The sequence below is a fragment of the Clostridium sp. UMB9555A genome, assembly GCF_030222355.1.
GTDB classification, from domain to species: domain Bacteria; phylum Bacillota; class Clostridia; order Clostridiales; family Clostridiaceae; genus Sarcina; species Sarcina perfringens.
The window spans coordinates 1,038,086-1,095,756 of the sequence record NZ_JASORQ010000001.1; the positions used below are offsets into that span (position 1 = coordinate 1,038,086).

Genomic DNA, 57,671 nt, shown 5'->3' on the forward strand with positions numbered 1-57,671 from the left:
TAACGTAGCTCAAAATATAATTGATTGGATTAAGGATGAGGATGAAACAAGACATGTTACTATAGGAGATAATAGAACTAAAAATGGAGATGGCACAGCAGTTGCTATTTCAGAGGTAGTTGATGACAATGGTGGATTAGTTGGATTTAACTATGCAAATGAAGCACAGTTTGCACAGCAAAGAGCAAACCATCCAGATTGGACATTATATGCATCTGAAACCAGTAGTGCAGTTCATACTAGAGGATATTATAAAACAAAGGGAATAGATAAACAAAATCATCGTATTTCAGAGTATGATAATAATCAAACAAAGGTTGGATGGGGACATTCAGCTAGTGATGCTTGGAAGTTTGTAATAAAAAATGATTATAATGCTGGAGAATTTGTTTGGACAGGATTTGACTATATAGGAGAGCCTACTCCTTGGAATGGTACTGGTACAGGTACAGTTGGTGGAGGAAATGGAGCAGCTCCAAAATCAAGTTACTTTGGTATAGTTGATACTGCAGGATTTGAAAAGGATATATATTATTTATATCAAAGTCAATGGAATGATGATGTAAATACATTACATGTACTTCCAACATGGAATAGAGAAGATATAGTTATAGAAAATGGAAATGTTGAAGTAAACGTATTTACTGATGCTCATAAAGTTGAATTATATTTAAATGATGAAAAGATTGGGGAGCAAACTTCAACTGAGCATACAACTGATGCTGGATATAAATATTATACTTTTGGAAATGATTCATTGTATCCAGTATTTAATGTTCCTTATGAAGAAGGTACCTTAACTGCTAAGGCTTATGACAAAGAAGGAAATGAAATTACAAATACAGAGGGAAGAAACACAGTGAAAACAACTGGGGAGGCTTCTACTGTAAGATTAAGTGCAGATAGGGATACTATTGATTCAGATGGATATGATTTATCTTATATCACTGTAGATATTGTTGATGAAGATGGCAATATAGTTCAAAATGCAGAGAACAGATTAAATTTTGAGTTAGAAGGGAATGGAAAGATTGTAGGTGTTGACAATGGAGATCAAACTGATACAGATTCTTATAAACCTACAAGTGATACAGAAGCTTCTAGAAAAGCATTAAGTGGTAAGGCCTTAGTAATAGTTCAATCAACTAAGGATGCTGGAAATATAAGATTAAATGTTTCAGGTGAGGGATTACAATCTCAATCTATAGAAATTAATACTGTAAATAATGCTGGAGAAGATAAGTTCTTAGAATCTTATGAAATAGTTAAAGACTACTATGTTAATTTAAATGAAAAGCCAGAGTTACCAAGTACAGTAGAAGGAAGATACAGTGATGGAACAACTGAGACTTTTAATATTTCATGGAATGATTATGATGAATCACAATTAAATACTCCTCAAGTATTTAAGATAAATGGTAAATTAGAAGGAACAGATGTGGCTGTAAACGTAAATGTCCATGTAATTGGTGATGTGGTTTCAATGGAAAATTACTCAACATTTACTTATGCTGGACAAACTCCAACACTTCCTAAGACTGTTAAAGGATATTTAGCTGATGGAAATGAAAGTGAAGAGTTTAAAGTGGATTGGAATTTAGAAGGCGTAGATTTCTCTGAGCCTAATACAACAGTTGAAGTTTTAGGAGAAGTATCCTTATTGGGTAAGACATATACTGTTACTTCAACAGTACGTGTAGTTGAAGCTTTAAAAGCTGCTGCTAACTTAGCTATAAATAAGGATACTAATAAAGATGTTCCTGCTTTAAGTCAAAGTTGTGTTTCTACAGCTGATAATTTAAATTCTATTAATAATGGAATAACTAATAATAGTTCAAATACAGGAGAACGTTGGACAAACTGGAATGAAAGAGATTTAACAGAGAATGGTGAACCTAAGGGTGCATATGTTCAATTAGACTGGAAAAACAAATATAATATAGATAGATTAGATCTATGGTTATTTACTGATAATATTTATGGAAGAATTCCTAAGAAAGTTGAAATAAGTTATAAAAATGAAGCTGGTGAATATGAGGTAGTTTCTCATTCAAACACAACAGAGGTATCATACCTTGCTGGAGAAACAACTTATTTCTTAGATAAAGTAATAAATACTGATAGTATTCGTGTTTATATGCAACAACCTGAAGTAGGTAAGTGTATTGGATTATCAGAGGTTGCAGTATATGAGTATGTACCACAAGTAAGTGCTAATGAAGGTAATAAATTATCTGAAATAAAATTAGATGGAAAAGCCTTAGAAGGATTTAATCCTGATACTAATGAATATACAGTTAATTTAAAAGAATTACCTAAAACTGTAGAAGCTTCAGGGGAAGAAAATGTGGCTGTAACTATATTACCAGTTCATAATAATAAATCAACAATCATTGCTTGCTCAGAATCTGGTACTAAAAACATCTATACTGTAAGTTATGTATTAGAAGAATCAGAAGAATCTGAAGGTTCAGCAGATATTAATGAGGATGGTTCTATAAATGTAGGAGATTTATCCATAGTATCTAAATATCAAGGAGAGATTATATCAGGAAATGCTTTAAGTGAAAAATCTGATATAAACAAAGATGGAGTAGTAGATAAAGCTGATATCCAAATAGTTATGGATAAAATCTTAGGAGAATAATCTTTTAAAATAAAAATAAGTTGTATAAAATGGTCTTTATTAAAATTTATTTTGATAAAGGCCATTCTCATTATAAAGAGTAAAGTTTTAGTTTTGTTAAGTGTACAGGTATATTAGAGATAATATATAATGATAAATAGATTTTTAAATATAGATTAAAAACATAAGTTAAATCTTATTAAGAAATACTTTAAATAAAAATTAAATTAGGTGAGGATAAAAATGATTAAGGTAACTAGAAGAGGATTTGATGAAAATGATAGTAGATGGTTTTCTAATAAGGAGCAAGCAAGATTAAAAAAGTCCAAAGAAGAAATTGAATGGTTAATAAGTAGAGAATACAAAATTGAGCATGTTATAAAATTTGTTGGTGATAGATATCAATTTTCAATAAGACAACGTAATGCTTTAAAAAGAGGAGCTTGTTCTTTGGAAAGTAAGATTTTAAGAAGTAAAAAAAGGCTTTTATCAGATGAATTAAAAAGTGGGTGTATAAATATAGATGGGTTTAATTTATTAATAACTCTTGAAGTGGCATTATCAGGAGGAACATTAATTATAGGTAGTGATGGATGTATAAGAGATTTAGCTGGTCTTAGAGGAACTTATAAAATTATAGATAAAACAGACATTGCTTTACAATTAATAGGAAAGTTTTTAATTAAGCATAATTGTAATAGTGTTGTATTCTATCTAGACTCTCCTGTATCTAATTCAGGGAAACTAAAGAATAAAATTTTAGAGCATTCTAGAGTTTGGAATATTAATACAGAGGTTAATTTAGTTAATAATGCGGATGTAATTTTAGAAAATTTAGATAGAGTTGTTAGTACTGATGCTGTAATTATTGATAAATGTAAAAGTTATTTTAATCTAGCTTCAGAAATAATAAGGGATTACATAAAAGATGCTAATATAGTAGATTTAGAAGACTAAACTTTATATTATATTTGAAAATGAATTTTGAAAATATAATATATAAAAGCCCTATTCTTTAAATTGATTAAGAATAGGGCTTTTATACATTAAATTTCTATCTTGATTTCCTTAAGGTAATAAAATCTTTACTAGAAACTTCACTATTGCTATTTTAGCTAATATTTTTAAATTATAATGTTTTTCTCTTTTTATGAAATAAATTCTCTTGCAAAGTTATTTATGCCTTTTTTCATTCTATTTACTTCTGAAATAGTTAAATTTCTATCTTCCTTAGAAGCTGCTACTGCAGAGCCATAGGCACTTTCTCCTTTATTGGGTCTTTTTAGAGAGTTAATTAAAGTTTCTATAGGATTTTTTAAGTCTGGAGCATTTTCCATAAGATATTTAGCTTTGTTTATATCTCTTATACCTTCTTTTAATTTTTCTAATCTAGGAGTAGAGTAGAAGGTTTTAGCTATACTATCCTTTTCTGCTGGATATATAAGAAAAGGGTCTCCAGGTTCCCAATACTTATAAGAGACATTTTCTAAAGGGTTTTCAACCCAACCATCCCATGACCAACGTAAAAAGCCATTGGTGTTTTGGTATAGGGAGTACCACATAGTAAAAGCACCTTCTGAAGGATCACTTATGGTGAAACTATTTGGATAATCTCCAGTACAGGTATATATTGTAGTTAATAATCCAAGTTCTTGTCTATGTTTAGCCATGTTTTTCATATCATTAGAATTATGATTTATATGGGATAATCCAATTGATATATCATCTATCCTATCTAAGAAAGAGTAGTCATTTCCACTTTCATAATCCATAGCAGAAGAAATTTTAAAATGCTCTCCAGATTTATTTGTTATGCTTTCAATTAAATCAACAGAAGCTTTTAAATCATCCATACTTCTTTCATCCATTGAAATATAAGTTATGTTAAACCAACCCTTTTCTTCAAGATGAGACATAAATGAAGTTAAAAATTGTGTCCAAATGTTTATCCAAAGATCACTACCAGGGTTTGGATTTATGGCTTCTTCTTTATTAGTAGCTTCATTAAAGTACTGAATTCTATTATTCCAAGGGACAATGCTATAACACTTTATTTGGCCAAAGCCCTTTTCGGGATCTAGAATTCTTAAGTCTATATTAAGTTGAATCCACTTATCAAAATGAGAGTAGTCAAATTCAAAGGTGCCATAGGAGTTTTTTCTCCACTTAATCATTGAAGGGTCACTATCATAAGATTGATGATTCCAAGCTTCATGAACTATAGTAGCTATAACACCACGTCCTCCCATATTTCTATACTCTTTAAGATTATCTTTTAAATATTTAAAATGCTTTTCTGTAAATAAATCTTCTTTGGATATTTTATAATACCTTGCTATGGTGTAAGGATGTTGCCAAAACTCAATTTGAGTATTTGTTTCCCTTGGAAGAGGTTGTACTAAGTTTAAAACTTCAAAGGAATAATCAAAAGTATAGGCTTTTTCTAATTCATCAGCAGTGACCTCAATAGAACCATTATAAATTCCAGGTTTTGCATTCCTAGGAATTTTTATATTAATCCAAGCAGAGGCTATTTTATTTTTCTCTATATTTAGTGAACCAGAATTATGAATAATATCTGGGAAAGGTTCAAGGGGAGCAGAAGGATTACTACGTCCTATATTAGCTAAGGTTTCTTTAAGCCAAGAAATCTTAATATTATTTGAAGAGATTAAATCCCCATTTTCGTTTATAAAGTCACTTGAAGAAAGGGTAACATTATTAACAGGAGAGGAGTTTGTCCACATAACAATTTTAGAATTAAGTTCATCTCCTATCCAAGCTATCTCATTCCAAGTATTTAAGTTTAATTTACTTATTTCATCATAATCCTTTTGGAGATAATGAAAGTCAGTAGAGCCAATAGAAGCACCAAGAATAGTATCTTTTTTCATAAAATAAACCTTCCTTCTTTTTCTAAAATTTAGTAATAAATACATTATAAAATAGATGTTTTAAAAATAGAACATTTAAAAAAAGTCTATTGTTAAAAGATTAAGTAAAGAAGATATTTTATATTACACAATTATATTATAATCTCATAATTTTCTAAATTTATCATATACATTATAAAGGTATAAATTAAAATAGCAGTGTTTTAGAAAAATATATTTTATATAAAAATTTTAATTAAATTAATAGGGGGGAAAATAAGTGCAAGTTAATAAACTTTCAAAAAAATCATTATCTTTAACATTAGGACTAAGTGTGGCACTAACTAACACAGCACCATTATCAGTATTAGCAAATGGATCCAAGGTAGAGGATGTTGTAGCTAGTAAGGGCCAAGATAAAATCATCATTGGAAACGAGTACATTTCTAGAGAGTTCTCTATTGAAAATGGGAAGGTATTAACAAGTGAAATAGAAAATAGTAGAGCAAACACTACTTTAGTTCCACAGGCAGGTTCAGAAGATTTTATTATAAATACAATACAAGAAAATTCTGATTTACCGGAAGAAGAAATTAATGCTCCAAAGGAAGTTTTAGATAGAGCTAACTGGAATGCAACCCTTATAGCTAATAGTGGAACAGAATATCCAGCTACAGATATTGAAAGATTATTTGATGGAGATAAAAATACTTATATAGATAGCTATAGAATAACTGGCTATCCAACATCATTAAAAATTGATTTAGGAGAAGTTAAAACAGTATCTTCATTCTCTTACCAAAAAAGACCTGGATTTACTGATGCTAATTATGGCAAAAACGGAACTATGGGAAAATATAAGCTTTATGTAAGTGAAGACGGAGAAAATTGGACAGAAGCTGGAGAAGGTGAATTTACTAAAAAAGACTTTAACCTGCATCAAGAAGGAGATCTTCACAATGTAGGGGATGTTGTTTATGGCAATTTTGATAAAACTTATGAAAGTAGATATATAAGAATAGATCAATTATCAGATGCATTAGGTAATACACAGGAGTTTTCAGGAGCAGAAATAAATTTATATTCAGATAAATATGAAAAACCAGAGGAACCAATAGCACCTAAAACTGCGATTAAATCAAGTGATTTAACAATAGATAATTCTTCTACAAAGATAGAAGATATTGAAAATGGGAAAAAGCTTACTATTTCATATGAGCCATATGAATTTAATGGAACTGAGTACAATATAGATATGGTTACTGTTCTTGAAAATGATGACCACTATATGAGATCATTTCTTGAAATCAAAACTAATAATGAAAATGCAAAGATAGATTATATTGATTTAGATCATTTTGTATTAGAGGATAGAATAAAGGATACTTTATGGTCACATCCAGATTTAGAAGATGTAACTTCCATATTAATAGGAAAAAATGAATTGATGCTAGGACAGCCTATTTATGCAAATGGTATGTTCTTTGGATCAGAATTCCCAGCTGCAGATACTGATATAGTAAAGAACGGAATGCAAATTAGATATTATAGTGGTAAAAGTTTTGAACAATTAGAAAAAGACAATCAATTAACTACAGACGGAAAGTTTGTATCATGGCAAAATGTTGTGGGAGCTGCTAATGGAGTAGATACAGATGTTGTTCAAACTGATTTCTTTGAATATATATCAGAAATAGCTACACCAACTGATTTTAGAAAGCAATATAACTCATGGTATGATAATATGCTTACAATAACTGATGAAAGTATTTCTAAATCCTTCTATGGAACAGAAAAAGGATTAACAGAAAATGGAGTAGAACCAATCGATTCTTATGTAGTAGACGATGGATGGCATAACTATAGAGATCCAGAATTTAACCCTAATATTTCAAAAGAACAAGCTGGAAATAGTATGAATAGAACTGGATTTTGGGAGTTTAATGATAAGTTTCCTAATGAGTTATATACATCTACAGAGTTAACAAGTAAATTCCAATCAAAATTTGGATTATGGCTTGGACCACAAGGTGGATATAATTTCTATGGTGGTTTTGCAAGATATTTAGAGAAAATGGGAACTGGATATGCTCAAACTAATAATGGAGTAAATGTTTGTGTCGGTTCAGACAGATATATTAAAAATTTAACAAGTCTTTTCTTGGATTACCAAAAGAGATTTGATATAGATTATTGGAAGTTAGATGGATTTGCTCTTAGACCTTGTACAAGCGAAAATCATGGACATATGGCTGGTGGACACAACAATATGTATTATACAACAGACCTATGGGAAAAGTGGACAGATGCTTGGGAAACAATGAGAGCTAGTAGAGCAGAAGAAGGAAAGGACCTATTTATAAATGCAACTTGTTATGTAAACTTAAGTCCATGGATTCTTCAATGGGTAAATACTGTATGGATACAAAATTCACAAGATACAGGACATGCTGGTACAGGTTCAAGACATCAACAAAAAATAACTTATAGAGATGCTGTTTATCATGATATTTATAAATCAAACCAAATTCAATTCCCTGCAAAGAATATATATAACCATGAGCCAATATATGGTGTATCTGATGGAAGTTTTGCAACTACAGAAGATTTTAGAGATTTCTTATTTGCTAATGCAGTTCGTGGAACAGCATTCTGGGAATTATATTACTCACCATCAATAATGGATGATGAAAAGTGGAAAGTTAATGCAGATGTTTTAGACTTTGTAGAAAGTAATTTTCATATTTTAGAAAAGGCTAAGTTATTCGGACACAGAGCTACAGAGGGTGTTTATGGATATTCTGCATGGGATGGCAATGAAGGTATAGTTTCATTTAGAAATCCAACTGGAGAGACTAAAGAGTATACTTTAAAATTAACTGATATAGTAGGAGTACCAAAGTCAGTATCAAATCTTAAAGGAAATCAAGTATTACCATATAAAGTTGGTGATATAGAATCAGTATCTTATGGAGATAGCATAACTGTAACTTTAGAGCCATATGAAACTAGAATACTTCAATATGGAAAGGTAGATAATAAAGCTTCTGAAATAGTTTCTGCTAAGGTAACTGGAGAAAATGAAATAACTATTAAGTATAATGAGCGTGTTGAAAATGGAGAAGGAGTTTATTCAGTTGAAGGAAATGAAATTACTGAGACTAAATTATTAGATGATTATAGAACAGTTGTTATAAGTACTTCTAATAAACTTCAAGGAGAGGCTAAATTAAATATTAATGGAGAAAGAGATGCTCTTCAAAATCCACTTACAACAAGCTTAACAATTCCTGTTTATAATAATGGAAAAATTGTTTCAGTAAAAAGTGGAGAGGAATTAATAGGAGGAGAAAATATAAATAAGAAGTATAATGGAAATTCAGACACATACTTCTTAGAAATGAATAAAGCTTATGAAGTTGATACAAATGAAAGCTTTAAAGGAAAAACTGACTTTGCAGTATCTATGGCTATTAACACTACATCATCTAATGTAAACTTATTAAGTCAAGGAGAGGAAATAAAGCTGTCAATTGATGAAGAAGGATATGTAAACTTTAAAGTTAAGGATTTAAATCTTACTTCAAAGTCAGAAGTAACCACTGTTACAGAAAAGGCTCATGGAACTTTTGGAACTAATGAATATGTAGAAACTTCAACTGAATCAACTTTTGTTGGTAAAGTAAATGATGGCAAATTACATCATATATCTGCAGTTAGAGAGGTTAATGGAGTTCTTAAAGTTTATATTGATGGTGAATTAATGAATTCTGTATATGATAAGTCATTAATAAATCAAGAGATAAATGGTGGAACAATTATGGTTTCTGATAATAACTTTACTGGAGTTATGGGAGATATTGAATTAAGAAATAGTTCAATATACTATGATGAAGCAAAAGAACTTTATAATTCTTATGAAGGTTCTGACATAATTGAGTATAGCAGAGAAAATTGGGCTACAAGTGCTTGTTCAGAAATGAACCCAACAAGTGGAAATGATGGTCCTGCTTCATATGCTATTGATGGAAATGAATCTACTTTGTGGCATACAAATTATGTTGGTGGAGATACTCATGGTGGAAATCACTGGCTTTCTGTAGATTTTGGTGAAGAATTAGACTTTGATACAGTTAATGTATTATCTCGTGGAAAAGAAATAAATGGTTCAATTAAAGGATATAAGCTAGAGGCTAATATAAATGGAGAATGGACAGTTGTTAAAGAAGGAGAATTCACAGATGGAGTTGAAGAAAAAATAGAGTTAGATGAAGCTATAAAAGCAAATGGAATTAAATTAACAGCCCTTTCTACATTTAATGAACAAAACTTTGCAGCTGTAAGAGAAATAAGTGTTACTAAGAAGGATAGAGTAGCAACAGAGGATGAAATAAATGAATTAAAAGCTTTAGTTAAGGAAATAAATAAAGAGGATTATACTAAAGCAACAGCTAATAGATATATTAATATAGCACAAAAAGTAAATGCTTTAGATAAGATTAATTTATTACAACTAGATAGATTAAGAAGTGATTTAAATAAAGCTTATGAAGGATTAGTAGAAGCTAGAGAATTAAATAAAACTTTAGTGGAAGCTGGTAAATTAATTAAAGAGGATTATACAATTGAAAGCTGGACAGTGTTTGAAAAAGCATTAAATCATGCAAAAGACTTAAACAATGATATAGAAGCTACTAAGGAAGGGGTAGATGAAGCTACATCAAGATTAAAAGATGCTATTAATTCTCTTGAGGAGGTTAATAATGAAGGAGAAATAGTTACTGGACCTGTAAATAATTTTGAGGCTTCAGAAATAGCTAAGAAGAACGTAACTGTTACTTGGAGTGCTCCTGAATCTACAAAGGGGCTAGAGGGATATGTTCTTTACAGAGATGGAAAAAAGGTAGCTGAAATAGGTTTAGAAGAAACATCATATAAATTTAAAGGATTAAACAGACATACAATTTATAATTTCAAGATTGCTGCTAAATATTCTAATGGAGAACTTTCAAAGAAGGAAAGTATAACTTTAAGAACTGCTAGATAATAAAGAGTAAGTGGCTGTATCAAAATAAAAATATAAAACTTATAGATAGGTTTTAAGAATTAAGCATATTCTTTCTTTTTATACTATCTATAAGTTTTCTTATTTATATATCCACCTTTATTGATTTTAAATAAAGATTATTTTTAAGTAAGAAATATTTTAAATAGCTAATAATTAATTATGATTAGAAAATTTAAATTTTTCTTTTGATATTAGAATAGAGCCTAATTTGTAAGTTTTAAATTTAAAGAAAAATTTCTACTGTACAATATAGTAGTAAACTATTTTTATAAGTTAAGCTAAGTCTATTATAATATTTCTAATACTTCTACAGTATAGTTTCCACCAGGAGCTTCAACTTCTACTACATCTCCAACCTTTTTACCCATTAGGGCCTTTCCTAAATCTGATTCTATACTTATACACATATTTTCTAAATCTAAATCCATAGTTGTAACTAAAGTAACAACATCCTCATCATCATCTTCAACAAATTTAATTCTAGCTTTGCTGTTAAGACCTAGTGTAGATTTATCATTACTTTCTTCATCAACTATTATTGCTGTTGAAATCATAGTTAAAAGGTATTGTATTCTATTATCATTTTCTCTATAGTTTCTACAAGCCTCTTTATATTCAGCGTTTTCTGATCTATCACCATGGGCTGCTGCCTCAAGTTTCTCTTTCGCAATCTTTGCTCTAACAACAGACATTCTATAGTCTAATTCTTCTCTTAACTTTCTAACGTTTTCCTCTGTCAAATAATTATTCATAATAAAATCTCCCTTAACTCTTAATTCTTTATTTTATCATTATACAACATCTACATAAATTTTAAAGGTGTTAATTAGGAAATAGGGTAGTATTTATAGGTCTTTATATTTAAAGATAGAAAAAAACTTTATTTAAACTTATTTTAAAGGAGAAAATATAGCTTTTTATGCTTTAGTGACGGAGTTGTGACGGACTTTTTTTACTCCTATATAATAGGGAAAATAAAAAAATAGTATAAAAAAAACACATTTATTAAATACCCTATATATAGTGAGTGAAAAATAGCCAAAGTCTGACAAGGGTTGGCTAAAGCTAGTCATACCAAGGTTTTAGAGTATGCCGGACTTTTTGAAAGTCCGTCACAAACTCAAAAATTAAAAGGTTAGTAATGAAAATTGAAAATATGGTTCAATATAGTTATATATGAATTTATATACTTTAATTTTAAAAATATTTATTATTTTTTAAATTTAATTTAAATTTTGTTGACTTAAATTTTGAAATATGTAAGTATATATAAGGATTTATATTTTAAAGGGGGAAATAAAGTGAAAAGTTTATTAAAGGAGAAAATTTCTATTTTTAAAGTTCCTATTATATTGTGTATAGGAATATTTTTAATTATATCTCTTAATAGAAGTATTTATAAAGATAATAAAGAAGACTTTAAAGAAAAATACATAAAGACTGAGAGTGATTGTAATGCTTTAGAGTTAGAAAATAACAAGGCAAAGGAAAGAAAAGATTCTTATATGGAACTTAAAAATAAGTATGATGAGTTAAGCAAGGAATACTCTGATTATGAAGAAAATACTTCAAATGTTTTAGATAAAAAGATAGAAGAGCTAAAAAGAGAGATAGGAGAATAATTTAATATGAAAAATGGTTTAAAGAAATTATTCAAGAAGCTACCAGGGGTAAATGGAAAATGCAAAAAAGTTATGAGTGCATATTATGGAATTTTTATTTTCTTTAGTATAGTAGCTTTTTTAACTAAAGGAAATGGAAGCAATGTAGCTTTAGGTCTCTTTTTGATACTTTTAGTTTTACCATCTATAGCAATTGGTTTTAAAAATATAAAAAGATTTAGTAGAAATGAAAAGTTAAATTATATAGTTTATCCAGGTATATTTATAATTCTTATATTTGTTAATGTTAATAGTGGTTTAAGTAATAATAAAAATTTTCAAAATGATGCTTTAAAAGAATTAGGAATAAATGAAAGTGAATATAAAGAAACAATAGAGAGATATGAAAATTTAAAGGGTGAATTAAAAAATAATACTATTAATAAAGATCAGTATAAGTTAGAAGAAAATGATTATAAAAAACTTGAAAGCTCTTATGAAAATTTAAAAGTTGAAACAGCTAAAAAAGAAGAGGTTTATAATGAGCTTTTAAAGAAGAAAGCTGAAAAAGAGGAACAAGAAAAAATAGCAAAAGCTGAAGCTGAGAGAAAGGCAAAGGAAGAGGCAGAAAAAGCAAGAATACAAAGAGAGGATGAGGTGAAAAAGGACTCTTCAAATAGTAACCAATCAAGTAATAGAAATAATCAATCAAACAATAAAAACAATGGAACATTTAAGCCAAATGGGGGTACAGCTAGTCATGATCATAGAACAGGCTATGATAGTCCAAGTAGTGATCCTAATAAGCCACAAGCAACCTCAGACTATGGGTATGTAGCTAGTGGAAATAATTATATTCACAAAACTCCAGATTGCAAGTTTATAAGAGGAAAGCAAACAAGCAGAGTAAGTGTAAGTGCTAGTGGAAAACATACTTGTAATTGTTGGCGTTATTAAAAGGTAGATTAAAACTACCTTTTAATTTTATATTTAATTATAAATATATAGTTAATACAAGGAATTGGACAATTATACGTAGAGATTTTATAATAAGAATATATTATTGGTTTTTATAGAAATTTTTGAGAGAATTACGGAGCTTTTTATAATAAATGATTAAAAATCTTAGAGATAAAGGAGAATTTTAGTGGGCTTTAATAAATTTATAGATAATGATGATAGGAAAATTGAAGTTGAATTAAAAAAAATAATATCGATTAATAAAGATTTAAAAGAAGAAAAGGAAAATAACATAAAAAATAGAGAAATAAGAGAGATAAAGAGAAATTGTTTAATAGATGAATTAGGTAGATTAAAGGAATCTTCTAAAGAAGCTGTAGAGGGATTAAATAGCTTTAGTGATTTTAAGAAATATATGCATATAGAAAGAAATGTTCAAAGTAAGCTTGAGGAGTTAATAATAAATGCTTCTGAAAGTAATAAAGCACAACTAATATTAGTTTGTGGTAGTGTAGGAGATGGTAAATCTCACATAATATCCTATTTCAAAGATAAATATCCAGATACAATATCGATGTTTAAGTTACATAATGATGCTACAGAAAGTTTAGAACCTAATCAAACTTCTATGGATACTTTAAATGATGTATTAGATGAGTTTAGTGATGAAAAAATTAATTCAAGCAATCAAAAGTTTATATTAGCTATAAATCTTGGAACTTTAAATAACTTTATTGACTCTAAGTATGGTTCAAGATTTACTAAATTAAAACAATTTGTAGATAAAAATAAAATACTTGAACAAACCATAGTAGAAAATGATTTTGATTCAGAGAGTAATATTCAATTTGTGAATTTTTGTGATTATCATCTTTATACAATAAAAGACGGTAAAGTTAAATCTGAATACATAAAAGAGTTACTTGAAAAACTGACTAATAAATCAGAATTAAATTATTTTTATAAGTCGTATAAAGAGAATTGTACAAATTGTTCAATTTCTAATAGATGTCCAATAAGAGCTAATTATGATCTTTTAAATAGTGAAGAGGTTCAAGAAAGTATTATAGAATTAATTGTTCAAGTAATAATAAAAAACAAAGCTATAATATCAACCAGAGCTTTATTGAATTTCTTACATGATATATTAATATCTAGAACCTATATAGATATTAATTCCCCAATATTTAAGCAAAAAATATCAAGCTTAAAACCTGAAGAATATATAAATTCTTTAATGCCTAATATATTATTTAGCCATAAAGAACTATCATCAATATTCGAGGGATTAAATAAATTAGATCCATTAAATATAAGAAATGAAGAGTTGGATGATTTTGTGATTAAATTTAATAACTCAGTAAATCTAATAGAATTATTTGATGAAAATATTGATTATCCAAAAGGTTTTTTAGGTACTATTGAAGAGTTAGATTTTAATGATAAGCAAGTAGTAAATAAAATAAGAATTGATTTATTAAAACTATTTATTAGAAGTTATTTACTATGTGGTAAAAATGATGTCTTTTCATTAAATGATGATATTTATGATGAGTTTATAAGAAATCTTTATTATTGGAATAAAGGTGAGAAAGGTAAACTTAAAGATTTATATAGTTTTATAAAAAATGGAATTTTAAAATGGAATGGAGAAGCTGATAAAGATAGTATAAACATTTTTATTGGAAAAAATCAAAATAAATACAAGGTTAGTGAAGAGATTGAATTTAAAGCGGATATAAGCAATTTACCTAGTAATAAAGATAGTGAATTAATAAAATTCTTAAATACTATGGAAATTAAATTTAAGAGTGATAGTTTAGAAAATTCAGAAACTATTGATATAGATTATTCATTATATCAATTATTAAAAAAGGTTATTAAGGGTTATAGACCAAATAAGAAGGACAAGAATCAATTTGTTAAGTTCATTGAGTTTATAAACAAGTTAGAGGTTGCTGGTTCTCAAAATGAAAATCTTTTATTTACAGAAAAAAATAGAGATAATAATAAGAAATATAGATTAGAATATGATGACCAATTTGAAATTTATAGATTTGTGGAGATTTAAGCATGAGTGAATTTAATGATTATAAAATAGATTTAAAAGAGTTTAAAGATGGATTTAAGTTTACAGAGAAGGGATTAACTCATAAACAAGGATCTAGATACAAGCTTTTACCATATGCAGCTAATGAAAAGACATTAGTTGATGATTTTTCAGGGGTTCTTGGAAGTTTTTCAAGACTTATTTCAAATAAACAAATAGAAGGTACATTTAATTATGATGAGTTTATAGAAGAGGTTGCTGAACAGGTTGGTGACTATGAAGGAAATTTAAGTGAAGAGACTTTTAAGGATATAATAAGAACAATGTTTATAGAAGATGGAAAGTTAGTTAACTTTGACATTAAAACATTAAATTATATAAACTCAACAAAAGCAGATGAAAAGATAGCTAGCTTTTTATATTCAGTACTGTTTGATGAAAATATAAAGAAAGAAGCACTAAGCCATTATGATACTGAAGTAAACAATATATTATATAAATTAGTATTAAAATCATTGCCAACTTTAAAAGAAAAAAAATACTCAATGGGTGGATATAATTGCTATGTTCCTTATGTAAAAGAAATGTTTATAAAAGATTTTAGATTTTTAATAAAACATGAAGAGTTATATAAGGATTCATTAAAGAGGTTATTAGAATACTACTATATGTTTTATATATCCCAATTGAGTATAAAGTTAGATAAATTTGAAAATGCTGAATTAGATAAAATAGAAAAAGTTTACTATACATTATCTTGGGAAAGTACTTCAAAAAATAGAACTGCTTATAGATTGGGATGGGAGTTATTAAAAGGTAAAGTTAATTCGTTATTTTCACATGCTGTAGCATTAGAACTGTTAAACACAAATGGAGATGAAAATCAACTTGGCTATTTGGAGTTAGCAGAAGCTTATAATTTAATGGATAAAGATGAAATAGAAGAAAGTTTAAGAGAAGTTGTAAATATATATCAAAGTCAGATAAAGGATATCGATTGGAATGAATTTAAACCAACCTCAAAACAAAGTTCTGTTAATGGATTCAACGAAGTATATAGACTTTATGACTCGTTAGAATATCAATTTAATAAAGGAACAAGAAAAAGAGCATATGATGCTTATAAAAATTGGTTTGTAAAATTTGTTGAAAAGAACTTTGGAAAGAGAAGAGGGGCATTAGGATACAATTTAAATATGACAGAAGATGATATAATATTAATGACCAAAATTTGTATTAATGATAAGAAAAAGCTAAAATTAAATATTTTATTTGAGGAATTTGAAAAAAGAGGAATATTTTTTGATAGAGATTCAAGTAAAAAAATAATTCAGCTTTATGAAAAATTAAACTTACTAGAAAAGAAATCAGATAGTGGGGATGCACAATATGTTAGATCAGTTTTATAGTTATTTATCAGAAAGAATTTTAGAGTTTTTTAAAGATAATCCTTTAAATTCAGGAGCAAAATATAATATTCAATTTGAGACTGAGGAACAAGTAAGAAATCTATATAATGTTTTAAAGGAAAATACTTTAAGTGAAACTTATGAATACAAAGATGAAAATGGAAATGTTAAGTACAAATCATATAAATTAAATTTTCATAATGGTAAAGAATTAATAGTTGCTGCTACTATTGATAATGTTCAACCAGACTTTTTAACAAGACTTAGAAATATGGTTGGACATGAAACAGGATATGAGAATAAGGGAATACTATTTATACACAATACAACTTTAGATAGTATTGTTGGGGGAACAGAATCTTTTTCAAAAGAAGGTATGCCATTTCATGTAAATTATATACAAAATAATATTAAAGAAAAAATTTCAAACAATAATTTTAGTAAAGTAGATAAAGTTATTGTTGAAAAAGACTTGGAAAGAAAAAAAAGTTCACTATTTCAAGATAGTAATTCAATTTTTGAATATAGAGAAATATTAGAAATAATAAATAAAGGTTATATAGATAAAAATGAATATAGAAATTTTGGATTGTTTTATGATAGCAAATTAGGGGAATTATCAGGAAAAGAATTAGAAAATAAAATAAATGAAAATGCATTATATTTTGGTAGAGTAGATGAGATTCATAACTATGGTAATCCAGAAACTCAATTAGAGAAATATTTTGATGATAAAGGTATTGATAAGTTAAAAGAGGCTAATTGGAAAGATGTTGAGTATAAGTATGTAATAAAATCTGTTGAAGATAAAAAACAAATAAAACCTCTAGAATATATAGGAGCTTCTGTTGAATGGGATAAAGAAGAAGGCACTTCTAAGGCTAAATCAAGAACTAGAAATATAATAGTTTTTAATGAAAATAACTTAGAAGAAATAAATTTAGAATTTACATTTGACGATAAGCTAAAAAAAGAATATATTCATGAAAAAGGAATAATTGGCGACCTAAAAGCTACCACTTCAGGTAGGAAATTAAATGTAACCTTAAAGGTAGATGAATTCAAATCAAACTTTTATAAAGTAGTTTATAAACCAGAAAAAATGAAATTCGAATTTAAAATAGTTGTTTTAAATTTTAATAAAAAATACTTAGAGGCAATAAAATCTAAATACACATTGGTTGTTAAGAAGAATGAAAGTTATATTTCTATAAATACAAATGATTCAACTATTATATTTAATGAGTTTGAAAGTAATAAATCAGAATATGAATTAACTTCTAATAATGAACAGATAAATATACTTTCAGATGAGTTAGTAGAAGTTAAAATAGCAGATAATTTTAACTATGAAAATGATGAGGAACTTATTAGATTTACAGCAAAGATTGAAAATGATATTGTACCGTTTGGAATAATTGGGACAAGTCAAGTGCTAGAGTATGCAACAGGTATGAAGGTATGGAAACTTAAAAGAGAAAAAAAGGCTGATTTTAAGTCTATAGGTGATAACAAACTAGAGTTTGGAACAAGAGAATATTTAACAAGAGATGAATTTAGAAAAAATCTTGCTTTAGAAAAAGAGATTATAGAAAAAGAAGGCTTTTGCTTTATTGAAACTACAGAAGGATTAGAGAAAAATGAAATATTACTATATTCTGAAGTTAGAGAAGCTTACTATAAAATTTTAGAGTATTATAAAAAATCTAGAAGATTACCTAGTTTAACATATTTAAATGATGATTTGAAATCAATATATAAGGATTTCATAATTGTTTATTTAGAAGCATTAAATTCAATAAATGAAGGTGAGTATTTAAATAAAGAACAAAAGAATTTATTTAAATTAGGAGTGATAAAAAGAGAAATAGAAGATAAAGAATTAATATTTACTCCATTACATCCTTTAAACATAGCATATCAATTAAAAATAAATGATGAACTTGGTGGCGAGGAGTTATCAGATGAAATCATTAAGAGGTTTACTTCAACTTATCTTTTACCTTATATAGTTGGAGAAGAAAATGAACTGTATATTCCAATGGAACAATTACATTCTCCAGAGTGGAAATATTATGTTGATGAAAAATTACCAAGATATAAAGGATCTAGGGAGTTTGTATCTAAGCTTGTTACAGAAAAAATCGAAGAGTTTGTAGGCCATTTTAGATATTTATTTAACATGTCTGAAAATGCAGCAATTAGAATAAATTTAATAAACACAGGAGATAGTAAGGAAATTCTTCAAGGAATTTTTAAGTATTACACAAAGAGACTTAAATCAGGAAATAATGTATTACCAATAGATTTATTTATATATTCAGATGAAAATATAACAAATGCTTTTGAAGAAGTTGCTTTTAATGAAAACATAGCGAGTATAAAAGGATTATATGGAATAGATTTAAAAGTAGACAACATGTCAGAGGAGGATGTACTTAATCTTTATAGAGAAAAAGTACAATTCTATACAAAAAAAGTTGAAGATGGAATAGAATATGCTCATATTACATTCTTAGAGATGAGTGAGGATGTAAGGACTATAACATCAAAAATGAGTGATATACCATCAGGAGTAATATTAAATGGTGAAATCTCTGGAATTCCATCAGTATTTTTAGGTGATGCATATAGAACTGGATTTGGTACTAAATACGCAAATACTGATACTGATTTAATGAATGTTGCTATGAAACTTAATGCTCTAAATACAGCTTCTAATGGAGAGCCTTTTAATAGTGATCAATGTAAAGCAATTTCAGTTCCTAATAAAAGTAAAAGTTCATTAGATGATATATATAATGCAAGTCATTGGGTAACATTTATAAATCCAAAGGTTGATTTAAACTTTTTTAAAAATGATCCTGATGCAAAAGATTTGTTAATAATACATTACAGTGATCAATATACAACAGCAGGAGGATATGATGCAATAACTGTAACTAGAAAATCAACTCCGTATCAAAGAGTAATTGAAGAATTCTTAAACAAGAATGAAATAGAAAATTCCGAAGAGTACTCTCCAATGATAATAAATATGTTTAATGCTATAAATGGAGATTGGTTATTAAGATTATTATCAAGTAAATCACATTTTCCTAAGGAAAAAATAAGTATACTTTCAGCTATTAAGTTAGCATTAGCTAAGTTTAAAAATGAAAAGATAATATGGGTACCAATATCGTTAGAAGAGATTTTAAGAGTTTCTGGAGGGGTAGGACTAAAACAATCAGAAGGATTTTTCTCAGTTAAAAACTTAGGGTTTGATAATAAGGGTGCTACAAGTGATGATATATTAATGGTTGGAATAGAAGAAAAAGATGAAAAAGTATTTGTTCATTATTATCCTATAGAAGTTAAAATTGGTATAAATGATGATGGATACATAGTAAAGGGTATAACACAAGCTAAAAAAACAAAAGGACTTTTAAAGGAAACATTATTACCTAAAGATGGTGAAATACTTTCAAATACAAAGAAGGTATATAGAAACTTCTTGATGCAATTAGTAGTATCAAGTGCAGAAAAATTAAATCTATATGGGGTTTCTAATAATCAGAACTGGGAAAAAGTAATAGATTCTGAATTAAGAAGAAAGCTATTAAATGAAGATTATCAAATAGTAGATTCAATGGATAAAGTTTTGGGACAAGCTGCTGTGGTATCCTTTAAAAGAGGAGTAACTAAAAATATTTCTGAAATAACTGAAGATGTTATGGTTATAGAAATGGCAGAAGAAGATGGAATTCAATTTATAACTAAAACAGTTAGTGAAATTGAAGATTTAATTTCTAAAGTTGATTTTTCAGAAGTAGAAAATATTGAATATATACCTGAGCAAAGTGTAGAGATCAAAGAAACTATTGAGAATACTGATGAAGATGTGGTAATTAGAAATGATTTTTATAAAGAGAACACAACTGGAGAATTACTTGAAATAAGAGAAAATATTTTAGATGATTATAAAGAAATACCAGGTAATTTAAATAGTAAAGTTGAAGAAAGCAGAAATATGGAAATAATATTTGGAACTAATGAGAAAAACAATAAAAAAATCATTCTTTATCCAAATGATACAAATAAAGTTCTTCATACTAATACGGGAATAATAGGAACTATGGGAACTGGTAAAACTCAATTTACTAAGTCAGTAATTACTCAAATTCATAGAGAATCAAAGAATAATGTTGATGGAAAAGAGATTGGAATTCTTATTTTTGACTATAAAGGAGATTACAACAAGTCAAAAGAAGATTTCATAGAGACTACAGGTGCCAAAGTTTTCGAGTTATATCATTTACCGTTTAATCCATTATCAGTTGTAAAAGGTCCAAATTCAAAACCAATGCTTCCTCTTCACACTGCTAATAGTTTAAAAGAAACTATTGCCAAAGGATTTAGACTTGGTAATAAGCAAGAAACACTATTAAGAGAGCTTATAATGGAAGCTTATGAAAAAAGGGGAATTATAAAGAATAATCAAGAAACTTGGGATAAACCAGCACCAACATTAAAAGATGTTTATGATGTTTATGAATCAAGAGAGGACTTGAAAAAGGATGATAGTTTATATTCTGCATTAAGCAATCTTATAGATTTTGAAATATTTGAACCAGATCCATTTGAGACTAAAAGCTTATTTGAACTTATAGATGGAGTTACAGTAATAGATTTATCAGGATATGATGAAGGAATACAAAATCTAGTTGTAGCAATTACATTAGACTTATTCTATGCTCAAATGCAGGCTGGGGGACATAGTAAGATAGAAGGTCACTTAAGACAGTTAAATAAAATAATATTAGTAGATGAAGCAGATAACTTCTTAAGTAAAGATTTTACAGCTTTAAAGAAAATACTAAAAGAAGGTAGAGAATTTGGTGTAGGAACAATACTTTCAACACAATTATTAACTCATTTCTCAACAGATAAAAATGATTATGCTAACTATATATTAAACTGGGTTGTTCATAGAGTTGATGATTTAAATAATAGAGATGTAAAAAAATTATTTAATGCTCAAAGTAAACAGGAAGAAGATAAGTTGGTAACAACTATTAAAGGATTAGCTAAACATCATAGTTTAGTTAAAATAGGTGATAGTGAAAGACCATCATTTATGAAAGACCTAGCTTTTTGGGAATTATAAAAATTAGAAATATATAGGCTATTTTAAAATAGCCTATACAAAACAACTTTACATAATATTTATGGAGGTTTAAATTTTAGGAGGAACTATGAGAGAGTTTGACGCGATTAAAATTGATGAAATAAAATTAGATAATAACACTGAAAATAGCAATATATATATATTAAAGGTTTCTTATTCTGATTTAGACAAATTGTTTAAAATTGGTAATATATCTATAAATAGAGAAGTAGAAGAAGAACGAGCAAAAAAAATGTCAGAATATATAAAAGACAAAAATTCATTTTATCCAACTATTGTAGCAGCTACAAACACTAAAAATCTAATAAATTATAATGAAAATTTAAAGACAATAAGCGTAAAGTTATTAGGAGAAAATGATAAATTTATTGTTATAGATGGACAACATAGATTTAAATCAATAGTTGGACTAACTGAAAAGTTTGATAATAGATATCAAAGTGTATTATTAATAGATAATATAAATGATTTTCAACAAAGAAAGATTTTTATTGATATAAATGATACGCCTAAAAAAGTAACTACGGGTACTAAATTAAGATTTAAAAAGAATATAGAGAATTATATAACATTGAGTTTTTTAAATTTTGATGAAGATATTTTAGATTACATTGATATGGATGAAAATCAGGCAGGTAAAAATGAGACAATTCCTTATAAATATTTATATAGATTCAATGAAAAACTTTTAAAGGTTTTAAGTAATAATTTCAATAAAGAAAAAATTTTGCTTTCAGAAATAGACAATACTTATATGGAAGATTTACTATTAATTAATAGTAAAATTAAAGAACTAATAGTTGATGAATTGAAAAATGAAAGTATTATAAAATATGAAGTTTTTTACATAGAATTAGGGTTAAAATGTTCTAATGAATTAAATAGATATTTTAGTGAAAATAAAAAAATAGATGAAACAAAAATAGGTGAAATAATACAGAAAGTAGATAATATTAAAATTTCTATAAAAGATATATCAGATAGATTTTTACAAAAAAAATGTAAAAATCAAAGTGATAGAAAAAACGCTATAGAAGAAATTTTAGGTGAATATTGGGGGTAAATAATGAGTTTTAATTTTTTAATTAAAAATAGTGAAATTAATAGTAAAGACGATATAAATACTATAATTTCAAGAATAACATCTTCATTTGGAAACAATATTGAAGGAAATATCATTTTAGAGAGTGAAAATTGTCTAGTTAAAAATATAGGGGAAAATAAATACTTAGAATGTTATAAAATAAATATAAATGAATCTGATAATCCTATAAAAAATGAATATTTTATAAATATGTTAAATATAGATGAGACTGAAAAGAATACAGTTATTGAAGTTATGAGTTCAGATAGATTATATAAAGATAATTTAGTTGTCTTAGACTTATTATCTCATGAATTTATAAAAAAAGAATTAGAAAATTTATTAAAATTTGAAGAAAATTTAAAAGCTTATTTTGTTTTATCTTTATTAAAAGAATATGAAGAGCAAGTATATAATATAATAGATAGCTTTAAGACTAAGGAAAATTTAATTGAATTACCACAAAATATTAAATATAATCTTCAAAAAATAGAACTAACTAAAATTGTAGAATTTATTATAGAAAACCCTTTAGGTGGAAAAGAATATGAAATATATTATAATGAATATTTAAAGAATAAAGATGAAGATCTTTCTAAAATGAGAGAGATTTTTAGAAAAAATATATTTTCAGAGTTAAAGAGCGATTTAGAAACAAGTCGAAGTAAAATCAAAGAATATAGAAATATATTAAGTCATAATAGATTTTTAAATTGCAATTTAATAAAAGATAAACACTGCGCTGAAATTAGTTCCATATTAGAAAAAATGATTAAAATAAATAATAAAACACTTAAAGAACTATTATGTACTGATGAGGTGGAAAATGAACAAAATGATAAAAAAGAAAGGCTAACTTTAATATTAAAAAATCAAGAAGAAGTAAATTTAGAGATTTTAATAATAAAAATACTAGCAGAGCTTGGATATATATATATAAAAGATAACATTAAAAGAAAAGATGATTTATATGAATATGAGACTGAAGAAAAAGATTTAAGTCTCAAAATAAGAAAAATATCTGAAAATTCAATTAATAATATTTATTTATTAGACATAAAATTTAAATTATCCAATGATAATAATTTAAATTTAAATGAAACTTTAATATATAAACTTAAAAACTTTGAAGTTATAATATGTTTTGATAGTTTGAGTAGATCTAATTCATTAATTCTATCAGACAAATTAAGTATTTGTGAAAATTTATTAAGAAAATATATAAGTATATTTCAGTATATTGAAGGAATAAATAATAATAATAATAAAGATACTATGTTTGATTCAGTAAGAATTGGACATGGAGGTAAAATATTTAATACAGTTTATGACTATGATTTTATTGAATTGATAAAAGTAATTGAATCACCTAATAATACAAGCAAAGGTATAGATAATTTAAAAAAAGAATTAGGAAAAGCAATAAAAGATAATAATTTTTCTAAAATAGAACTATTACTAAATAATATGTTAGTATACAATACAGAATTAAAAACTATAATGAGTAATTGGTGTGAATTATATAAATATAGAACTAGAATAGTACATTGTCAAGTAATGTTTTATAGTGAGTTACCTAAGATAAAAGATAACATAAATAAAATAAAATCTATTATTGAAAATATATTAACTGAATATATTAATGAAGTTTGTAATTTTGTGTATCAACCATTAGAATTACAAATATTAAAAATTGACAAAAATATTAAGGATAAAAATAAATTAGATTTAATATTTATAAAAGATAATTCAGTTTATAGAATTGAAAATTCATTTCTTTTTAGAATTAATTATATAATAAATAGCATTTTAGGACAAGAAAAAGAAGAATATGTTTATTCATTAGAAATTTTAAAAGAAAAAATAAAATATAATATTACTGAATTAGAGAATTTTATAAAATGCGAAAATTTTGAAATGGAAATTTCGAAGATATTGGAAAAATTAGGTTTGTGTAATTATGCTGATTTTAGAATTATATCTAGTGAGAAACAGAAGTTAGAAGAGAAAATAGGGAAATTATTATCTAGTATAGATAATAAAAAAATCTAAAAAATTCTAATTAAATATTTTTTTTGAGTTAATTAACATTTAGAAAATAACAAATAAAAATAAACTTCTTCTTAAATAAAAGAAGAAGTTTATTTTTATAAATTTAAAATATCAGTTATTGATAATGATTTATTTAAACTAATTCTAATAAAGTGATTAGTACAATTAGCTTTTCCAATCTCTTGTATAACGTATGATGGTTCACCAATTCCACAAGCTGAACCTGCTGAAATAGCTACTTTGTCAGCTAAATTCTTTATTAGCATTTCATTTATTACATTTGGTATAATCATACCTATTACACCTGGTATTTTATTTTCTGGATCTCCTAAAAACTCTATTTCAGGATACTTTTCTTTTAAAATATTTTTAGTTTCTTCTTCAAGCTTAAGTATTTTTTCTATATAATTATCCATGTCTCTTTTTGCAATTTCACAAGCTTTTCCGAAGCCTACTATATTATGAACTGCATGTGTTCCAGCTCTATATCCAAATTCTTGTTGACCACCATGTATAAGAGAAGTCATTTTGTAATTATTAAAACTTTCTTGTCTTATAAAAGCAGCACCAACCCCTTTTGGTCCATAAATCTTATGGGCAGAGAATGATAGGAAGTCTATAGGAGTTTTCTTTACATCTATAGGAACTTTCCCTAATACTTGTGTTGCATCAGAATGGATAAGTATATTATTTTCTTTAGCAATCTTAGAAAGTGAATCTATATTATTTAAAGATCCAATTTCATTGTTACCCCATATAAAAGAAGCTAAAATAGTATTTTCTTTTATAGAATTTTTAAAGTTTTCATCAGTAACTTGACCATATTCATTAACAGGCAAGAAACTTACTTCAAATCCTCTATTAATTTTTTTAGTGTTTTTCTTCTTTTTTAAAAATTGGCTTGCAATTGTTTTATCTGGATTATTCCAAAATACATCACCATTTAAAAACTTACATGTTTGTAAAACTGATTTATGTTCTACAGTAGATGTTATAATATGATTTCCTTTATTTTCATAAAATTTAAGATAGTCAGAAACACCTTTTATAATCATATTATTACTTTCAGAAGCACCACTTGTGAAAATAATTTCTTTTGGGTTTGCATTAAGTAAATTAGCTACTTGCTCTCTAGCCTTTTCTACAGCTTTTTCTGCATTAACAGCTAATGTGTAGTGTCTACTAGAAGGGTTACCGTATTCTTCTTTTAAATACGGTAACATTGCTTCTAAAACTTCTGGGTCAATTGGAGTAGTAGCACTATTATCTAGATATATCATATACTAGCATCTCCTTCATCAAGTATCTTAGTTATAAATTTTTCTAAGTTACCCCCTGAGTATTTATATTTATTATAAAGAAGTTCAGCACCTCTATCCATATGAAGCTTCATATAAGTAGGATAGTAGTCATCATCTGAAATATGTCTTCCTAAGTTCATTTCAATAAGAGCTTTGAATATAGCATCAAATTCACCAGTAACAGTAGCTCTTTGTAGTTCAAGTCCATTTATATCCTTGCTTTCATATTCTTCAATAGGTGTTTCATGATTTAGGGACATAGAAACGGCTATTTTACTTAATGCAAAGGGCTTAAGATTTGAACTTCCACCTAATTCTTCAAATATTTCTTTTGTTTTTTTTGACGTTTTTAATCTAAATCCCATAATTACACCTCAAAATATCCATTTTTAACTTCTGTTTTTCTTAACTTTGTATTGTAAAGAAGTAGATATTCATTACATACATAAGGTTTAACAACTTGATATAAGTCACTATCAATTTCTTTATTAGTTGAAAGTATAATAACCTGCTTACTTATATTAGGTAAATATGTTGTTGTTAGAGCATTTCTATGAGTTTCATCTATACGTGCATATGGTGTATCAATTATAAATGGTATTTCAACACCAGAACTCTTTATAATAGCCCAAATTAAGCAAAGTATATAAATTTGTTTTTCCCCTTTTGAAAAATCATTTATATTAACCTTTGAGCTTAAAGAAATATATTGAACTAAAGCTATTTGTTCAAGTTTTTTAGTTAAACTTTTATAGTTTGCTACATCAAAATAATTAAATAAATCATCTATGAACTTAGAACCATATTTCTTTTCAGTTCCTTCAAAACCAAGATTAGTTAATATATTTAATATTTCATTTGTATCGTACTCTTTATTTATGTAAAGAGTAGAATTAAATGAATCATCAATTACAATGCTATTTACATAGTTGTCTTTCCTTATAATGCTGCTAAATATATTAATAAACTCATTTTCTATAGCATCAATTTTATCTCTAGTAATATTTTTTAGAAGTTTATCTAAATAGCTAATTATGCTAGATGACATTTCTAAAACATTATTATTTTGTAGCAATGATGTAAGTTCATTTTTAGCTCTTGTTAAATGATACTCTTTTAAAGATAATTGCTTATATTTTTCTTCAAGTTTAGCTTTTGAAGAAGTAATTATATTTTCAGTCTCACTTATTTGTTTGTTTAAAATAGCAGTTGTTTCTAAATAGTTATTTAAGAAATCACCAGAAACTGTTGAATTAAGTTTTTCTCTTAAAATCTTAATACTTAATGAAATTTCTTTAAGTCTAGTGAATTTTGATAATATATCAAATTTAAAATCATTACTTTTACTTAATATGTTATTAATTATGAAATTGATTGAATTTTTATCTTCATTTGAAAGTTCCAATATATTAGAAATATCATTCATTTTATCTACTTCAAACATTTCATTTAAAAGAGTTAAGGCTATTTCATCATAATTAACATTATTATGTTTAGGTAAATGTTTGTTTAGTGTTGATTTTACAATATTACCAGATAACTTTTTACTTATACTATTAAATGAAATGAGTGCTTCTTCTTCATCAATTTGTTTTTTAGTATTTTTTAATAGCTTAGATACTATTAAAAATGGAAGAGTATCATTACAAAAATCTTTAATTTCTTGATTTATTTCTGTACGTTCAGATTCAATCTTATTAATCTGTGAATTTAACAACAATCTTTCTTCTTCAAAAATACCACCACTATTTCTAAAATCATCTTCGGCATTTTGTTTCTTTATATAAAGATCATCAAGGATAGATTCATTATTAAAAATTATATTTTTAAGTTCTGATATATTATTTTTAATTTCATGTATTTCAGATGAAAGTTCATCATATCTAGCTTGAGCTTCATCTAAATTTTTATTTTCTTTAGAATGTGTTCTTTGATAAGAAAGTAATTGTTTTTTTAATACATCAAATGTATCATAGTTGAAAAGTTCAAGTACAGCTTCTTTTAAGTTTGAACTTGATGATTTACCAACAAAGAAATCGCTTAATTCTTCACCATCGAAAAAGAAAAAGTCGAATAGTGAAGGAGGTAATACTGATTTTAAATACTTATCAAAATAAAGTTTATCATCTTCAGAAAGTTCTTTATCATTTAAAAATACTTTAAATTCTTCATTTAATTTATGCTTTTTATATTTCCATATACGTTTAAGATAATAATCTTTTAATTCTGTTCCTTCTTTAAATGAAAGGCTTAAACCTATAAATGATTCTATATCTTCATTTTTAAAAGCATTATCATTAATATTATTTTTTATTTTAGTTTGATAATTATAGTTATTACCAAGATATCCATAAGTCGTTGGACCGTATATACAAAGCTTAATTGCTTCAAATAGAGTAGATTTACCAGCTCCATTTTCACCACCGATTAAAACTATATTTTTATTGCCATTTGGAGTAAATGAGAAGGTAGTTTCATCTTCATATGATCTAAAGTTTTTAAGTGTTATATTATTAATTATCATTGTCTATCTCCTCAACTAAACTTTTGTGTAAATGTTTTTGATTTAATAATTTGCTTATAGATTTATCTAGTATAGTTTTATTTGTAAAATGTTTATATTTATTGCTTTCTATAAGTAATTTATTGATTAAATCTTCTGGAATATCTGTTTCTACACATAAATTAGATATTGTTTCTAATGTAGAATTATCAAAAATAGGTTTTTTATAATCATCCCAAGGAAGTCTATTACCAGTTTTGTTATAATAAATTTCAACTAAGCTTCTACGAGTTAAATCTTCCTCGTCATCCCAGATTTTATCTATGGCTTCTAACTCTTGAATTGTTATTAAATCAAGGTCATAGGATTCCTGAATTTTATTTTGAGTTTCAAGTAATTTTTCAAGAATAAGTTTTCTAGCCTTAAAATTAAATGGTCCATAACCAACAACATTTATGAATTCACCTTTTGAATCAGAGTGAATTTTACTAAGGTCTAATTTAATATCTTCACCAGATTCAACTGTTGGAATTAGTTCTAGGAATATTTTGTCTTTATCTGTTGACTTTTTATTTAAAAGCTCATCAGTTTCCTTAGATCTAACTAAATCTATATATCCTTCATTATTTTCTTTATCAAAGAATAGATGGTTTTTATCAATAATATAATCATTTAGTAAAGGCATTTTCTCTAAGTAAAGTTTTTTATAATAATGATTTCCATCTCTTCTATATTGTTGTCTATATTCATGTTTATCACGTATGCTTAATAGCCAACTTCTAAAATCAAGTAGTGGTTGAAGTTCAGTTTCTCCGCTTTCTATAAACCCAGTTAATGATTTATCTTCTTTAACAACGGTACAGATCCAACAACCAAATCTAGAGTTACCACAAGAAGGTGTCTCTGAATCGTTTGTTACAGTAAAAGGACATTCTCCGCCTTCACCACCCATATAAAGGGCAAATAAATCATTATTATTAGTTCCCCATGGAGTTTCACCATTATTTGAAAGTAGAATAGCCCAAACATCATCCGTTGAAAGTTCAACAATAGGATTATAAACATAAGTATTTTGTAGAGTTACATGAGGAGTTAGTAAATAACCTTCAATTTCTCTATTTTTTATCCTAATTCCTCTTGCTATACTTTCAGATTTTCTAACACCAAGTAATACTACAACTTCGCCATTTTCTTTAACTTTATCTTCGATAAACTTATTAGAAGGCTTAATTTTTAATCTTTCAGTACACCATCTAAATCTAATAGAAGTAGGGGTTGGAAGACCCTTACCAATTACATTAGCCCAAAATGTATTATTATAATCTGGGTGTATCATATCAGTATATAAAGGTAATCCTAGATTTTTAGCACCTTCATTTATGTATTTTGAGTTTTGTTGTAAATAAGATAATACTATAGGGTTTTCAATTAAGGTATCTGATGAAATGACATAAACTGGTTTATGTCTTTCTTCCTTTGGTAAGTTTTGAAGCATTTTAAATGCTAATAAAACAACAGTAGTACTATCTTTTCCACCACTATATCCTATAACCCAAGGTCTTGAATCATTTTTATATACACGAGTCATTTCATCTAGTATATTATTAATTTTGTCATTTATATTTAAACTACTCATTTTTATTTTCCTTCAGCTTTCTATATGAATTTTCTAACTCTAATTCATCATGATTAAGCTTAATTCCAAGCTGTAGTTTTATAAAGTTTGTTGTAAGCTTTATATAATTAGAGTTTTTTACTATACGTCCGTTATTTCCAATAGCACGATTACCCCAATCTTCTAGATTAGATCTATTCCAATTAATTTCATTTAGTTTAATCATATATTCTTTCCAATTAGATTTGTTTTTTCTAAAAAGACAATTTCCTATAATACCTAAAGATTCAAGTATTACAGCATTAGAACTAATATAAGATTTTCTAAAGATACTAGGGCTAATTTCTTTATTAAAAACAAACTGCCATTCTTTCATATTTGTACATAAGCAATTCCAAAATTCATATACAAATTTTTGAGTAGATTCATCCTTAGGGTCAAGTTTACAAAGTAACTTTTTATTTGTTTCATTTATACTACTTAATGTAAATAGTTTATTTGAATACTTAGACAAAGAGGGTTGTTCTCTATCTGTGAAGTATTTAAGAAACTTATTTTTTTCAATAAGGGCTTTAGTAGTTAGGGCAATAGGATCTCTAGAATCGTATAAAATACCTATTGACTTTGAAACATTAACAGCATGTTTGTTTAAATCAGCAAATATTTGTTGGCTTCTATTAAGTCCTTCATCTATAAATAAAACTACTGAGATAGTTTCTTTACCTAATTCGGGTGAAACTTTTAAAGCTTCCTCAATAGCTGCTCTTCTATGTTGACCATCATTTATTAATAGTCTGCTATCCATAGACACTTGCAAAGTTCCCATGTTTTCATTTGAAGCTTTTTCAAAGGGTTCAAATGAAAATTCACCATCAATTGATGCTGTAACAGATGAAAATACATAGTCATTAGGATTATCCACCATATAGGATGTTATTTCGGGTATTCTAGATTTATTTAATAATCTTTGTGCACGATATTCTGGAGGTAGCTCATCATCATTAAAAATAAATAACTTTGATAATACAGATAAAGGACACATAATTACGAAAAACTCTCTAGATGCCTGAATTCCTTTAAGTGCTGGAAATTTATAAAAGAAATTATTATCCATTTTTAACCTCCTTACGTACGTAATCATAGTAATTATTATATCAAAAAAACATATATGAGTAAATTAGAGATTTAGTGATTATATATAAAACTTCTAAGGCCACTTCAAGGTATATAATTCAAATACAAGAAAGGGCTTATATAAAAATATGCATAAAAGCTATTTTTATATAAGCCCATTTTATAAAAGATTTGAATTTATTAGGTGAATTTAAAACTAATATTAAGCTATCATCAGCCTATGATTAATTTTAATAAGTCCATATTAGATTTTATTTTAAAATTTTAAACTATAAATTTGCTAGAGCACCAACCTATGTTTTCATTATATCTAACCTTAACCCAATCTCCACTTTCTTCTAAGATTTCAATCTTATGACCATTACCCATTACAGTTAATCTAGATGAAGTAGAGGAGTCTTTAGATGAGTGTAGCCATAAGCCTCCATTAGCTTTTACATGGGCTGATTTTAATGAAACCTCACTAGTATTTGATTGAACTAAATGAACTGGTTTACTTTCTTCCACAGTATTACTTTGTGATGTTACTGGATTAGTTAGGAATTCACTTGAACACCAACCTATATTTCCATTGTGGTCAACTTTAAACCAAGAACCACTTTCTTCTAAGACTCTTACCTTTGATCCTTTGTTCATTATGCTTATTCTAGAAGAAGCATAGGAATCTTTAGAGGAGTGTAACCATAAACCTCCATTTGCTTTTATGTAAGCTATTTTTACTGTACTAGTAACTGGCTTGCTTACTTCAACAGTTTTGTTTTCATAAACTGGTTTATTTTCCTCTACATGCTTACTTGGTGAGCTTTGAGAGATAACAGTTGGGTTACTTAAGAATTGGCTTGAGCACCAACCCATAGTTCCATTATAGTTAACCTTGTACCAAGATCCACTTTCATCTAAAATATCAACCTTTTCTCCATTACTCATTATGGTAATTCTAGAAAATGCATAGGAATCCTTAGTAGAGTGTAGCCATAAACCACCATTTGCCTTTACAGAGGCTCTCTTAATATTTGTTAAAGTAGGTTTACTTGTTTCAGCTTCCTTTTTAGGTTTATTTTCTTCGACAGTTTTCTTAGGTGCAGTAGGTTTACTTTCTTCTACAGCCTTCCTAGGAGTAGTGTTTTTAACTTCCTCTATTTTATTAGATTCAGATTGTTTTTCATAAGTAGTAGGTTCACTTAAGTATTTACTTGCACAGAAGCCAGTTTTCCCATTATAGTTAACCTTAAACCAATCTCCACTTTCCTCTAAGATTGTAACCTTTTCACCCTTATCCATAATTGCTAATCTAGAAGAGATATATGAATCCTTAGAAGAGTGTAACCATAGTCCACCATTAGCTTTTACAGAAGCAGTTTTAACAATTGTTAAGGCTGGTTTGCTTGTTTCAGCTTCTTTCTTAGGTTTATTTTCTTCCATATTTTTATTAGGTTCTGTAGCTTTATTTTCTTCTACTTTTTTATTAGTTGAGCTTTCAGAAGAAACTGGGTTAGTTACATATTTACTTGAACACCAACCTATATTTCCATTATAGTCAACCTTAAACCAAGAGTTATCTTCCTCTAAAACATTAACCTTAGCTCCATTACTCATTAAGGTTACTCTAGAAGAGTATGAAGTATCCTTACTAGAATGTAGCCATAAGCCACCATTAGCCTTTATAAAGGCAGTTTTTGTAATAACCTTAGCAGGCTTACTTGATTCCTCTTTTTTAGTTTCTTCAACTGGCTTACTAGATTCAGAAGGCTTAGCTTGTTCAGTTTTATTTGATTCAACTTTATTAGTAGCTTTATCCTTAGATTCATCTACCTTTTTATCTTCAGTAGATTCAGCTCCCTTATTCACTTTTTCATCTTTATCTTTAAGAGAACTTTCTATCTTTTTATTATCTTCTTTAGAATCAGATTTTTTATCTGAAGTATTAGTTTTAACTACTCCAAGAGGAGTAACAGAATCAGATGACTTAGATGGAGCTTCCTTTTCTTCTAAGAAGTCAGTATATCTATGACTTATGTAAGCTTTTTGGCCATTATAAAGAACTTCATACCATCCATTTGAGGCTCTACCAGTTACAGTTAATTTATCTCCTCCATTAGCTAGTCCTACAGGCTTAATTCCTTCAGTAGTAGGGAAGGGTTTTTCATTAATATAAACATCTTGCTTAGCTGTTACAGTACCCTTTAAGGCTTCAACTGTATATTTATGATCCTTTGAGCTAATAGGTTTTGATGTTACAATATTTGTTTTAACAATGTCAGAATTACTTTTTGAAGAATTTCCTTTATATTTATAGTATCTTGTAGCTCTATACTGTCTATTCCATCCATTTTCTTTAGTAGGAGCTTGTCCATTTAAATTACGATGAGAATAGGCATCTCCATAGGTATAGGCTTCATTTCCCATTACATAGGCAATACCATTTGCTTTATCCTTCCAACCCATGAAACACATTGTGTGATATTCACCTGCAAAGATAATATCTCCCTTTTGGATGTTTGAAAAATCTCTATGCATTTCCCAGTTATTATTTTCAAGCCAATTCCAAAGGTTAGAAGTGTATCCAATATGACTTGGAACAGGTACTCCTATTGCTCTTAAACAAGCACCTTGGAAGAAAACACAAGTGTTGCTAGGATCACCATTATGAAGACGAATAGCTTCATTCATTGCATTAGATTGATTACTTCTAACACTTTCATATTCATATAATCTTCTATTAACATCTGAAGCAAAGTCACTTGAGTTATTAGATAAATTTTCAGAAGAATTCTTTGAATCTTTTTCAACAGGTAATTTTACTTCTTTTATAACAGGTTTTTGATTTTTTACCTCTTCTTTAATTTCATCAGAACTTTTCTTTGTGTCTTTATCCTCTTTAACTTTAGGTTCAGTTTTCACCTGAGCTTTATTTTCTTCCTTTGAGTTACCTTTAGCTTGTTTTTTTTCTTCAACTTTAGGCTCAGTTTTTTTATTAGATTTTAAATTATCTTTATCCTTTGATTGTTTTTCATCTTTTATAGGGGGCTTAGTTTCTTTTTTGCTTTTTACTACAGCAACATTAGAATTAGACAAGTCAATATTAATCTTATCATTTGGTTGTTGTTGCTGTTGTTGAACTATTGCTACAGCCATAAAATCATCTCCTATTTTCTTAAGTTTAAAAGGTTATATAATACTTAAATTTTCCATGTAATTATACCATAATTAGAAATGTTAATAAATAATGGAATAATTGTAAATGTAATTTTAACTTGAATTTAGGAATATTACAGTATTTATGGTTTTGATTATGTAATTTAAATGAAATACTCGTAAATGATAATTAAAACAAAAAGAAAGATAATAAAATTCCTAAAATAATAGTTAAAATTAAAAAAAAATAATCAGTGGATTTATAAGTAAGAAAGGAGAAAAATCATTTAAAATAGAGGAGCCTGTATCAAAATAATCTTTGATACAAGCCCATACATGCAATATTTAAGGGTATAAGGAGTTAAAACTGTTATATAAATAATAATATTAATTTAATCCGTAGAGGTTACGTAATTGTGTCTTAAATGAAAAAAAATAGTTACAAAAACAAATAATAAGTTAGTCCTTTTATAATTTTTTTGATTAAATTTCTTTGTAAACGTTTTGTTAAATGTTGAAAAAAGAAGAATAAAGAAGTAATTTATAAAATATATATATAATAATGACTTATAATTTTACTTTAAGGGGGAAAATAAAAATGCTTAAAAACAAAAAACTAATGGCTTTATTATTAGGAGGAATAATTGGAACATCTTCTATCTTAGCTGGATGTGGTTCAGGGGGGAATGCTTCATCTAGTGGGGGAGAAGGAGAAGAACCAGTAAACTTAGTTTGGTATGTAATAGGTAAACCACAAACTGATGGAGAATTAGTAGAGGAGGAAGTAAATAAATATATAAAGGATAAGATCAACGCTACTGTAGATATAAAACATATTGATTTTGGTGATTACAGCCAAAAAATGAACGTAATAGCTAACTCAGGAGAAGAATATGATTTAGCATTTACATGTTCATGGGCATTCCCATACTTAGATAATGCAAGAAAGGGAGCTTTCTTGGAGTTAGATGATCTTATAGATAGTCATGGGAAAGATCTTAAGAATGTTATTGATGAAAGACTTTGGAAGGGTGCTGAGGTTGATGGAAAGGTATATGCAGTTCCAAACCAAAAGGAAATAGCAGGAGCACCTATGTGGGTATTTGATAAGGAGCTTGTTGAGAAATATGACATTCCATACCAAGATATTCATACAGTTGATGATTTAGAACCATGGCTTGCAGTTATAAAAGAGAAAGAACCAGATTTTGTACCGTTCTACACTCAAGGAGATGGAATTCCGCTAGAAGGGTTAGAGGATATAACATCAGGACTAGGTATTTTCTACGATGATGAAAGTTTAACAGTTAAAAATATGTATGAAACAGAGGAGTTAAAACATCTTTTCACTAAATTAAGGGAATTCTATGAAAAAGGATATATAAATCAAGATGCAGCAGTTAGTAATATGAAAAATGAAGTTAAGAGATTTGTGTGGAAAGCTGATGGACAACCATATGCTGAAAATGGTTGGGGTCAAGCTTTAGGTAGAGAAGTTGTAACTTCATCAATAGTTTCTCCATATGTTACAAATGCTTCAACTACAGGAGCTATGACTGCTATATCAGCAACTTCTAAGCATCCAGAAAAGGCTATGGAACTTATAAATTTAGTAAATAAAGATTCTACATTAAGAAACCTATTAATGTTTGGAATAGAGGGAACTCATTATGAAAAAGTTAGTGATAATCAAATAAAGAGAGATCCAAATGGACCATATAGTGTTACAAGCTGGGCTTATGGAAACTTATTTGACACTTATGTTTTAGATAGTGACCCAGTAGACAAGTGGGATGCCTTTGAAGAGTTCAATCAAGGTGCAAAAACTTCAACTATATTAGGATTTAAATTTGATACAGAAAAAGTTGTAACTCAAATGTCAGCTGTAAGTAATACATTTAAAGAATTTATAAAACCTTTATATACTGGTTCAGTAGATACTGAAGAGACTTTAGAAAAGTTAAATAAGAAGTTATATGATTCAGGTCTAGAAGATATAAAAGTTGAGTTACAAAGACAATTAGATGAGTGGAAAAAAGAAAATAAATAGAATTTAGGAATAAAATTAAATAATAATAAATAAAATGTAAAGTAGATTATAGTTTATATAATCTACTTTATTTTTTTGTGAAAATATATATTGTTTTGGGAGGAATTATTAGTATGGCAAGATTTACTTTACCAAGGGACATATATCATGGAAAAGATTCTTTAGAGGTGTTAAAGAGTTTAGAAGGTAAAAAGGCTTTTATAGTTATTGGTGGCGGATCAATGAAAAGATTTGGCTTTTTAGATAAGGTTTTAAGTTATTTAAAGGAAGCTGGAATGGAAACAAAGGTTTTTGAAGGAGTAGAACCAGATCCATCAGTAGAAACTGTTATGAAGGGTGCAAAGGAAATGGAAGAATTTAATCCAGACTGGATAGTTTCCATAGGAGGAGGTTCACCTATTGATGCAGCAAAGGCTATGTGGATTTTCTACGAATATCCTGATTTTACTTTTGAAAAGGCTATTGTTCCTTTTGGATTACCTAAGCTTAGAAGAAAAGCAAAGTTTGTAGCTATTCCATCAACTTCTGGAACTGCTACAGAGGTAACTGCCTTTTCAGTAATAACTGATTATAAGGCTAAGATAAAATATCCTTTAGCAGATTTTGAAATAACTCCAGATATAGCTATTGTAGATCCTAGCTTAGCAGAAACTATGCCAGAGAAGTTAGTAGCTCACACAGGAATGGATGCCTTAACTCATGCTATTGAGGCTTATACTGCAAGTTTAAGATCAAACTTTACAGATCCTTTAGCTTTAAAGGCAATTGAAATGGTTAATATGCACTTAGTAAATTCATTTAAGGGGGATATGGAAGCTAGGGGAGAAATGCATGAGGCTCAATGTTTAGCAGGGATGGCCTTCTCTAATGCCCTTTTAGGAATAGTACACTCTATGGCCCATAAGGTAGGTGCCGTATTCCATATACCACATGGATGTGCTAATGCTATCTTCTTGCCATATGTAATTAAATATAATAGAAAAGCTTGTGAAGATAGATATGCTAACATTGCAAGACATATTGGATTAAAGGGAGAAAGTGAAAGAGAACTAACAGATGCCCTAATAGATTTAATAAATAAGTTTAATAAGGAATTAAATATACCTTCATCAATGAAAGAGTATGGCATAAAAGAGGATGACTTTAAAGCTAATCTTAAATTTATAGCTCATAATGCTGTTTTAGATCCATGCACAGGATCAAATCCAAGGGAGATTGATGATGAAACTATGGAAAAATTATATACTTGTGCATATTACGGCAGTGATGTGGATTTTTAAAGAATAAATTTTTTCTAGTTAAAATAAGGTAAAGATAAGAGGATTGTGTTAAAACTCAAAGATAAAAGTTATAAATTTTATGAGTTATTTGATACAATCCTGTTTTTTTAGGTGGGAGAATAAAATATTTTTGGAGAGGTTTAGTTAGATGTTTAAAATTTTAGAAAAAAGATATTTAAATGACTCTGTTTATTTAATGAAGATAGAAGCACCTAGAGTAGCTAATAAAGCTAAACCAGGGCAATTTATAATAATTAGAACAGATGAAGAGGGGGAAAGAATTCCTTTAACTATAGCTGATTATAATAAGGAAGATAAAAGTGTAACCATTGTTGTTCAAGGACTTGGGGCTAGCACCTTAGAACTTGGAAAATACAATGAAGGTGACTATATACATGATTTTCTTGGCCCTTTAGGAAGAGAACGTGACTTTATATATGAAGATTTAGAGGAGTTAAAAAAGGAAAGAATACTATTTGTAGCTGGTGGAGTTGGAGCTGCACCTGTATATCCTCAAGTAAAGTGGCTATATAACCATGGAATTTTAGCAGATGTTATAGTTGGAGCTAGAAATAAGGATTTATTAATATTTGAAAAGGAACTTAGGGAGGTTTCTAAAAATCTATATATAGCTACTGATGATGGAAGTTATGGATTTAAGGGGAGAGTAACTGACCTTTTAGAAGATCTAGTTAAGAATAAGAGCATAAATTATAATAGAGCAATTGTAATTGGACCCATGATAATGATGAAGTTTATGTGCATTCTTACAAAGGAATTAAATATTCCTACCACTGTAAGCTTAAATCCCATAATGGTTGATGGAACTGGAATGTGTGGTGCTTGTAGGGTTACAGTTGGAGGAGAAGTTAAATTTGCTTGTGTTGATGGACCAGAATTTAATGGTCATTTAGTAGATTTTGATGAATCTATTAGAAGACAAGCTATCTACAAAACAGAAGAAGGAAGAGCTTTCTTAAAACTTAAAGAGGGAAATACCCATAGTCATGGTGGATGCGGATGTAGAGGTGATTTTAAAAATGAGTAATTTAAAAAAGAAAAGAGTTAAATCTAGGGAGCAAGATCCAATAGAAAGAGGTAAAAACTTTAAGGAGGTTTCCTTAGGATATGGAGAAGAAGAGGCTAGGGAAGAGGCAAATAGATGTTTAGGGTGTAAAAATCCTAAGTGTGTAGAAGGGTGCCCTGTTTCTGTAAATATACCAAGTTTTATATCTTTCATAAAGAAAGGTGATTTTTCTGCTTCTTTTGAAGAATTGTCAAAATATAATGCTTTACCTGCTGTATGTGGAAGAGTTTGCCCACAAGAATCTCAATGTGAAGGAAAGTGTGTTTTAGGAATAAAGGGAGAACCATTAGCCATTGGTCAATTAGAAAGATTTATAGCAGACTTTGCAAGAAATAATAAATTAAGCTCTTTAAAAAAGAGTGAAAAGATTTTAGAAAAGGTAGCTGTTATTGGAAGTGGCCCTGCTGGATTAACCTGTGCAGGAGAACTAGCTAAACTAGGATATAGAGTAACTATTTTTGAAGCATTACATGAGTCTGGAGGCGTTTTAGTTTATGGAATTCCAGAGTTTAGATTACCAAAGAAGGATGTAGTTAAGTATGAAATAGAGGAAATAAAAAAACTAGGAGTTAAAATAGAAAACAATGTTGTTGTAGGAAAAACTGTGGACATTGATGAATTAATAGAAAATGAAGGATTTAAGGCTGTCTTTATAGGTTCTGGAGCAGGTCTTCCAAAATTCATGGGGATTAAAGGGGAAAATGCCAATGGAGTTTTTTCAGCTAATGAAGTTTTAACTAGGGTAAATCTTATGAAGGCTTTTAAAAATGAAAGCCACACTCCTTTAAATTTAGGAAAAAAGGTTGCTGTAGTCGGTGGAGGAAATGTTGCCATGGATGCAGCTAGAACCTCCTTAAGATTAGGAGCAGAAACTCACATAATTTATAGAAGAAGTGAAAAGGAGCTGCCAGCTAGATTAGAAGAGATTCATCATGCTAAGGAAGAAGGAGTTATTTTAGATGTTTTAACTAATCCTACTGAGATTCTAACTGATGAAAAAGGTTGGGTAAAGGGTATAAAGTGTATAAGGATGAAACTTGGAGAGGAAGATTCTTCAGGAAGAAGAAGACCAATTGAAATTGAAAATTCAGAGTTTATTATGGAAGTAGATAGTGTAATAATGTCCTTAGGAACTTCTCCTAATCCTCTAATATCTAATGCCACAAAGGGATTAAAAACAAATAAGAGAGGATGTCTCCTTGTAGATGAAGAAAGTTTAAGTACCTCCTTACAGGGAATTTATGCAGGAGGGGATGCTGTTACAGGAGCAGCTACAGTTATTCTTGCCATGGGAGCAGGGAAAAAAGCTGCAAAGTCCATTGATTCTTATTTAAGAAAAGAAGAGCAAAATAATATTTAGCAATTCTTAAGGAAGAGTTTTATATGAATTTAAAAAAAAATAAATTAACTGTATTAATCTTTACTCTTATAGTAATTTCAACAGCCATAATTTTTTATATATTAAAACCTATTAATTTATTTAAGTTTATTTTATTTTTAATTTATATATTTTTAGAAATACTTTTATTTAGGCTTTGGATATTAAGTACCTATGGGTTTATTTGCATTGATTGTGGGAATACTTTTAATATAGGAATCTTAAAAAGAATTTTATCTTTTAAGAAAAATAAAGAATGTCCGAAATGTAAAAGTAGAAATATAGTAAAAGAACACCTTTGGAGTTATTGCTTACACAGTTGGAATGATTTAGATGAGGATTAATATTAAACAAAGAAATATGATTATAATAGTCTAAAGAATTAGATACTATAAGAAATTAAATTTAACAATTAAATTAATAATTAATTTGCAATCTATCTATAAATGAAACATAATTGACATACTTTTACTTTATAATTTAAACTATAATAAATTACTTATATTTGTATAGGAGGTAGAAAACATGAGAAGAGAATCAAATCCTGCATTAGCAGCTGGGTTTGAAAAGGCTGTTAGTGATGGAACAACCATGACAGTTGGAGGAACTATAGTAAAAATATTAATAATGACAGCTATTTTAGGTGTCGCTTTTGTTTATAGTTGGATAGCTTTTCAAAATCCAGATGTGAATTATAAAAGTGCTTTAGTGGTTTCACTAGGAGGATCATTAATTTTAGGACTATTAACATCATTCATACCAAAGATTGCACAGTTTACAGCAGTTTTCTATGCCGCTTTTGAAGGTGTTCTTTTAGGTTCTATATCAAGATACTTTGAAAGTATGTTTCCTGGAATAGTATTCCCAGCTATGCTTTTAACAATAATATGCTTAGTTGCTACAGTACTTATATATAGAAGAACTCCAGATATAGCTGGAAGAATTAGCAGAGGAGTTTTCATAGCTATAATATCAATTGGAGTTATTTACTTATTAGGAATGGTACTTAGTTTCTTTGGAATAACTTTACCTATATATGGCTCAGGAATAATTGGTATAGGATTTAGCCTATTTGTTGTTGCAATTGCTACAGCAAGCTTAATAATGGACTATGATTTCATACTAAAAGCTTCACAATATGGATATCCAAAGTACATGGAATGGTATGGAGCTTTTGGATTAATGGTAACTTTAATATGGTTATATACTGAAATACTAAATCTTTTAGCTAAATTTTCAGATAACTAAGATATAAAAACTAATAAATATAAATAAGAGGTTTATATCAAATTTAATAGTAAAACTTACAAACAGTATGAAGAGAATATCTAGATGAGCTTTAGAATTTAAATTATTATGGAAAAGATATTACGTTAAGAAGCTGAGATTGTTAATTTCTTAGGAATACAATCTCACAAAGTTCGATTGCATAAGTTCAAGACTCCAAATTCAAAATTTGGACTTTCACTTAAGTTTCGAAGCTTTAGTAATATCTTTGGAGTAATGATTATAAATTCTTAGCAAAATATAGTAATTTTCGGAATATGTTTGTAAGTTTTATTAAAAGTTATTTTCATAAGCCGCTCATTTTTTGCCCTATTTTAGATTAAGTTCTAAAGTAGGGCTATTTCTTTAATTAAATTTTATAAAGTTAGGAATACATAAATAAAAAGTAAATTATTTAAAATAGGTACCTTTAAGTATTTACATATATGATAAATAAAGTATAATTATTATAAAGAGAGCTTGAATTTTATGACTTTTAATGAAGAGATTTAGTAATAAATGAAGTTTTATGGTATATAAACTCATATTAGGTAGTGGGGTAGGAGGAAGTTATGGAGAATAGGAATGAAGATAACTTAATAGATGAATTTAATGAATTAGTTTCAGAAATAAGTAAATCAGTCTTTGATAAATCTATTTATAGAGATTTAAAACTTACAGAAGAAAATTTAATAAAGACCCTTACAAGTACTTCAGAAAAAACTGCTACAATAAATAGAAATAACTTAATAAGTTTACAAAATAATTTAAAGGTAATATTAGATGAAGCTATAGCAGACTTTAATTTAGGGGCTAAGCAAGGGGAAGAAGCCTTTGAGAAAAAAGCTAATGAGTTTTTAAATAATATAGAAGAGGTATCTATTAAGTCAAAAGAAAACATTTACCAATTAAAAGAGAAGGCAAAGGAAACCTATGATGAAATAGAAAAGTTAAAGGAACAAGTAGAGGGAATAAATAAAAATATAGGAGAACTATCAGAGGAAGAGGGAATTCAAAATGCAGCTAATTTACAAAGAATAGGCAGGGAATTAAGTGAAAAGATAAGGACAAGCAATCACATAGCTAAGGAGCATATAGAAAAAATAGAAGAGATGGATAAAATGTTAAAAGGCGAATGCTTAAGAGTTATGAACTGCGTCAATAAACTAGAAAATAGATTAAAGATAGATAAGAGTGAAATTAGAGACAATTTCTTAGGCTTTAAGGAATATATGGGAGAAGGTCTTGAAGAGATAAATTATAATATTAAGTTAGAGTTTAATGAAATAAAGGATCTTTTAGAAGAAGGAAATACTAATATGAATAACTCTATAGAATTATTAAATAGTGCCATAGAGAAGTATAATGTTGATGTAATAGATGCCACAAGAAGGCTTGGAGAGAGAATTAATAATTTAGACAGAAAAATATCTAACATGAACAAGGATGCTGAGGAACCGTTTTTTCATGAGGAATTAAAAAGTGAATTAGATAAAAAATATTACTTTTTAGTAGTTAGTATAGTAATTATTGGTATTTTGGCAGTTTTATTTTAGGAGAAAGCCATGTTAGTTAAGGAATATGAAGTGAAAATTTGTGAGAATAAAGAAGAAAATAAGGTTCTTTATAATTCATCAAATTTAAATGAGAAATTTTTGAATCTATATAATCATATAAAGATATATGAAAAAGAAAATAAACTATTAATAATGACTTTAAAGTTAAGAGAATATATAGAGAATTTAAAACTAGAATTAAAGTCTTTAGAAAACTGCGCTAATAGCAATGAGGAGAATAATAAAATAAATTCTTTTTTAAGGAAAGCAAAAAGAGAATTTAAGGAGATAGATATAAAAATTAACTCTATAAATAAAGATAATTCTAAAGCTTTAGAAGAGGAATTAATAGATGAAGTCTTATTAAATTTAAAGTATAAATTATTAGAATCTATTAAAGAGTATAATGAAGAATTAAATAGGGATTATTTATATCACAATCAGTTAAGAGTTGATTTTGGAATTCAATGTAATGAGTTAAAGAATAAGTTTTTAGAAGAGTTAAAAACTTATCTAGAAAGTTCCTCTAAAAGAATTAAAGAAAATATTAATTTGAAAAGCAGAGTAGTATTAAAGGAAATAAAATTAAATTCAAAGGAAGACATTAATTTAGAAGTAGTAGATATAATAAAAAATGACATTTTAGAATTAAGTGTTGTAAATGAGGAAGTATTTAATATTTATAGAAAATATGAAAAAGAAATAAATGATAGTTTTTTTGAAAGTTTAAATAAATTAGGAATAAAAGAATCAGAGGAGCATGACTCATATAAATGTGAAAAGGTTGATTATACCTCCTTAAATAAGCGATTTTTTAAGTTAATAGAATTTTTCAATAAAGGATTTTTAAAAAATAAAATTTTAATGGATATAGAGAAGTTCATAGGACATGAAAATATAGAAAATAAAATGGAAATAGAACTTTTATATGCCTTAGATTTATTTAAGGAAGAGTATATTAAAAGTATAGAGGGATTAATTTTAAACTTGAAAGAAAGATTAGAGGAAAATATATATTCTAATTTTGAAAGTGATTATGGAAAGTTATTTTCAGTAGAAGATCAAAGCGAAATCTTAAATAATATGTATTTAAATCTAAAAAATGTAGAATCAAATAATTTTAATAAAATAACCTTAGTTGATTATTTAAATAATAGTAAGAGAAGTAAAAGATATACTTAATATATCTTTTGCTTCTTTTTTATCTATATTTAATTTAAATTTAAAGAATTAAATGTCCAGTTATGAAGAAAATAAACCCACTTATGCATGTTAACTTTAAAATTGTAAAAAAATGTTGTATTATATAAGTAGATTATGAACATAAATAGATAGGGGGTAATTTTGTGGGGAAAAAGATAATGTTCCCTATAGTTATTATAATGCTTATTCTTGGAGTTCTTGTTTCTATTTTTATTAAAGAAGATACTTCACTTAAGGTGAAGGAAAGTGAAGTAGTAGCAATGAAATACTATATGAATAAAGAAAGAAATGGAAATTACCATAATATACCTAAGGATTTAGAGAAACAAAGTATTGAAGAGGTAGTAAGTGTTTTAAATGAAAATGATTTTACAGAAAAAAATAACTTTGCACCAATAACTGATAGTAATAGGAAATTATATATCTTTTTAAAAAATAGTGATGTAATTGTTATAAATAATAATAGTATAGATGAGGAAAAATACATAGTTGAATATCCTAATGACTCAATTTTAGGTAGTAGTAATAAATCGAAATATATGGTAATAAACTCAGAGATATTAAAAAAGGTATTTTTAAATATAGAAAATTCTTTTAATGATGTAAACGGTTTTGGAGAGCGGATGAAAGTATAGATGTTTTTATATTGTAATTTTATATTAATAAGAGCGATTTAAAAATTTTTTTAAATCGCTTTTAATTTTGAATTTTATTTAATTTAATGTAAAATAATATTAATGATATGTTAATAAATGCAAAGGAGAGAAAAGAATTGAAAATTAAAGTAAATAATAAAGTTAAGCTTTTTTTTAAGATAACTTTTATAGCAGTAGTATTAGTTTTAGTGGCCTTTGGATTTAAAAATATGTTTAAAGAATTTAATATGACCTATTTTAATATGTATAGAGATAGATTACATTTTTTTAAGCTAACTCTAATTGCCATAGCTGGTATTATTGCATATATGCCTTTATCTATTTATGATTTTATATTGAAAAAGAACGTTGGAATAGATATTAATAATAGAAAGTTATATAAATATTCTTGGATAGCAAGTTCAATTGCAAGTTTACTTGGATTTGGAGGGGCTACATCCTTAGCTTTTAAGCAATACTTTTATGGAAATCATGTTAAGGATAAAAAGAAGCTATTAAGAGAAATAGGAAAGATCATATTTTTAAACTTAACTGGATTATCTGTATTATGCATAATTTATATTCTCTTAGAATTTAAAGATATACAAAATTTAGGGCTTATAAAATATGTAGTATATGGAGTTTCTGCCTATGCTCCTTTGGTTATTATAAATTCATTATATAACTATAAAAAGAAAAAGGATGAAGAAGGATTCACCTTAAAAGTTGTAGGAATATCATTTATAGAATGGACCTTAAATATGCTGCTTATATATTTAATATTAGCTATTACAGGGGCTCATATAAAACTTACAGAATATTTTTATGTTTATGTAAGAGCTACAGCTATTGGTATAGTAAGTATGATACCTGGAGGTCTTGGTACCTTTGACTTAACATTTATAGATGGCTTTAAAGTCTTAGGAGTACCTATAGAGCAAACTTTTTTAGTAATAATACTTTATAGAATAAGTTATTTCATATTGCCAGCAGCAATAGGTGTAATTCTATATATTCATGACTTTGGAATGAATTTTAAAGACTTAATAAAAAGTAGAAAAAATAATGAGGATTAAGTTCGAAAAACATTAATGGGCTGTATCAAAATATAAAAAATAAAACTTACAAACATTATGAAGAGAATATCTAGATGAGCTTTAGAATTTAAATTATTACGGAGAAGATATTACGTTAAAAAGCTGAGACTGTTCGAAGCGAAGCAAGTTTCGAAGCTTTAGTAATATCTTCGTAGTAATGATTATAAATTCTTAGCGAAATCTAGTAATTCTCGGAATATGTTTGTAAGTTTTATAAAAAGTTATTTTGATACACGTCCTTTTTTATTTATATTTAAGGTAAAAATAAGGAAAGTGAAACATTAAAGTAATATTTAACAAGTAAAATTATACAAGGGAAATAATTCTTACATTTTTGTAATGTAAATGAAATAATAATCAATGGATTATTAAGAAAGGTAAAGTGTATAATAAATTTGGATTTTAAACATGGGGAGGATAAAAGGTGAAGTTAAATATTAAGATAAGTGACAAATTAAAATTATTTTTTAAGATAGCATTCGTTTCCGTAGTAATACTATTTATAGTTAGGGAATTTACTTCAGTATTTAAAAATTTCAATTCAGAATATTTCTTTATGTATAGAAATAAACTAGATTTTTTAAACCTATTAATAATTGCAGTATTAGGTATAATTTCTTATATTCCGTTATCTTTCTATGATTTTATTTTAAAGAGAAAAGTTGGAATAAGATTAAGGAATAGGAAACTATATAAGTATTCTTGGATAGCAAGTTCAATTGCAAGTTTACTTGGATTTGGAGGAGCTACATCCTTAGCCTTTAAACAGTATTTTTATGGTGATTATGTAGATGATAAAAAGAAATTATTAAAAGAAATTGGTAAAATAGTAGCCTTAAACTTAACAGGCTTATCAATAGTTTGTTGTACATATATGGGGATTAGAATATCCTCTTGGAATAACCTAGGTATAATAAAATATGCCATAGGAATAATAGCTTTATATGCACCAGGGTTTATAATTTACTCAGCTTATAAATATAGCAAAACAAGGGATAAGTTAGAGTTTTTCAGTACCTTAGGTATTATATTCATATCATTTTTAGAGTGGCTTACAACAATAATTTTAATTTATGCAACCTTAAGAATAACAGGAGCATCAATAAGTGTTTTAACTTTCTTACCAATATATATTGAAGCAGCTGTTGTTGGAATGATAAGTATGATTCCAGGGGGAATTGGTACCTTTGACTTAACTTTTATGACTGGATTAGAGGCCTTAGGCATTCCTATAGAACAAACCCTATTAGTTATAATACTTTACAGAATAAGTTATTACATAGTTCCAGCTCTTATAGGTGTATTACTTTTTGTCCATGATTTCGGTGGAAAAATAAATAAAAAGTTTAATGGATTACCTTATGAAATAGTTTCTAAGGTGGCTTATAAGATAGTGGTATCTTTAGTATTTATATCAGGAGCTATTATAGTTTTATCCAATATAGTACCTCAATATTTATTAAAGATAAAATTATTAAAAGAAATTTTAGGAAAACAGGTATTAGGTTTATCAATTGGAATGAGCGTGATATTAGGATTCTTAATAATGCTTACAGCTCTTATGATGAAATACAGGGCTAAAAGTATTTACAAAGCAAGTATGGTTTTATTTGTATTAGGAATAATATTATCCTTAACAAAGGGGATTAATCCTTATGAATTAGTATTTTTAGTTGTTGTAGCTTACCTTTTATATTTAAGTAAGAGAATGTTCTATAGGGATAGTTTTGTTGTAAGTTGTAAAAATACCTTAATAGATTCAGGTATATTAATTGCATCTTTTTCAATTTATTTCTTTATTTTAATTACCTTTGGAACACATCTTAAATATGTAGGAATTGTTCGTAAAATGCCTTATAAGATGGCGTATAAATTTGGATTTATAGCCTTTGCTTTAGTAACTGTAATATATGTAGCTATTTACTTTTTGAATATAAGAAGAAAAATTCCTGTTAAGACCTTTGATGAATGTAGCGAATATGTAGAAAAGATAATAGAAGAATACAAGGGTGATTCTCTAACACATTTAGTATTTTTAAAGGACAAGTATATTTATTTAAATGAAGATAAGGATCTTTTCATTCAATATGAAGTATATGGAGATAAACTTTTTGTTTTAGGAAATCCTGTGGGAAATAATGAAAATCTATTTAGGGAAATAGAAAAGTTTTGTGAGTATGCTGATAATTATGGTTACACACCAGTTTTTTACCAGGTTAATGATGAAATGATAAGTTACCTTCACTCTAATGGATATGATTTTATGAAAATTGGAGAAGAAGCTAAGGTTGATGTAAAAGAATTTAAAGTTGTGGGAAATAAAATGAAGAGCTTAAAAACTTCAAGAAGTAAGGTGACTAAGGAAGGTTATACTTTCCATATGGTTGAGCCACCTTTTTCAAAGGAATTTTTAGATTCCTTAAGAGAAATATCAGATGAATGGTTAGATGGAAGAAAAGAAAAAGGATTTTCAGTGGGATTCTTTGATGAAGATTATTTAAATAAAGCTCCTATAGCTATTTTAAGGGATGCAGAGGGAGAAATAAAAGCCTTTGCTAATATTATGTATATGTATGATGATGAAAGCTTCTCAGTGGATCTAATGAGATTTAGCAAAAATACTCCAAGGGGAGTTATGGATTTTATGTTCATAAATTTAATTGAGTATGGAAAAGAAAATGGATATGAAATATTCAACATGGGAATGGCTCCTTTAGCCAATGTTGGTTTATCTAAATATGCTTTCTGGAATGAAAAATTAGCTCTTCAATTCTATGAGAATGGACAAGCACTTTACTCCTTTAAAGGATTAAGACGTTTTAAAGAGAAGTTTAGTCATAATTGGGAGTATAAATATATTGCTTACAGAAGAAATACATCCATACTAATAACAGTAATACAAGCAGCTATAGTTTGTTCAAGAAACAGAAATGTAGATGAAAGTCTAGTTGTAAGAAACTTAAAAAGCTTAATTAAATAAAGAGTTATATTTTAATATAGATTTAAAAGGACCAATTTCAGGTCCTTTTAATTTTATATTCAAATAAACAAAGATAGTATATTATCTATTTTTCAGTAATGTTATTTTTAGACTTATTCTTAATAATAAAAGATGGAATAAAAAACACTAGAGAATAAAATATTGTGTAATGAAATCCTTGGGTACCATTAGACCAGGGTTTCAATCCTAAATAGTTTAAGATATTATCTCCAAAGCATATTCCATTTTTAAAAGTAAATATAAATAAAATTCCCATAATAAATAATAATACTGATATTAAATTTAAACATATTCCCTTTGGTGATTTTTTCAAAATACACCTCCTATTAAGATATAATTTCAACAATTTTATAAAATATATTGATATGATTTATAAAACTTGATTTTTTGATTCAGTTGTTATTAATTTATAAATACTTGTTACTGTTAATAGAATTCCACCTGCTACTAAAAACATATCTCCATAATTCTTTATTTTTGAAATAAAGAAAAAGAATGCCCCTATAAAACTTAATAAAGATATGATGTATCCTATTATAGTAATGTTATTATTCTTATTTATCTTAATCCCCTCCATTTTTATATGTATACATTGATGGTAATATATTACATTATATACCGTTTGGGTGTGGTTAATCCATGGATTATTTTGTTTTATATAAATATCCATTTTATATTCTTAAAATTACATAATAAAAATGTTAGTTTAATTTTAAATACTTTTGATTTAAGGTGTTTATTGATTTAAAATAAGTTTAAACAATATACTTTATTAAAAAGGAGCGATAATATGAAAAAACTTAAATGGGGAATATTAGGACCAGGAAATATAGCTAGAGATTTTGCACAGGCTTTAAATAGGGTTAATGGAGAGGTTTATGCAGTAGCTTCTAGAAATAAGGAAAGAGCAGAAAAGTTTGCTAGAGAAAATAATGTTAAGAAAGCTTATGGAAGCTATGATGAAATTATAAAAGATGAAAATATAGATGTAGTGTATATAGCAACACCACACAGCAATCATTATGAGTACATTATAAAAAGTTTAAATAATAATAAGCATGTTTTATGCGAAAAAGCTATAACAGTAAATGAAAGAGAATTAGAAGAAGCTCTAAAAATAGCAAGAGAGAAAAATTTAGTTTTAGAAGAAGCAATGACCTTATTTCATATGCCCTTATATGAAAAGGTTATAAAGAAGATAAATAATGAGGATTTAGGAAAAGTGAATATGGTTCAAGTTTCCTTTGGAAGTTTCAAGGAATATGATGAAAATAACAGATTCTTTAATCTTGATTTAGCTGGAGGAGCACTATTAGATATTGGAACTTATGCTTTATCCTTTGCAAGATATTTCTTATCTAGTATGCCAGAGGAAATCTTAAGTACAGTTAAGAAGGCTAAAACTGGTGTAGATGAGCAGTCAGGAATAATATTAAAGACAAAGGAAGAGGAAATTGCAACTATATCCCTAGCCTTTAGATCTAAAATGCCTAAGAGAGGAATTGTTTCCTGTGATAATGCCTTTATAACAATTGATAATTTCCCAAGAGCTAATAAGGCAACCATAAACTACTTAGATGGTACAGTAGAAGTTATAGAGTGTGGGGAAGAGAAAAAGGCTTTAGATTACGAAGTTAGCTTTATGGAAGAGAAAATAAATGAAAATAAAGAATCTAATAGTATAGATTTAACTTATGATGTTACAAAAATTATGAATAAGGTTAGAAAAGATTGGGGAATTATTTATCCCTTTGAAAAATAATTAAAGTTTTACAAAAGATTTAAGCTTTGTAATAGCTTTAATATTAAAAAATAATATATGAAATTAAAAGTCACCTAAGGAGTATAATGTAGTATTAATATTCCTTAGGTGATTTAATTTGGATAGTAATGCTTTAAAAAAATATAAATCTTTAAATTATACAAATTTTAATAGTGATATGGATTCCTTTGTTAATTCAAACAATCTAGAAAGTAGCACAGAGTATCTTTTAGTAACTAATTTAAAAACTAAATATACTTATGTTTATAAGAAATCTAATAATAAGTGGATAAGAATGTATAAATGGATTAGCACAGTAGGTAAGCCTTCTACACCTACTAGAAAAGGGATTTTCTTTATTAATGGAAGAAAGGCAGGATTTTCTGGAGCAGATTATTCAGTAAAGTATGCTACAAGGATAGTGGATGGCTATTATTATCACTCAATATTATATGATAAGACTGGAAAGAATATAAAAGATGGTAGGCTTGGTGAGGCACTAAGTCATGGCTGCATTAGGCTTAATCCAGATAATGCTAAATGGATATATGATAATATACCAGATAATACTACGGTTTTAATAGCTTAGATTACGCATACTATTTTTGAACATTACTTTGAAAGGAGAAATTAGTATGGAGAAAATTCATTGTTTAGTAGATGGCTTAGGAAGTTCTACAAATAAGACTCAAGTTAAAAATGCCTTAGAAAATTTAGAAGGTGTTCAAAAGGTATGTGTAGATGTAGCTAGAGGAAGTATAGAAGTTATGTTTAATGAGCATACAAGTGAGGGTGAAATTAAAAACTGCATAGAAAACACAGGATTTTCTATAAGGAGTTAGTAAAATTTTCCTAAAAAAACTTTATTAAAATTATAATAAATCCTATAAAAATATTCCGAGTAAATTCACAATATAATTTATAGTGATTACTCGGAATATTTATTAAAACCTTGAAAGCTCTTCTTAACTTAACATGGTTTAAGCCTTAGTTTTTATAGCTTTTGAACATTAGTAGCCATTGGGCCTTTTTCCCCTTCGCTTATATCAAAAGAAACACTTTCACCTTCATGTAAATCTTTTTCAGGTCCTTTCTCCTTCACTTGTGAGATATGTACAAATACATCATCACCTTCATCACAAGAAATAAAGCCATAGCCTTTCTCTTGATTAAACCATTTTACTATTCCAGTTCTACTACTCATAAATACATCTCCTTAAATTAAAAAAGTCTAAACACTAATAGTATTTCATATAATAGTAAATTTAAACATATTTCTTTTAGAAATTTTACTCTTATTTTAAATTAAAGTTCATATAAATTATTTCCTAAAAGGTAATTTATTATGAAAAATAGAAGGGTGCTTAGTAATTTTTTATATTTACTTTTGTAATATTATTGTATATAGTTTCTTTTAAAGTTTTGATAAAATTTTTATATTAAGAACTGGAGAAAGGAGATATATGTGAAGAGTTTAGTTATTAAGTTTATTTCGATTTTTATAGGAATAATATGTATAGCATATTACATATTAGTTAATGCTTTAAGTGGAAAAACAACTTTTAGCTTTTTTTACTTAATATTAGGCATAGGTATTATATTATACACTATTTTTATAAATAAGTTTTTAAAATTACAGTGGTTTAAAAAGGTGTACAAGCCTGTAAAAATTTTAGCTCTTATATGCATAAGTATATTTATAATAGTAGAGGGAGCAATAATTTTCTATCCTAAAAAATCCTTAAAACCTTGTGATTATATAGTTGTTTTAGGGGCTGGAATAAGGGGAGAAAATTTAACTGCCACATTAAAAGACAGATTAGATAAGACCATAGAATATTTAGAGAAAACTGGATACAATGGAGAGATTGTAGTATCTGGTGGACAAGGCCCTGGAGAAAGTATAACTGAGGCTGAAGCAATGGAAAAATATCTAGTGGAAAACGGGGTGCCAAAGGATAAAATTGTACTTGAAAATAAAGCAACTAGTACATATGAAAATCTAAATTATTCTAAGAAAATCATAGAGAACTTAAGTGGAAAGCCTATAAAAGACTTAGATATTTTAGTTGTTACCACAGATTTTCATGCTATGAGAAGCAATCTTTTAGCTAAAAGAAATGGATATAATAATGTTGATTTATATACAAGCAAAACTCAGTGGTATTTAGTGCCTTCTATGTATGCAAGAGAATTTTTTGCCTTTGGTAAATCATACTTCCTTGATAAGAGCATTTAAATTTCATAAATATTTAAACTTTAATTGCTTAATTTAAATTAGACATGAGTTATGAGTGAAATTAATTAAAACTTAGAGTATAGAATTAAAATGAAAAGCAGATTAGAAAAAACTAATCTGCTTTTTGGTTTAGCATGTAGTTATATGAATAAAATGTAAAAGGAGAATCACAACACAAAGAAACAAATTACAGGTTATATAGTTTAAGAATATTCATAGAAGACCCTACATGCTTGTGTAAAATAAGAAAAAGTGAGGTTAAAAATTACTTAATTATAATTTTTATTACTATATATTTATGAACTGTTTTTATGAAATATTACAAAATATAAAAAAACTATGAAAATTTTTATTTACAAATTGTTTAAATATACTTAATATAATATATAGAAATAATATTTTGAAATTTTTATTGCACTTTGGAGGTGGTATGAATGGAAAGCGTTCCCCCTAGTAGGAACTTAAGATTAAAATTAAAGATAAGAGGAATGGTACATTTATATACCCTTAACGAGCAAATTATCGTATAGATAGTTATTATTCCTCTTATTTAAGGAAAAGAGGAAATGATATGAATAAAAGAATAACAAAAGAAAAGCTAAAGGATATTTTAGCTAAATATCCAACTAATAAATTTGATTCTCTAGATGATATACATCCAGCTGATATAGTGGATTTGTTAGAGGAGAATGAGGAAAATATTAAGCTTATAAAAAAACTTCCAGAAAATATGATTGCAGATATTATAGATTTTGCGAAGGATGATGACAAGGTAAATATATTAAAAAGTTTACCTGAAGAAAAGAAGAAGAAGGTTTTAAATTTAATAGCTTCAGATGAACTTACAGACCTTATGGCAAGCTTAGATCGTGAAGAAACTAGCAAATTACTTTCAAGTATGCCAGTTCAAGATGCTAAGGATTTAAGAAAATTATTAACATATGCACCAGATACAGCTGGTGGTGTTATGGCTACAGAGTTTATTTCTATAAAGGATACCATGAGTGTAAAAGAAACTCTAGAGTACCTTCAACTAGAAGCTCCAAAGGCTGAATCAGCTTATTACATATATGTTGTAGATGACTTAGGAATATTACAAGGGGTAGTTTCTTTAAGAGAACTTGTAATAAGTAAGTTTGACGAAAAAATTTCAGAGATTGTGAATAAAAACGTCATAAGTGTTCCTTTTGATATGGACCAAGAAGAGGTTGCAAATATATTTGATAAATATGGACTTTTAACAATACCAGTTGTTGATTATAAAGATATGCTTTTAGGTATAATAACAATTGATGATGTTATTGAAATTATAAAAGAAGAAACAACAGAAGATATACACCGTCTAGGTGGTGTAGATGGAGAAGAAAAAGTTGATAGTACAGTAAAAGAATCTGTAAAAAGTAGATTGCCATGGTTATTTGTTAACCTAATAACTGCGTTCTTAGCTTCTGCCACTGTTGGACTTTTTGAAGGAACTATTAGTAAGGTTGTAATTTTAGCAACATTCATGCCTATTGTTGCAGGTATGGGTGGAAATGGAGGAACTCAAACCTTAACAATTATAGTAAGAGGTATAGCTTTAGGAGAATTAACTTTTAAAAATGCAAAGAGAATTTTCTTTAAGGAAATTGGAGTTGGTATTTTAACAGGGGCTGCCACTGGATTAGTAACTGCAATAGTTGCTGTTTTATGGTCAGGAAAACCTGCAATTGGAATAGTAATAGGATTAGCTATGATATTAAATATGACTGCTGCTACCTTTGCAGGATATTTAGTACCAGTTGTTTTAAAGAAATTAAAAATAGACCCAGCTTTAGCTTCTGCCGTATTTGTTACAACAGTAACTGATGTATGTGGATTTTTCTTCTTCTTAGGTTTAGGAACTTTATTCTTACCATATTTAACTTAGATTATTATTTTTATTAAGAGGGTGGAATTAATGAAGAAGAGTTTTAGAAGTAAAAACATTTTATTAGTGATAATCTTAGCACTTTTAGTATTTGTAGGGGGCAATATTTATTTTAGCAATCCTAATAATTCAGCAAGATTAGAGGTTGGTAATAATCCTCAAGGAATAATGAGCATACAAGAAACTAATAATTAAAAAGGTGCTGTATCAAAGTAGATTTTAATAAAATCTTTGATACAGCACCTTTTATTTTATTATTTATTATTTTTTTTAGATTGAATATATTCAATTATAGAAATTATAAGGCATATGAAACATGAAATAGCAACTAAAATATATACAAATCTCATTCCTGAAATAAATATATCAGGTCTATTAGGAACAGATCCTAAAACTCTAAATCCAGCTAACTTACTCATTTTTGCATATAAAATAGAGGTTGAAGCTGATACTCCAAAGGCAAGACCTAAATTCCTTATTAAGGCATTAGTACCTCCTGCTATTCCAAGCTTATCCTTAGGAACAGAGGACATTATAAGGTTTGTATTTGGAGATTGGAATAATCCATTTGAAAAACCTAATAAGGATAACATAAGGAATATGGATGTTTCACTTGAGTTACTATTTAATGATGATAATAAAATCATTGAAACTCCTGTTAAGAATAATCCTATTAAAGTAAGTATCTTACTTCCTATTTTATCTGATAATGTTCCACTAAGGGGTGCAATAACAAATAATACAATTGGATAAGCTGTCATTATAACTGAAATTTTTCCAGGGCTATAGCCTAAAATATCATTTAAGTAAAAGGGTTGAATAACATTAATTGTATTTATTGCAGTAAAGGAAATAAATGCACATATTAAGCTTACTGAGAATATTGGCTTTTTAAATAAGCTTAAATGAAGCATAGGATTCTTTATCTTGTTTTCATAGATTAAGAATAAAGCAAGAATAATAAGTCCAATTATTAATCCTAGGATTACATATATGCTAGTAAAGCCTAAATGTTGGCTAATTAATATTGATGTAAATATAAGAATTGTAGCAATGAAAAACATTGTTGCTCCAGGCTTATCCATTGACTCAGATTCCTTAGGAATTCTTATTGGTAGATATTTTTTAGCGAATATGTAGCAAATTATACCTATAGGTACATTTATTAAGAAAATATAGTGCCAAGTGAAATATGTAACTATGAATCCACCTAATGCTGGACCTAATATAGAACCTAAGGCAACAAAGGAACCAGAGATACCTAAAGCTTTTCCTCTTTCCTTAGGAGGGAAAACATCTGTTATAATACCTTGGTTAGTGGACATTAACATAGCGGCACCAATAGCTTGCACAACTCTAGATAATACTAGAATAGGAAGTGATGGGGATATTCCGCAAAGGAAAGATCCAAGAACAAATATTAAAATCCCTTTTATAAATACTGAACTTTTTGAATGCATATCTCCTAATCTACCAAAGATTAAAATTGATGCAGAAATTATTATTAAATATGAACTTACAATCCATTCAGTTCCAGCCATAGTTGCACCAAGTTCTTTTTGAAGAATTGGAAGGGCTACATTAACTATGCTACTGTCTAAACATGCCATGAATGGTTGCATTACTAATACTGCTAATATAAACCATCTGTTTTTATAAACTAAATCTTCAGTGTTTTTAGAGTTTTCATTAGCATTATTCACCTAATCATCTCCTTTATTAAATTTTAATTAAATTTTTGTTAAACATTAACTATACAATTATAAAACGACAAAATTTTATTGTCAAAATTGAAAAAACACTTATTTTCCATGTATAAAGGCCTTTTATTAATTAAAAAATATTAAATTTCTAATAATTACTTCCTTTATTAAAAGTTGACTTTAATTAAAATATGCTTACCTAAAAATATTGTTTTAATTTGGAAGAGGGAAAATATCCTATGTTATTATTCATATAAAAGTGTTAGAATAGATACAAAGGAAATAAGTTACATCAAGGGAGGACTTAATATGCTTAAGGTATTTTTTTCTTTTAAAAAACATTTTATAGAACATAAGCTATTGATTCTTTCAGTGGTTCTTTCACTATTTATGTCTAGCATATTAAAATGGAGTTTCTTCAAATATATAGTTGGTATATTATCTTTTTGTATGATAATGCTAGATTACAAAGAGAGTTTAGATAATTTTCTTGAAAGTAAAAAGTTAATATATAAAAAGTATGCAAAGAATATATTTTTTTTAGTTGATAGTTTAATTGTAGGATTTATAATAAATGAAGTGTTTTGGATACTTACTAAAAATGAAATTTTTCAATTTAAAGAAGGAGTTTTAAAAAGTACATTAATAACAACAATAAGTATAATAGCCATAGTTAATATTGTTTATGCACTTTTTCTAGAAAAATTAGATTTTGAAGATATAAAGTGGATAAGTATTGTCTTAACTTTATTTATAATGAATAGTAATGTTATTAATGGAACAATAAATAGTTTATATATAATTCAAAGTAAGGATGGGTTAAATTTAATTATTACCTTAATAATTGTTTTAGGCATATTTTTTATTAGCTATTATATATTTAAAACTTTGATTTTACAAAGTATTAAATTAAAAAAATAAATA

Annotated in this window: 40 protein-coding genes (1 of these 40 cut by a window edge); 28 read left to right on the forward strand and 12 right to left on the reverse strand. The window is 27.3% G+C overall.

The features are described from left to right. Together QP548_RS04690 and QP548_RS04695 are read left to right on the forward strand one after the other, a co-directional pair. Positions 1-2,647, forward strand: the 3' portion of a protein-coding gene (locus tag QP548_RS04690) for a glycoside hydrolase family 2 TIM barrel-domain containing protein (RefSeq protein WP_061428165.1). Its footprint begins 1,430 nt before the window's first position; the window shows 2,647 of its 4,077 coding nt (coding positions 1,431-4,077); its start codon lies beyond the left edge, outside the window; its stop codon occupies positions 2,645-2,647. A gap of 222 nt (positions 2,648-2,869) precedes the next feature. After that, positions 2,870-3,583: a DUF434 domain-containing protein gene (locus QP548_RS04695; RefSeq protein WP_061428163.1), complete on the forward strand. Its 714-nt coding sequence runs from the start codon at positions 2,870-2,872 to the stop codon at positions 3,581-3,583. Positions 3,584-3,774: 191 nt separating this feature from the next. On the opposite strand, the gene QP548_RS04700 is transcribed toward QP548_RS04695, so the two are convergent. Next, a complete protein-coding gene (locus QP548_RS04700; RefSeq protein ID WP_061428161.1) occupies positions 3,775-5,520 on the reverse strand; it encodes a DUF4091 domain-containing protein in 1,746 nt (581 codons plus the stop codon). 259 nt (positions 5,521-5,779) lie between these two features. On the opposite strand from QP548_RS04700, the gene QP548_RS04705 reads away from it, so the two are divergent. Further along, positions 5,780-10,546: a discoidin domain-containing protein gene (locus QP548_RS04705; RefSeq protein ID WP_061428159.1), complete on the forward strand. Its 4,767-nt coding sequence runs from the start codon at positions 5,780-5,782 to the stop codon at positions 10,544-10,546. 308 nt (positions 10,547-10,854) lie between these two features. Here QP548_RS04705 and QP548_RS04710 read toward each other — a convergent pair whose 3' ends face one another. Beyond that, on the reverse strand, positions 10,855-11,319 hold the full coding sequence (locus tag QP548_RS04710; RefSeq protein WP_003452135.1) for a GreA/GreB family elongation factor: 465 nt from the start codon (positions 11,317-11,319) through the stop codon (positions 10,855-10,857). A 549-nt stretch (positions 11,320-11,868) separates the two neighbouring features. Between QP548_RS04710 and QP548_RS04715 the strand changes: the two genes are divergently transcribed. The 7 genes from QP548_RS04715 (at position 11,869) to QP548_RS04745 (ending at position 24,893) form a co-directional block, all read left to right on the forward strand. Then, entirely contained in the window at positions 11,869-12,189 is a 321-nt protein-coding gene (locus tag QP548_RS04715) for a hypothetical protein (RefSeq protein WP_061428157.1), read from the forward strand. A 6-nt stretch (positions 12,190-12,195) separates the two neighbouring features. Next, complete coding sequence (locus tag QP548_RS04720) at positions 12,196-13,125, forward strand: hypothetical protein (RefSeq protein WP_061428155.1); 930 nt, start codon at positions 12,196-12,198, stop codon at positions 13,123-13,125. Positions 13,126-13,315: 190 nt separating this feature from the next. Further along, positions 13,316-15,199: a DNA phosphorothioation-dependent restriction protein DptF gene (gene dptF, locus QP548_RS04725; protein WP_061428153.1), complete on the forward strand. Its 1,884-nt coding sequence runs from the start codon at positions 13,316-13,318 to the stop codon at positions 15,197-15,199. 2 nt (positions 15,200-15,201) lie between these two features. Beyond that, on the forward strand, positions 15,202-16,587 hold the full coding sequence (gene dptG / locus QP548_RS04730) for a DNA phosphorothioation-dependent restriction protein DptG (protein ID WP_061428150.1): 1,386 nt from the start codon (positions 15,202-15,204) through the stop codon (positions 16,585-16,587). Then, on the forward strand, positions 16,568-21,736 hold the full coding sequence (gene dptH / locus QP548_RS04735; RefSeq protein ID WP_075808069.1) for a DNA phosphorothioation-dependent restriction protein DptH: 5,169 nt from the start codon (positions 16,568-16,570) through the stop codon (positions 21,734-21,736). The genes dptG and dptH overlap by 20 nt, the downstream gene beginning before the upstream one ends. Positions 21,737-21,824: 88 nt before the next feature. Continuing rightward, on the forward strand, positions 21,825-22,820 hold the full coding sequence (locus QP548_RS04740) for a DNA sulfur modification protein DndB (protein ID WP_061428147.1): 996 nt from the start codon (positions 21,825-21,827) through the stop codon (positions 22,818-22,820). A 3-nt stretch (positions 22,821-22,823) separates the two neighbouring features. Further along, positions 22,824-24,893, forward strand: a complete 2,070-nt coding sequence (locus tag QP548_RS04745) for a hypothetical protein (protein WP_061428145.1) — start codon at positions 22,824-22,826, stop codon at positions 24,891-24,893. Positions 24,894-24,988: 95 nt separating this feature from the next. Here the strand turns inward: QP548_RS04745 and QP548_RS04750 are convergent, their stop codons facing one another. The 6 genes from QP548_RS04750 to QP548_RS04775 form a co-directional block, all read right to left on the reverse strand. Continuing rightward, the gene (locus QP548_RS04750; protein ID WP_061428142.1) at positions 24,989-26,173 is read right to left on the reverse strand and encodes a cysteine desulfurase family protein; all 1,185 of its coding nucleotides are present in this window, start codon (positions 26,171-26,173) and stop codon (positions 24,989-24,991) included. Further along, complete coding sequence (locus QP548_RS04755; protein ID WP_061428140.1) at positions 26,170-26,559, reverse strand: DndE family protein; 390 nt, start codon at positions 26,557-26,559, stop codon at positions 26,170-26,172. The genes QP548_RS04750 and QP548_RS04755 overlap by 4 nt, the downstream gene beginning before the upstream one ends. Positions 26,560-26,561: 2 nt before the next feature. Then, a complete protein-coding gene (gene dndD / locus QP548_RS04760) occupies positions 26,562-28,718 on the reverse strand; it encodes a DNA sulfur modification protein DndD (protein WP_061428137.1) in 2,157 nt (718 codons plus the stop codon). Beyond that, entirely contained in the window at positions 28,708-30,333 is a 1,626-nt protein-coding gene (dndC, locus tag QP548_RS04765; protein ID WP_061428135.1) for a DNA phosphorothioation system sulfurtransferase DndC, read from the reverse strand. The genes dndD and dndC overlap by 11 nt, the downstream gene beginning before the upstream one ends. After that, on the reverse strand, positions 30,326-31,426 hold the full coding sequence (gene dndB / locus QP548_RS04770) for a DNA sulfur modification protein DndB (RefSeq protein WP_061428133.1): 1,101 nt from the start codon (positions 31,424-31,426) through the stop codon (positions 30,326-30,328). Before dndB ends, dndC begins: the two co-directional genes overlap by 8 nt. A gap of 284 nt (positions 31,427-31,710) precedes the next feature. Then, positions 31,711-34,581 carry an SH3 domain-containing protein gene (locus QP548_RS04775; RefSeq protein ID WP_061428131.1) on the reverse strand — a complete coding sequence of 957 codons (2,871 nt, stop codon included), beginning with the start codon at positions 34,579-34,581 and terminating at the stop codon, positions 31,711-31,713. A 598-nt stretch (positions 34,582-35,179) separates the two neighbouring features. On the opposite strand from QP548_RS04775, the gene QP548_RS04780 reads away from it, so the two are divergent. From QP548_RS04780 to mprF, 11 genes are all read left to right on the forward strand, one after another. Then, a complete protein-coding gene (locus QP548_RS04780; RefSeq protein ID WP_061428129.1) occupies positions 35,180-36,631 on the forward strand; it encodes an ABC transporter substrate-binding protein in 1,452 nt (483 codons plus the stop codon). A 113-nt stretch (positions 36,632-36,744) separates the two neighbouring features. Continuing rightward, positions 36,745-37,911 (forward strand): iron-containing alcohol dehydrogenase, encoded by a 1,167-nt coding sequence (locus QP548_RS04785; protein WP_061428127.1) that lies wholly within the window; start codon positions 36,745-36,747, stop codon positions 37,909-37,911. A gap of 148 nt (positions 37,912-38,059) precedes the next feature. Then, complete coding sequence (locus QP548_RS04790; RefSeq protein ID WP_061428125.1) at positions 38,060-38,959, forward strand: sulfide/dihydroorotate dehydrogenase-like FAD/NAD-binding protein; 900 nt, start codon at positions 38,060-38,062, stop codon at positions 38,957-38,959. Continuing rightward, a complete protein-coding gene (gene gltA / locus QP548_RS04795) occupies positions 38,952-40,358 on the forward strand; it encodes an NADPH-dependent glutamate synthase (RefSeq protein WP_061428123.1) in 1,407 nt (468 codons plus the stop codon). Before QP548_RS04790 ends, gltA begins: the two co-directional genes overlap by 8 nt. A gap of 23 nt (positions 40,359-40,381) precedes the next feature. Continuing rightward, positions 40,382-40,720, forward strand: a complete 339-nt coding sequence (locus QP548_RS04800) for a hypothetical protein (RefSeq protein WP_061428121.1) — start codon at positions 40,382-40,384, stop codon at positions 40,718-40,720. Between the two features lie 181 nt (positions 40,721-40,901). Then, positions 40,902-41,624: a Bax inhibitor-1/YccA family membrane protein gene (locus QP548_RS04805; protein WP_061428119.1), complete on the forward strand. Its 723-nt coding sequence runs from the start codon at positions 40,902-40,904 to the stop codon at positions 41,622-41,624. Between the two features lie 590 nt (positions 41,625-42,214). Then, complete coding sequence (locus tag QP548_RS04810; protein ID WP_061428117.1) at positions 42,215-43,198, forward strand: hypothetical protein; 984 nt, start codon at positions 42,215-42,217, stop codon at positions 43,196-43,198. Between the two features lie 9 nt (positions 43,199-43,207). After that, a complete protein-coding gene (locus tag QP548_RS04815; RefSeq protein WP_061428115.1) occupies positions 43,208-44,380 on the forward strand; it encodes a hypothetical protein in 1,173 nt (390 codons plus the stop codon). 164 nt (positions 44,381-44,544) lie between these two features. Continuing rightward, a complete protein-coding gene (locus QP548_RS04820; RefSeq protein ID WP_061428113.1) occupies positions 44,545-45,036 on the forward strand; it encodes a hypothetical protein in 492 nt (163 codons plus the stop codon). Between the two features lie 137 nt (positions 45,037-45,173). Further along, positions 45,174-46,112, forward strand: coding sequence for a flippase-like domain-containing protein (locus QP548_RS04825; protein ID WP_061428111.1), 939 nt, complete (start codon positions 45,174-45,176; stop codon positions 46,110-46,112). A 445-nt stretch (positions 46,113-46,557) separates the two neighbouring features. Further along, a complete protein-coding gene (gene mprF / locus QP548_RS04830) occupies positions 46,558-49,113 on the forward strand; it encodes a bifunctional lysylphosphatidylglycerol flippase/synthetase MprF (protein WP_061428109.1) in 2,556 nt (851 codons plus the stop codon). A gap of 85 nt (positions 49,114-49,198) precedes the next feature. Here mprF and QP548_RS04835 read toward each other — a convergent pair whose 3' ends face one another. Continuing rightward, entirely contained in the window at positions 49,199-49,447 is a 249-nt protein-coding gene (locus QP548_RS04835; RefSeq protein ID WP_061428107.1) for a hypothetical protein, read from the reverse strand. Positions 49,448-49,504: 57 nt separating this feature from the next. After that, positions 49,505-49,804: a hypothetical protein gene (locus QP548_RS04840; RefSeq protein WP_242947982.1), complete on the reverse strand. Its 300-nt coding sequence runs from the start codon at positions 49,802-49,804 to the stop codon at positions 49,505-49,507. 120 nt (positions 49,805-49,924) lie between these two features. Between QP548_RS04840 and QP548_RS04845 the strand changes: the two genes are divergently transcribed. From QP548_RS04845 to QP548_RS04855, 3 genes are all read left to right on the forward strand, one after another. Then, entirely contained in the window at positions 49,925-50,896 is a 972-nt protein-coding gene (locus tag QP548_RS04845; protein ID WP_061428106.1) for a Gfo/Idh/MocA family protein, read from the forward strand. 118 nt (positions 50,897-51,014) lie between these two features. After that, complete coding sequence (locus tag QP548_RS04850) at positions 51,015-51,485, forward strand: L,D-transpeptidase (RefSeq protein WP_061428104.1); 471 nt, start codon at positions 51,015-51,017, stop codon at positions 51,483-51,485. A gap of 46 nt (positions 51,486-51,531) precedes the next feature. Continuing rightward, entirely contained in the window at positions 51,532-51,738 is a 207-nt protein-coding gene (locus tag QP548_RS04855) for a heavy-metal-associated domain-containing protein (RefSeq protein WP_003452114.1), read from the forward strand. Positions 51,739-51,890: 152 nt separating this feature from the next. On the opposite strand, the gene QP548_RS04860 is transcribed toward QP548_RS04855, so the two are convergent. Beyond that, the gene (locus tag QP548_RS04860; protein ID WP_003452066.1) at positions 51,891-52,100 is read right to left on the reverse strand and encodes a cold-shock protein; all 210 of its coding nucleotides are present in this window, start codon (positions 52,098-52,100) and stop codon (positions 51,891-51,893) included. A gap of 261 nt (positions 52,101-52,361) precedes the next feature. Between QP548_RS04860 and QP548_RS04865 the strand changes: the two genes are divergently transcribed. The 3 genes from QP548_RS04865 to QP548_RS04875 all read left to right on the forward strand — a co-directional run bounded on the left by QP548_RS04865 (position 52,362) and on the right by QP548_RS04875 (position 55,239). Next, positions 52,362-53,135, forward strand: coding sequence for a YdcF family protein (locus tag QP548_RS04865; RefSeq protein ID WP_061428102.1), 774 nt, complete (start codon positions 52,362-52,364; stop codon positions 53,133-53,135). 571 nt (positions 53,136-53,706) lie between these two features. Next, a complete protein-coding gene (gene mgtE / locus QP548_RS04870; protein WP_061428100.1) occupies positions 53,707-55,044 on the forward strand; it encodes a magnesium transporter in 1,338 nt (445 codons plus the stop codon). A 30-nt stretch (positions 55,045-55,074) separates the two neighbouring features. Further along, positions 55,075-55,239: a hypothetical protein gene (locus QP548_RS04875; RefSeq protein WP_170869529.1), complete on the forward strand. Its 165-nt coding sequence runs from the start codon at positions 55,075-55,077 to the stop codon at positions 55,237-55,239. 59 nt (positions 55,240-55,298) lie between these two features. Here QP548_RS04875 and QP548_RS04880 read toward each other — a convergent pair whose 3' ends face one another. Continuing rightward, a complete protein-coding gene (locus QP548_RS04880) occupies positions 55,299-56,747 on the reverse strand; it encodes an MFS transporter (protein ID WP_061428098.1) in 1,449 nt (482 codons plus the stop codon). 309 nt (positions 56,748-57,056) lie between these two features. Here QP548_RS04880 and QP548_RS04885 point away from each other — a divergent pair, with 309 nt between their 5' ends. Next, entirely contained in the window at positions 57,057-57,668 is a 612-nt protein-coding gene (locus QP548_RS04885) for a hypothetical protein (RefSeq protein ID WP_061428096.1), read from the forward strand. Positions 57,669-57,671 lie beyond the last annotated feature (3 nt).

Coding starts and splice junctions, on each gene's coding strand:
- QP548_RS04695 (WP_061428163.1), top strand. CDS start 2,870: ATGATTAAGGTAACTAGAAGAGGATTTGATGAAAATGATAGTAGATGG.
- QP548_RS04700 (WP_061428161.1), bottom strand. CDS start 5,520: ATGAAAAAAGATACTATTCTTGGTGCTTCTATTGGCTCTACTGACTTT.
- QP548_RS04710 (WP_003452135.1), bottom strand. CDS start 11,319: ATGAATAATTATTTGACAGAGGAAAACGTTAGAAAGTTAAGAGAAGAA.
- QP548_RS04720 (WP_061428155.1), top strand. CDS start 12,196: ATGAAAAATGGTTTAAAGAAATTATTCAAGAAGCTACCAGGGGTAAAT.
- dptG (WP_061428150.1), top strand. CDS start 15,202: ATGAGTGAATTTAATGATTATAAAATAGATTTAAAAGAGTTTAAAGAT.
- dptH (WP_075808069.1), top strand. CDS start 16,568: ATGTTAGATCAGTTTTATAGTTATTTATCAGAAAGAATTTTAGAGTTT.
- QP548_RS04740 (WP_061428147.1), top strand. CDS start 21,825: ATGAGAGAGTTTGACGCGATTAAAATTGATGAAATAAAATTAGATAAT.
- QP548_RS04745 (WP_061428145.1), top strand. CDS start 22,824: ATGAGTTTTAATTTTTTAATTAAAAATAGTGAAATTAATAGTAAAGAC.
- QP548_RS04750 (WP_061428142.1), bottom strand. CDS start 26,173: ATGATATATCTAGATAATAGTGCTACTACTCCAATTGACCCAGAAGTT.
- QP548_RS04755 (WP_061428140.1), bottom strand. CDS start 26,559: ATGGGATTTAGATTAAAAACGTCAAAAAAAACAAAAGAAATATTTGAA.
- dndD (WP_061428137.1), bottom strand. CDS start 28,718: ATGATAATTAATAATATAACACTTAAAAACTTTAGATCATATGAAGAT.
- dndC (WP_061428135.1), bottom strand. CDS start 30,333: ATGAGTAGTTTAAATATAAATGACAAAATTAATAATATACTAGATGAA.
- dndB (WP_061428133.1), bottom strand. CDS start 31,426: ATGGATAATAATTTCTTTTATAAATTTCCAGCACTTAAAGGAATTCAG.
- QP548_RS04775 (WP_061428131.1), bottom strand. CDS start 34,581: ATGGCTGTAGCAATAGTTCAACAACAGCAACAACAACCAAATGATAAG.
- QP548_RS04780 (WP_061428129.1), top strand. CDS start 35,180: ATGCTTAAAAACAAAAAACTAATGGCTTTATTATTAGGAGGAATAATT.
- QP548_RS04785 (WP_061428127.1), top strand. CDS start 36,745: ATGGCAAGATTTACTTTACCAAGGGACATATATCATGGAAAAGATTCT.
- QP548_RS04790 (WP_061428125.1), top strand. CDS start 38,060: ATGTTTAAAATTTTAGAAAAAAGATATTTAAATGACTCTGTTTATTTA.
- gltA (WP_061428123.1), top strand. CDS start 38,952: ATGAGTAATTTAAAAAAGAAAAGAGTTAAATCTAGGGAGCAAGATCCA.
- QP548_RS04800 (WP_061428121.1), top strand. CDS start 40,382: ATGAATTTAAAAAAAAATAAATTAACTGTATTAATCTTTACTCTTATA.
- QP548_RS04805 (WP_061428119.1), top strand. CDS start 40,902: ATGAGAAGAGAATCAAATCCTGCATTAGCAGCTGGGTTTGAAAAGGCT.
- QP548_RS04810 (WP_061428117.1), top strand. CDS start 42,215: ATGGAGAATAGGAATGAAGATAACTTAATAGATGAATTTAATGAATTA.
- QP548_RS04815 (WP_061428115.1), top strand. CDS start 43,208: ATGTTAGTTAAGGAATATGAAGTGAAAATTTGTGAGAATAAAGAAGAA.
- QP548_RS04840 (WP_242947982.1), bottom strand. CDS start 49,804: ATGGATATTTATATAAAACAAAATAATCCATGGATTAACCACACCCAA.
- QP548_RS04845 (WP_061428106.1), top strand. CDS start 49,925: ATGAAAAAACTTAAATGGGGAATATTAGGACCAGGAAATATAGCTAGA.
- QP548_RS04855 (WP_003452114.1), top strand. CDS start 51,532: ATGGAGAAAATTCATTGTTTAGTAGATGGCTTAGGAAGTTCTACAAAT.
- QP548_RS04860 (WP_003452066.1), bottom strand. CDS start 52,100: ATGAGTAGTAGAACTGGAATAGTAAAATGGTTTAATCAAGAGAAAGGC.
- mgtE (WP_061428100.1), top strand. CDS start 53,707: ATGAATAAAAGAATAACAAAAGAAAAGCTAAAGGATATTTTAGCTAAA.
- QP548_RS04875 (WP_170869529.1), top strand. CDS start 55,075: ATGAAGAAGAGTTTTAGAAGTAAAAACATTTTATTAGTGATAATCTTA.
- QP548_RS04885 (WP_061428096.1), top strand. CDS start 57,057: ATGCTTAAGGTATTTTTTTCTTTTAAAAAACATTTTATAGAACATAAG.